Annotated in this window: 45 protein-coding genes, 2 tRNA genes, 3 rRNA genes and 1 pseudogene (2 of these 51 running past the window's edge); 25 read left to right on the top strand and 26 right to left on the bottom strand. The window is 59.2% G+C overall.

The features are described 5' to 3' along the window. On the bottom strand, nucleotides 1-1,499 hold the 5' portion of the coding sequence (pilB, locus tag ACXX9E_RS01065; protein ID WP_267804881.1) for a type IV-A pilus assembly ATPase PilB. 202 nt of this gene lie to the left of the window's left edge; only the first 1,499 of its 1,701 coding nucleotides appear in the window; the start codon lies at nucleotides 1,497-1,499; the stop codon falls past the left edge of the window. Between the two features lie 226 nt (nucleotides 1,500-1,725). Between pilB and ACXX9E_RS01060 the strand changes: the two genes are divergently transcribed. Both ACXX9E_RS01060 and ACXX9E_RS01055 read left to right on the top strand, forming a co-directional pair. Beyond that, on the top strand, nucleotides 1,726-2,157 hold the full coding sequence (locus ACXX9E_RS01060) for a pilin (protein ID WP_123464076.1): 432 nt from the start codon (nucleotides 1,726-1,728) through the stop codon (nucleotides 2,155-2,157). Nucleotides 2,158-2,452: 295 nt separating this feature from the next. Then, nucleotides 2,453-2,809 (top strand): BON domain-containing protein, encoded by a 357-nt coding sequence (locus ACXX9E_RS01055; protein ID WP_047600285.1) that lies wholly within the window; start codon nucleotides 2,453-2,455, stop codon nucleotides 2,807-2,809. 208 nt (nucleotides 2,810-3,017) lie between these two features. Here the strand turns inward: ACXX9E_RS01055 and ACXX9E_RS01050 are convergent, their stop codons facing one another. The 16 genes from ACXX9E_RS01050 to dksA all read right to left on the bottom strand — a co-directional run bounded on the left by ACXX9E_RS01050 (nucleotide 3,018) and on the right by dksA (nucleotide 23,855). Beyond that, nucleotides 3,018-3,314: a DUF2845 domain-containing protein gene (locus ACXX9E_RS01050; RefSeq protein WP_336348240.1), complete on the bottom strand. Its 297-nt coding sequence runs from the start codon at nucleotides 3,312-3,314 to the stop codon at nucleotides 3,018-3,020. Then, nucleotides 3,314-6,262, bottom strand: a complete 2,949-nt coding sequence (locus tag ACXX9E_RS01045; RefSeq protein ID WP_458554934.1) for a DUF748 domain-containing protein — start codon at nucleotides 6,260-6,262, stop codon at nucleotides 3,314-3,316. The genes ACXX9E_RS01050 and ACXX9E_RS01045 overlap by 1 nt, the downstream gene beginning before the upstream one ends. A gap of 155 nt (nucleotides 6,263-6,417) precedes the next feature. Further along, nucleotides 6,418-7,434 (bottom strand): class I SAM-dependent rRNA methyltransferase, encoded by a 1,017-nt coding sequence (locus tag ACXX9E_RS01040; RefSeq protein WP_458554933.1) that lies wholly within the window; start codon nucleotides 7,432-7,434, stop codon nucleotides 6,418-6,420. A 117-nt stretch (nucleotides 7,435-7,551) separates the two neighbouring features. Further along, the gene (locus ACXX9E_RS01035; RefSeq protein WP_186747907.1) at nucleotides 7,552-8,424 is read right to left on the bottom strand and encodes an oxygenase MpaB family protein; all 873 of its coding nucleotides are present in this window, start codon (nucleotides 8,422-8,424) and stop codon (nucleotides 7,552-7,554) included. A 51-nt stretch (nucleotides 8,425-8,475) separates the two neighbouring features. Then, the gene (gene acs / locus ACXX9E_RS01030; protein WP_429541696.1) at nucleotides 8,476-10,413 is read right to left on the bottom strand and encodes an acetate--CoA ligase; all 1,938 of its coding nucleotides are present in this window, start codon (nucleotides 10,411-10,413) and stop codon (nucleotides 8,476-8,478) included. A 221-nt stretch (nucleotides 10,414-10,634) separates the two neighbouring features. Continuing rightward, the gene (gene pgi, locus ACXX9E_RS01025; RefSeq protein WP_128613864.1) at nucleotides 10,635-12,299 is read right to left on the bottom strand and encodes a glucose-6-phosphate isomerase; all 1,665 of its coding nucleotides are present in this window, start codon (nucleotides 12,297-12,299) and stop codon (nucleotides 10,635-10,637) included. 224 nt (nucleotides 12,300-12,523) lie between these two features. After that, nucleotides 12,524-12,904: an aspartate 1-decarboxylase gene (gene panD, locus ACXX9E_RS01020; RefSeq protein WP_267804886.1), complete on the bottom strand. Its 381-nt coding sequence runs from the start codon at nucleotides 12,902-12,904 to the stop codon at nucleotides 12,524-12,526. Nucleotides 12,905-13,114: 210 nt separating this feature from the next. Beyond that, complete coding sequence (gene panC / locus ACXX9E_RS01015) at nucleotides 13,115-13,975, bottom strand: pantoate--beta-alanine ligase (protein ID WP_322375545.1); 861 nt, start codon at nucleotides 13,973-13,975, stop codon at nucleotides 13,115-13,117. Beyond that, complete coding sequence (gene panB / locus ACXX9E_RS01010; protein ID WP_222834287.1) at nucleotides 13,972-14,772, bottom strand: 3-methyl-2-oxobutanoate hydroxymethyltransferase; 801 nt, start codon at nucleotides 14,770-14,772, stop codon at nucleotides 13,972-13,974. Before panB ends, panC begins: the two co-directional genes overlap by 4 nt. Nucleotides 14,773-15,083: 311 nt before the next feature. Next, on the bottom strand, nucleotides 15,084-15,569 hold the full coding sequence (gene folK / locus ACXX9E_RS01005; protein ID WP_186747911.1) for a 2-amino-4-hydroxy-6-hydroxymethyldihydropteridine diphosphokinase: 486 nt from the start codon (nucleotides 15,567-15,569) through the stop codon (nucleotides 15,084-15,086). Between the two features lie 4 nt (nucleotides 15,570-15,573). Further along, a complete protein-coding gene (locus tag ACXX9E_RS01000) occupies nucleotides 15,574-16,974 on the bottom strand; it encodes a polynucleotide adenylyltransferase PcnB (RefSeq protein ID WP_123464097.1) in 1,401 nt (466 codons plus the stop codon). Between the two features lie 734 nt (nucleotides 16,975-17,708). Then, nucleotides 17,709-19,145 (bottom strand): sigma-54-dependent transcriptional regulator, encoded by a 1,437-nt coding sequence (locus ACXX9E_RS00995; RefSeq protein WP_128613859.1) that lies wholly within the window; start codon nucleotides 19,143-19,145, stop codon nucleotides 17,709-17,711. A gap of 22 nt (nucleotides 19,146-19,167) precedes the next feature. Further along, on the bottom strand, nucleotides 19,168-22,122 hold the full coding sequence (locus ACXX9E_RS00990) for a sensor histidine kinase (RefSeq protein WP_177490416.1): 2,955 nt from the start codon (nucleotides 22,120-22,122) through the stop codon (nucleotides 19,168-19,170). Further along, nucleotides 22,106-22,282, bottom strand: a complete 177-nt coding sequence (locus ACXX9E_RS00985) for a hypothetical protein (protein ID WP_003176118.1) — start codon at nucleotides 22,280-22,282, stop codon at nucleotides 22,106-22,108. The genes ACXX9E_RS00990 and ACXX9E_RS00985 overlap by 17 nt, the downstream gene beginning before the upstream one ends. A 77-nt stretch (nucleotides 22,283-22,359) precedes the next feature. Further along, nucleotides 22,360-23,256: a tRNA glutamyl-Q(34) synthetase GluQRS gene (gluQRS, locus tag ACXX9E_RS00980; protein WP_429541700.1), complete on the bottom strand. Its 897-nt coding sequence runs from the start codon at nucleotides 23,254-23,256 to the stop codon at nucleotides 22,360-22,362. Between the two features lie 155 nt (nucleotides 23,257-23,411). Then, nucleotides 23,412-23,855, bottom strand: coding sequence for an RNA polymerase-binding protein DksA (gene dksA / locus ACXX9E_RS00975; protein WP_003228250.1), 444 nt, complete (start codon nucleotides 23,853-23,855; stop codon nucleotides 23,412-23,414). Between the two features lie 334 nt (nucleotides 23,856-24,189). On the opposite strand from dksA, the gene ACXX9E_RS00970 reads away from it, so the two are divergent. Both ACXX9E_RS00970 and sfsA read left to right on the top strand, forming a co-directional pair. Beyond that, nucleotides 24,190-25,362, top strand: a complete 1,173-nt coding sequence (locus ACXX9E_RS00970; protein ID WP_123464108.1) for a pyridoxal phosphate-dependent aminotransferase — start codon at nucleotides 24,190-24,192, stop codon at nucleotides 25,360-25,362. Then, nucleotides 25,362-26,075, top strand: a complete 714-nt coding sequence (sfsA, locus tag ACXX9E_RS00965) for a DNA/RNA nuclease SfsA (RefSeq protein WP_458554932.1) — start codon at nucleotides 25,362-25,364, stop codon at nucleotides 26,073-26,075. The genes ACXX9E_RS00970 and sfsA overlap by 1 nt, the downstream gene beginning before the upstream one ends. On the opposite strand, the gene ACXX9E_RS00960 is transcribed toward sfsA, so the two are convergent. Beyond that, on the bottom strand, nucleotides 26,072-26,389 hold the full coding sequence (locus ACXX9E_RS00960) for a Rieske (2Fe-2S) protein (protein ID WP_123464111.1): 318 nt from the start codon (nucleotides 26,387-26,389) through the stop codon (nucleotides 26,072-26,074). The two genes, sfsA and ACXX9E_RS00960, sit on opposite strands and share 4 nt — an antisense overlap. A gap of 166 nt (nucleotides 26,390-26,555) precedes the next feature. On the opposite strand from ACXX9E_RS00960, the gene ACXX9E_RS00955 reads away from it, so the two are divergent. Genes ACXX9E_RS00955 through ACXX9E_RS00940 form a run of 4 tightly spaced genes read left to right on the top strand, consistent with a single transcriptional unit; the run spans nucleotide 26,556 to nucleotide 30,102 of the window. Further along, a complete protein-coding gene (locus tag ACXX9E_RS00955; RefSeq protein WP_123464113.1) occupies nucleotides 26,556-27,428 on the top strand; it encodes a heme/hemin ABC transporter substrate-binding protein in 873 nt (290 codons plus the stop codon). Nucleotides 27,429-27,478: 50 nt separating this feature from the next. Beyond that, nucleotides 27,479-28,462 carry a FecCD family ABC transporter permease gene (locus ACXX9E_RS00950; RefSeq protein ID WP_177490570.1) on the top strand — a complete coding sequence of 328 codons (984 nt, stop codon included), beginning with the start codon at nucleotides 27,479-27,481 and terminating at the stop codon, nucleotides 28,460-28,462. Further along, nucleotides 28,462-29,229 carry a heme ABC transporter ATP-binding protein gene (locus ACXX9E_RS00945; RefSeq protein WP_128615159.1) on the top strand — a complete coding sequence of 256 codons (768 nt, stop codon included), beginning with the start codon at nucleotides 28,462-28,464 and terminating at the stop codon, nucleotides 29,227-29,229. Before ACXX9E_RS00950 ends, ACXX9E_RS00945 begins: the two co-directional genes overlap by 1 nt. A gap of 21 nt (nucleotides 29,230-29,250) precedes the next feature. Further along, entirely contained in the window at nucleotides 29,251-30,102 is an 852-nt protein-coding gene (locus ACXX9E_RS00940) for a ChaN family lipoprotein (protein ID WP_458554931.1), read from the top strand. Nucleotides 30,103-30,335: 233 nt separating this feature from the next. Here ACXX9E_RS00940 and ACXX9E_RS00935 read toward each other — a convergent pair whose 3' ends face one another. From ACXX9E_RS00935 to ACXX9E_RS00920, 4 genes are all read right to left on the bottom strand, one after another. After that, complete coding sequence (locus ACXX9E_RS00935; RefSeq protein ID WP_458554930.1) at nucleotides 30,336-31,130, bottom strand: Crp/Fnr family transcriptional regulator; 795 nt, start codon at nucleotides 31,128-31,130, stop codon at nucleotides 30,336-30,338. 16 nt (nucleotides 31,131-31,146) lie between these two features. Next, entirely contained in the window at nucleotides 31,147-31,419 is a 273-nt protein-coding gene (locus ACXX9E_RS00930) for a TfoX/Sxy family protein (protein ID WP_003228231.1), read from the bottom strand. A 282-nt stretch (nucleotides 31,420-31,701) separates the two neighbouring features. After that, nucleotides 31,702-32,046, bottom strand: coding sequence for a pentapeptide repeat-containing protein (locus ACXX9E_RS00925; RefSeq protein ID WP_123464123.1), 345 nt, complete (start codon nucleotides 32,044-32,046; stop codon nucleotides 31,702-31,704). A 91-nt stretch (nucleotides 32,047-32,137) separates the two neighbouring features. Continuing rightward, nucleotides 32,138-33,694 (bottom strand): bifunctional aminoglycoside phosphotransferase/ATP-binding protein, encoded by a 1,557-nt coding sequence (locus ACXX9E_RS00920; protein WP_458554929.1) that lies wholly within the window; start codon nucleotides 33,692-33,694, stop codon nucleotides 32,138-32,140. Nucleotides 33,695-33,812: 118 nt separating this feature from the next. Here ACXX9E_RS00920 and mrcB point away from each other — a divergent pair, with 118 nt between their 5' ends. Genes mrcB through ACXX9E_RS00905 form a run of 3 tightly spaced genes read left to right on the top strand, consistent with a single transcriptional unit; the run spans nucleotide 33,813 to nucleotide 37,238 of the window. Continuing rightward, entirely contained in the window at nucleotides 33,813-36,137 is a 2,325-nt protein-coding gene (gene mrcB / locus ACXX9E_RS00915; RefSeq protein WP_458554928.1) for a penicillin-binding protein 1B, read from the top strand. Nucleotides 36,138-36,153: 16 nt separating this feature from the next. Next, nucleotides 36,154-36,903 carry a tetratricopeptide repeat protein gene (locus ACXX9E_RS00910; protein ID WP_222834293.1) on the top strand — a complete coding sequence of 250 codons (750 nt, stop codon included), beginning with the start codon at nucleotides 36,154-36,156 and terminating at the stop codon, nucleotides 36,901-36,903. Beyond that, the gene (locus tag ACXX9E_RS00905; RefSeq protein WP_123464131.1) at nucleotides 36,903-37,238 is read left to right on the top strand and encodes a YqcC family protein; all 336 of its coding nucleotides are present in this window, start codon (nucleotides 36,903-36,905) and stop codon (nucleotides 37,236-37,238) included. The genes ACXX9E_RS00910 and ACXX9E_RS00905 overlap by 1 nt, the downstream gene beginning before the upstream one ends. An 87-nt stretch (nucleotides 37,239-37,325) precedes the next feature. Here ACXX9E_RS00905 and ACXX9E_RS00900 read toward each other — a convergent pair. Further along, nucleotides 37,326-37,743, bottom strand: a pseudogene (locus tag ACXX9E_RS00900) (DUF4124 domain-containing protein). 399 nt (nucleotides 37,744-38,142) lie between these two features. Between ACXX9E_RS00900 and ACXX9E_RS00895 the strand changes: the two are divergent. The 14 genes from ACXX9E_RS00895 (at nucleotide 38,143) to ACXX9E_RS00830 (ending at nucleotide 53,592) form a co-directional block, all read left to right on the top strand. After that, entirely contained in the window at nucleotides 38,143-39,867 is a 1,725-nt protein-coding gene (locus tag ACXX9E_RS00895) for an acetolactate synthase 3 large subunit (RefSeq protein ID WP_123464154.1), read from the top strand. 2 nt (nucleotides 39,868-39,869) lie between these two features. Next, complete coding sequence (ilvN, locus tag ACXX9E_RS00890) at nucleotides 39,870-40,361, top strand: acetolactate synthase small subunit (RefSeq protein WP_003205610.1); 492 nt, start codon at nucleotides 39,870-39,872, stop codon at nucleotides 40,359-40,361. Between the two features lie 48 nt (nucleotides 40,362-40,409). After that, on the top strand, nucleotides 40,410-41,426 hold the full coding sequence (gene ilvC, locus ACXX9E_RS00885; RefSeq protein WP_007959661.1) for a ketol-acid reductoisomerase: 1,017 nt from the start codon (nucleotides 40,410-40,412) through the stop codon (nucleotides 41,424-41,426). Nucleotides 41,427-41,573: 147 nt separating this feature from the next. Then, nucleotides 41,574-42,431, top strand: coding sequence for a CDP-diacylglycerol--serine O-phosphatidyltransferase (gene pssA, locus ACXX9E_RS00880; RefSeq protein WP_016983477.1), 858 nt, complete (start codon nucleotides 41,574-41,576; stop codon nucleotides 42,429-42,431). Between the two features lie 63 nt (nucleotides 42,432-42,494). Continuing rightward, entirely contained in the window at nucleotides 42,495-43,508 is a 1,014-nt protein-coding gene (gene msrP, locus ACXX9E_RS00875; protein ID WP_340134735.1) for a protein-methionine-sulfoxide reductase catalytic subunit MsrP, read from the top strand. After that, entirely contained in the window at nucleotides 43,508-44,131 is a 624-nt protein-coding gene (gene msrQ / locus ACXX9E_RS00870) for a protein-methionine-sulfoxide reductase heme-binding subunit MsrQ (RefSeq protein ID WP_186747933.1), read from the top strand. Before msrP ends, msrQ begins: the two co-directional genes overlap by 1 nt. 541 nt (nucleotides 44,132-44,672) lie before the next feature. Then, nucleotides 44,673-46,209, top strand: a 16S ribosomal RNA gene (locus tag ACXX9E_RS00865). Between the two features lie 81 nt (nucleotides 46,210-46,290). After that, nucleotides 46,291-46,367: transfer RNA gene (locus ACXX9E_RS00860), tRNA-Ile, on the top strand. Between the two features lie 30 nt (nucleotides 46,368-46,397). Then, nucleotides 46,398-46,473: transfer RNA gene (locus ACXX9E_RS00855), tRNA-Ala, on the top strand. Nucleotides 46,474-46,719: 246 nt separating this feature from the next. Next, nucleotides 46,720-49,613: ribosomal RNA gene (locus ACXX9E_RS00850) — 23S ribosomal RNA — on the top strand. Nucleotides 49,614-49,763: 150 nt separating this feature from the next. Next, a 5S ribosomal RNA gene (gene rrf, locus ACXX9E_RS00845) occupies nucleotides 49,764-49,879 on the top strand. The 16S, 23S and 5S rRNA genes sit together here with 2 tRNA genes alongside, the layout of an rRNA operon. 147 nt (nucleotides 49,880-50,026) lie before the next feature. Next, nucleotides 50,027-50,686: a paraquat-inducible protein A gene (locus ACXX9E_RS00840; protein ID WP_458554927.1), complete on the top strand. Its 660-nt coding sequence runs from the start codon at nucleotides 50,027-50,029 to the stop codon at nucleotides 50,684-50,686. Continuing rightward, nucleotides 50,673-51,296, top strand: a complete 624-nt coding sequence (locus ACXX9E_RS00835; protein WP_123462982.1) for a paraquat-inducible protein A — start codon at nucleotides 50,673-50,675, stop codon at nucleotides 51,294-51,296. The genes ACXX9E_RS00840 and ACXX9E_RS00835 overlap by 14 nt, the downstream gene beginning before the upstream one ends. Further along, nucleotides 51,289-53,592 carry a PqiB family protein gene (locus ACXX9E_RS00830; RefSeq protein ID WP_267805492.1) on the top strand — a complete coding sequence of 768 codons (2,304 nt, stop codon included), beginning with the start codon at nucleotides 51,289-51,291 and terminating at the stop codon, nucleotides 53,590-53,592. The genes ACXX9E_RS00835 and ACXX9E_RS00830 overlap by 8 nt, the downstream gene beginning before the upstream one ends. Nucleotides 53,593-53,808: 216 nt before the next feature. Here the strand turns inward: ACXX9E_RS00830 and mksF are convergent, their stop codons facing one another. The 3 genes in view from mksF to mksB are tightly spaced (each overlapping or abutting the next) and all read right to left on the bottom strand, a layout consistent with a single transcriptional unit that may run on beyond the window. Beyond that, entirely contained in the window at nucleotides 53,809-56,649 is a 2,841-nt protein-coding gene (gene mksF / locus ACXX9E_RS00825) for an Mks condensin complex protein MksF (protein WP_128615891.1), read from the bottom strand. Next, nucleotides 56,646-57,347 (bottom strand): Mks condensin complex protein MksE, encoded by a 702-nt coding sequence (gene mksE, locus ACXX9E_RS00820; RefSeq protein ID WP_095136783.1) that lies wholly within the window; start codon nucleotides 57,345-57,347, stop codon nucleotides 56,646-56,648. The genes mksF and mksE overlap by 4 nt, the downstream gene beginning before the upstream one ends. After that, nucleotides 57,337-57,671, bottom strand: the 3' end of a protein-coding gene (gene mksB, locus ACXX9E_RS00815) for an Mks condensin complex protein MksB (RefSeq protein WP_185015768.1). The gene runs 946 nt beyond the window's last position; only the last 335 of its 1,281 coding nucleotides appear in the window; the start codon falls outside the window, past its right edge; its stop codon occupies nucleotides 57,337-57,339. The genes mksE and mksB overlap by 11 nt, the downstream gene beginning before the upstream one ends.

Below are 57,671 nucleotides of genomic sequence, written 5' to 3'. Positions count from 1 at the left end.
CCGCCGTTGCAGTGATCGCAACCGACCGGCTCATAGATCGTGAAACTGCCGATCTGTTCCGGTGGGAACCCTTCCTTGATCAGGGTTTCGCGGGGGATCTCGATCGGCTTCTTGCAATGACTGCACAATTTGCGCGCCAGGCGCTGGGCAATGATCAGGCTGACCGAGGTGGCGATGTTGAAACCGGGAATGCCCATGTTGTGCAGGCGCGTCAGGGTTTCTGCAGCGCTGTTGGTGTGCAGGGTCGAGAGCACCAGGTGACCGGTCTGCGCTGCCTTGATGGCGATCTCGGCGGTTTCCAGGTCGCGGATCTCACCGACCATGATCACGTCCGGGTCCTGACGCAGAAACGAGCGCAGGGCCTGGGCAAAATCCAGGCCTTGTCTGGGATTGACGTTGACCTGGTTGATACCTTCCATGTTGATCTCCACCGGGTCTTCAGCGGTGGAAATATTGATGTCGACGGTATTGAGAATATTCAGACCGGTGTACAGCGACACGGTTTTCCCTGAGCCGGTCGGGCCTGTTACCAGGATCATGCCCTGTGGTTGCTTGAGCGCCGCCATGTACAGGTCTTTCTGCGCTGGCTCGTAACCCAGAGCATCTATGCCGATCTGCGCGCTGGACGGATCGAGGATCCGGATCACCACTTTTTCGCCCCACAGGGTCGGCAGGGTGTTGACCCGGAAATCAATCGACTTGCTCTTCGACAGGCGCATCTTGATCCGCCCGTCCTGAGGTTTGCGCCGCTCCGAGATGTCGAGACTGGCCATGACTTTCAGGCGTGCGGCGATGCGCCCGGCCAGTTGAATCGGTGGCTTGGCCACCTCGCGCAGAATGCCGTCGGTGCGCACCCGCACCCGGTAGTTCTTTTCGTAGGGCTCGAAGTGCAGGTCGGAAGAGCCGCTCTTGATCGCATCGAGCAACATCTTGTGAACGAAGCGCACCACTGGCGCATCGTCGGCGTCGAGCCCGCCGATGGCGTCCTGCTTGCTGTCGTCGATGGACTCGACATCGAGGCCGTCGAGATCGACATCGGCCATGTCTTCCAGGCCACTGGCATGGGTATCGAAGAATTTTTCGATGGCATCGGTGAGCTTGTCGTCCTCGACCAGAATCGCTTCGGTGCTCAACCCGGTGCTGAACTGGATATCGTTGATCGCTTGATGATTGCTCGGGTCGGAAATGCCCACGAACAGTTTGTTGCCACGCCGCCACAGCGGCAGGGCGTGGTGCTGGCGTACCAGTTTTTCGCTGACCAGCCCTTTGGGCTGGGTTTCCTTGTCGAGGCAATTGAGGTCGAGGAACGCCATGCCGAAATGCTCGGAAGCGATCTCGGCCACCTGTGAGCTTTTCACCAGTTTGTTCTGTACCAGATAACTGACCAGCGACAGGCGATTGCGCTGGGCCTGTTGCCAGGCTTGCTGGGCGCTTGTTTCCGTCAACAGTTGCGCCTGCACCAGTTGCTTGGCCAGACCGCTCAGAGCGATGTCATTCATGGGGATTCCGCACGCTTGCCGTTCATGACTTATAGCCTAGTCAAGTGACAGCGCCAAACACGGCCGGCGCAGGTGACAAAAAGTGTCAGATAGTGCGGTTGCAGGCTGTAGGAAATGGCGTTGCAGGCGCTTCGCGTCGAATGAACGGGGCTTTGCAGGCATTGGCATGGCCTATGCTCCGTCCCTTGCAGATCATGAGAATTCGACTCATGCATGGAGCGTGTCTATGAAAAAACAACAAGGTTTCACTCTGATCGAGTTGCTGATCGTGGTAGCGATCATCGGGATTCTGGCGACCATCGCCTTGCCGCAGTACACCAAGTATCAGGCGCGGTCGAAGGTGACGGCGGGGCTGGCGGAAATCAGTGCGCTGAAGGTGCCTTTCGAGGACACCATCAATCAGGGGACTGACCCTACACTGACACTCGTTGCGGGTGCCGCGACCGTTACGACCTCCAATTGCGCCGTCACTGCGTCGGGCACCGCGTCCACTGGTGCGGGGACAATCGTCTGCACGATCAAAAACGCGCCAGGCCCTGTGCTGGATAAAACCATCACACTCACTCGCTCCTCCGGCACCGGTGCGGGCGTATGGTCTTGCGGTACGACCGTTGCACCGGACTATTCGCCAAAAGGCTGTACTGCCAGCGGTACCTGAGTTGTCGATGGACTGCCAAATGCCCCGCAAAGCGGGGCATTTTTCTTGGTGCAGCACTTCTCAAAAGTTTCAATAATTTCAGCGCCTTAGGAACTTTTCAGAAAACCGCAACTTGCATGCGATTTATCGGTGAGTCATGCAAATTGCATGAATCCGGAAAATCGTAGAATCAGCAACTTATTGATTTATATGGTTTTTTATCATTTACAAAAGTTGGCACAGCGTTCGCAACTACCTTGGTAACCCTGCTGACAAGACAACCAGCAGACTTTCCAGAAAAACAGGAGTTACTCGTATGAAGAAGTTCGCTATCACTGCCGCTGCTGCTACCGCGCTGACCCTGACCATGGCTTCCGGTGCATTCGCACAATCCACTCAGGCTACCCAGGCTCCAATGACTCTGGCTGCCGGTGAAGTCACCCAGGCTAAAGAAGCTACTTCTGACACTTGGATCACTACCAAAGTCAAAGCTGACCTGGTCACCGAAAAAGGCATTCCAGGTACTGACATCAAAGTAGAAACCAACAAAGGCGTTGTATCGCTGTCGTCGACTACTGCTGTCACTGAATCGCAGAAAGACGTTGCTGTTGCGATCGCCAAGAAAATCAAAGGCGTCAAAGCGGTTTCCGCTGACGGCCTGAAAGCCGAGTAAGGCATGACTTCTCGCCTGGACCGGGAGAAGGCGCGACAGACGGGCCGAGTAATACGTCTGCCGCAACTTTAGAGTTCATGCGAACGGTCACACGGATGTGGCCATTGCGGGCCCCGGCACTTGTGTCGGGGCCTGTTCTATTTCAGGAGCACCACAAAACAGCTGTAGGCGTGAGCAGGCTCACTCCCGCAAGGGCAATCGGTGCGGCTCAGTTACCGCGCTTGCTGTTGATCTGCCGCAGGCGATTGCCTTCAAAGCGCAGGTACTGGTACATGCCGTTGCTCGGGCCGTAGGTCCATTCCTCGACCTGAAACTCTTCGCGGCGATTGGCGCTGCGCTTGTAGCCGAGGGCATCGCGGCTGATCGGCTCGCCACACTTCTGCAGCACTTCGCTGGCGCGGTCGCCGAGGCTGACCAGCTGGCTGCCGCAGCGCAAAGTGTCGGACGCCGAGGCATGGCCCACAGCGAACGTCAGTAGCAAAGCGGGTAGCCACTTGATGTTCATCATTCGGCATCCAGGTGCATTTGCGTCACGACCCGGCCATCGCTTTCGGCTTCGCCCAGGTTGGCGTCGATGAAGTAAACGCGGTCGTCCGCCAGTTGGCCTTTGTCGACGAGGTAATCCTTGATACTGCTGGCGCGGTCCTGGCCCAGTTGACGCAGCAGTACATCACTTGCGCCCCAGAACGTGATCAAGCCTGCACGCATCTTCGCCGTGCGTTCTTCCTTGCCCAAATCCTTCCATTCGGCAGGCGGCTGGGTTTTCAGACGCGTGCGGTAGATGCCTTCGAGCAACGGACCTTTCTCGCCGTCCGGTACTTGCAGGAGCGACGCCTGAGCCGGCACCTTGTCGCCGCGGCGCTGGAGCATCTTGTAGTAGTTGTACTGGTATTCGCGTTCCAGCCGTTGCTCGGCAAGCAGCGGGCCGTCGCTGCTTTTGGCGGCGGTGCCTTCGATTTCCAGGCGCAGGGCCGGGCGTTCCTTGAGCGCCTTGGCCAACTTGTCCAGTGCAGCTTCGGCATCCTTGCTCAGTTCACTGGAGCCCGGCGCGAAGGACACGGTGCCGAGGTCTTCGGAACTGCCACCGCTGATCAGCCCGCCAATCATCTTGAACGGCGCCGCAGCGGCTTTGACAATCAGGTTGCGCAAGGTCTGCCAGACAATCGGCATCACGCTGAACTGTGGATTGTTCAGGTCGCCGGTCACCGGCAGTTCGATGGAAATCTTGCCATCGACGTCCTTGAGCAAGGCGATCGCCAGTTTCAACGGCAGGCTCACGGCATCCGGACTGTCGACTTTTTCACCCAGTTGTAGCTGTTCGACCACCACTTTGTTCTCGGCCTTGAGCTGGCCCTTGGTGATCAGGTAATGCAGGTCGAGGTTGAGCCGGCCCTTGCGGATGCGGTAGCCGGCGAACTTGCCGGAGTAGGGCGTCAGGGTGGTCAGCTCGACCCGTTTGAAGCTGGTGGCGATGTCGAGGCTGGCCATCGGGTCGAACGGGTTGACCGCCCCTTTGATGGTGACCGGTGCATAGCGGTCGACCTTGCCTTTGATGTCGACGCTGGCCGGTTTGGCCTGGCGACTGTCGATGGTGCCGATCTGGCCATTGAGCTGTTGAATCGCGGTGGCGAAATTCGGCGTCAGGCTGAAGTCGGCGAAGTTGGCTGAACCGTCATTGATGGCGATGCCGCCGATGTGAATGCCCAGCGGTTTGGCGTTGCCGGCCGGTTTGGCAGCGGTGCCTTTCGTCCCGCTGTCGGCGGGCTGCGGGATCAGCAGGTCGTCGATGTTGGTCGTGCGATCGTCGTTGATCATGAACCGCGCATAGGGCTGGAACAGGTTGACCTTGTCGATCGACAGGCTGTCGCCGTGTTGATAGTTCAGGCCTTCGACCACCACTTGTTGCCACTTGAGGAAGTCGCGGGTTTTCAGAGTGTCGAGGGTGTGCAACTGATCTATCTGCGCACGTCCGGTCACGCTGAGGGCCAGCGGCTCGGTGCTCTTGAGGTTGACCTTCAGATCACTGCCGAGCATGCCGCTGCGCAGTTCGAGGCGAATGAATGGGTTGATGTAGGATTGGGCGACGCGCAGGTCGATGTCCTGGGTTTTGACATTGAGCTGCGCGGTGACCGGGGCGAGATTTACGGTGCCGTCGGCCGTGATCTTGCCTTGTTTGCCCAGGCCGCTGTCGAGTTTGAGCTTGAAGGGCGAACCGTTGAGGCTGTCGAAATCCTGCAGATCGACATTCAGCGGCGTGACATCCAGGGCCACCGCCGGCTTTGCTGAACGGTCGGCGAGGTGGACCGTGTAGTTACGCAATTGCACGTCTTTGAGCAGCACTTGCCAGGGCTTGCTCGGTGCCGGCGTTGCTTTCGGCGAGTCGGCGGCTGCCGGGGTATTGGCAGGTTCCGCTGCCGCTTTGGCAGCTGGCCTGGAGGGTTGGCTGGCGAACAGTTTCTGCCAGTCCAGTTGACCGTCGGCTTCGAGCGCGGCCCAGGTTTCCAGTTTGTTGCTGCGGATTTTGCCGACCACCACTTGCTGTCTGGCCAGGTCGATCGAGGTTTCGCTGACATCGAGGCGTTCAAGTCTTGCCAGCGGGCGTCCGTCCGGTGCCTTGATCGCGAACGGCGCAATGCTCACTGTTACGTCGTTCAGCAGCAGTTCGGTTTCTTTCGACAGATTGAGTTTGTACGTGGTGCTGAGGCTGAGCACACCGTCTTCGAGCACCAGCGGTACGGCGTCACGCACGTAGGGCCAGAAGGCTTTCATCTTGCCGTCGGTGATTTTCAGTGTCCCTTCGGAGGTGAACGGGATCAGGCTGAAGTTGCCCTTCCAGTCGATCTGCCCACCCGCCGGGCCGACCGCTACGAGCGTCATGTCGGCATTGTCTTCGGGCAGGGTGCTGAGGTTCTTCAGTTCGAAGTCGAGCTTGTCGTAGAGGAACTCGATCGGCTCGCTCGGCCGGGCGTCCTCGAAATGCACATTGCCGCCGGCCAGCTGGATGCGGTCGATGCGCAGCGGGAACGGCTTGGCGTTCGGGTCGGCCGGGGTCGGTTCGCTGGCGGGGAGTTTGAACAGGCCCAGCAGGTTCAGCTGACCGTCTTTGGCGAAGAGGATTTCGGTCTTGGGTTTGTCCAGTTCGATGTCGGCCAGGTGCAGCGCTTTGGTCCACAGGCTGTCGAGTTGCAGGTTGGCGTAGAGCCGCTCGAAACCAACCTGTTCCTTGCCCGGCTCACCGATGACCAGGCCCCACACTGTCACTTCGAGGCTGAACGGATTGAGTTCGATGCGCTGGATATGCGCAGGCAGCGTGGCGTAGTGGGCCAGTTGCTGGTTGGCCACGCGCAGGGCGATGCCCGGCAAAATCAGAAACCCCAGCAAGCTGTAGAGGGCCAGAGCGGTCAACAAGGCGCCAATCGCGCGAATCAATCCTTTGGGCATGTGCGGCTTCATCTGTCTGAATCGGAGTGCCTTGGAGTATGGCACGCGATTCCGGTTCCGAAGTACATCCGAGGGTGCAGGATTGTTCAGATTGTTCTGTAGGATTAAATCCCATGAAGGGAGCGAGCCTGCTCCCTCATTGGACAGTTGTTAACCGCAGGGAAGGGTTACAACTGCAGGATCAGGGTTTTCAGCGGCGGTTGCTGGTCCATTGACGGGAAGTCGGCGCCGGGGGTCATGACGCTCCATTCGCGTACCGGGCGTCCGGCTTTCTCGGCACAGCGCAGCACTTGCTCGCGCCAGTCGGCCATGCTGACTTTCGCCAGGTTGTTGCAGCAGATCAGCACGCCGTTGTCGGCGGTGGTCAACAGGGCCGGCTTGAGCAGGCTCTGATAGTCGCGCAGCAGGTCGACGGTGCCGAACGCACTCTTGGCCCACGCCGGCGGATCGAGCAGCACCAGATCGTACTGACGCTGTTCGAGGCGCTGGTAGCTCGGCAGTTTCTGTCCGCGTCGCTGGCTGACCGGCAGACCGGCGAGCTGGCGGATCGCCGGGAAGTAGTCGGACTGGATGAACTCCATCTGCGGCAACTGCGGATTGAGCAGACCGTTTTCGCGGCCGACCGCCAGATTGCCTTCGGCGAAATCCAGATTGCACACCTCACGCGCGCCACCGGCGGCGGCACTCAGGCCAACGCCGCAGGTGTAGGCGAACAGGTTGAGCACACTCTTGCCCCTGGCGTGATCCTTGACCCAGCCGCGGGTGTTGCGCAGGTCGAGGAACAGCAGCGGGTCCTGCCCGGCATGCCGCCCGCGGACACGGTAGTTCTGGCCCCATTCGTGGCCGACCAGATCGGCCAGCGCGGCGTCGTCGGCACGATAGACCGGGTCTTCGCGATCAATCCGCGAATTGCCCCGGGAGCGGTCGTTGTAGACCAGCAGGGTTTCCAGGCCCAGGGCCTGGTTGACCAGGGCGTGCAGTTGCAGCAGGTCGTCACGTTCCAGCGTCTGGTGAAAGCTCTGCACCAGCAGTTGCGGGCCGTAGCGGTCGATGGTCAAGCCGCCGGCGCCCTCCTGGCTGCCGTGGAACAGCCGATAGCAATCGGTGCCCTGGCCATGCAGCTCAGTGAGCAAGTCTTGACGTTGGTCGAGGGCGGCGCGCAGCGCCTGATTCAAGGAAGACATGCGGGCGCCTTGCTGGAGGGAATTGGGGCGCGGGAGTTTAGCAGTTACTGGGCTTCAAGCTCCAAGCTTCAAGCCTCAAGCTCAAATCTTGCAGCTTGCAGCTTGCAGCTCCGGGCATCAGGTCAGAATTCCCATGCGCCGCTGTGCCCGTTGTACTGAACCATTGCGCATCGCCCAGCGCAGCATCGGTGCGCTGCGTCTGACGCTGGCGCGAATCAGTTGCCGTTGCACCGAACTCTGGCGGACGTCGAGCATGTCGCTGGCCCAGTCCGGCAGCAGGTCGATGCCGGCCTTCATCATCAGATCGCCAAAGGGCCGCGCCAACAGGCTGGGGGCCGGTGCCGCGAGCAGCAGGCGCAGCACTTCACGACTGCGCTCATCGCACAGTAATTGTGGGCGCATGCCTTGCAGGTAATCGGCCACAGCCTGTCGGGACTTCGGTACGTCGCGGGCGCCAAGGCGTTCGGCGACCACAGCGATTTCCGCGTAATAACGATCCTGATCGGCCCACGACAGTTGCGGGTTGCGGTAACGCAAATGCGCGGCGAGGAAGTTGCTGACTTCCGCCACGTGCACCCACGTCAGCAAGTCCGGATCGCTCGCCGCGTAGGGCCGGCCGTCCGGCGCGGTGCCGACCACCTGCAGGTGGATGGTGCGCACTTTTTCGATCAGCCAGTCGGCGTCCCGACGCGAGCCGAACGTGGTGCCGGACACGAACTGACTGGTTCGGCGCAAACGCCCGAGCATGTCCTGGCGAAAGTTCGAGTGATCCCAGACGCCGGCCAGCGCCAGGGGATGCAAGGCTTGCAGCAACAGCGCGCTGATGCCGCCAATCAGCATGCTGCTGAAGTCGCCATGCACCTGCCAGCTGACTGAGTCGGGGCCGAACAGGCCGGGATCACCCTTGGGGTTTTCCAGGTCGAGCTGACCGAGAGACAGGCCGGTCAGGCTCATGAGTTGGTGTTCGATACGGCTGCGGATGAATTCCATGACCACTCTGTGCACAGGGACGGGCGCGGCCGGTTGACCGCGCCTGGCAGGTTACTGATTGAGGCGCTTGTCGATCAGGCCTTGCACCACACTCGGGTCGGCCAGGGTCGAGGTGTCGCCGAGGCTGTCGAGTTCGTTGCAGGCGATCTTGCGCAGGATGCGGCGCATGATCTTGCCTGAACGGGTTTTCGGCAAGGCCGGCGCCCACTGGATCAGATCCGGCTTGGCGAAGCTGCCGATTTCCTTGCTGACGTGGGCGAGCAGTTCTTTCTTCAGCTCATCGCTCGGCTCGGCACCATTCATTGGCGTAACGAAGGCGTAGATGCCCTGACCTTTGACGTCATGGGGATAACCGACCACCGCCGCCTCGGCGATGCTGTCGTGCAGCACCAGTGCGCTTTCGACTTCGGCGGTGCCGATGCGGTGCCCGGACACGTTGATCACATCGTCGATGCGTCCGGTGATCCAGTAATCGCCATCCTCGTCGCGGCGCGCGCCGTCACCGGTGAAGTAGTAACCGGGGTAGGGTTTGAAGTAGGTGTCGACCATGCGTTGCGGATCACCGTAGACGCTGCGGATCTGTGCGGGCCAGCTGGACTTGATCGCCAGCACGCCGCTGCCGGCACCCTTGATTTCCTTGCCGTGTTCATCGAGCAGCACCGGTTGCACGCCGAACATCGGTTGCGTGGCGCAGCCGGGTTTGATCCGTTGGGCGCTGACCAGGGGGCTGAGCATGATGCCGCCGGTTTCGGTCTGCCACCAGGTATCGACGATCGGGCAGCGCTGTTCGCCGACCACGTTGAAATACCATTCCCACGCTTCCGGGTTGATGGGCTCGCCGACGCTGCCGAGTAATCGCAGACTCTGGCGCGACGTTTCCTTCAACGGTTCGGCACCTTCGCGCATCAGGGCGCGCAGGGCGGTCGGCGCCGTGTAGAAGATGTTGACCTTGTGCTTGTCGATCACTTGCCAGAAGCGCGAGCTGTTCGGGTAGCTCGGCACACCTTCGAATATCAGCGTGGTCGCGCCATTGGCCAGCGGGCCGTAAACGATGTAGCTGTGGCCGGTGACCCAGCCGACGTCAGCGGTGCACCAGAATACTTCGCCCTCGCGGTAGTCGAGCACGTACTTGAAGGTCATCGCTGCTTGCAGCAGGTAACCGCCGGTGGTGTGCAGCACGCCTTTGGGTTTGCCGGTGCTGCCCGAGGTGTAGAGGATGAACAGCGGATCTTCGGCGTCCATCGGCTCTGGCGGGCAGTCGTCGCTGACGTCACGCACGGCCTGGTGATACCAGAGGTCGCGGCCTTCGACCCAATCGACTTTGCCTTGCGTGCGCTCGACCACCACGACGGTGCTGACGTCGGGGCAATTTTGCAGGGCTTTGTCGACGTTCTGTTTCAATGGCACGAACTTGCCGCCGCGCACGCCTTCATCGGCGGTGATCACCGTGCGGCAGTCGGCATCGAGAATGCGGTCACGTAATGAATCCGGGGAAAATCCACCGAACACCACCGAGTGGATGGCGCCGATCCGTGCGCACGCGAGCATGGCGTAGGCGGCTTCGGGGATCATCGGCATGTAGATGCACACCCGGTCGCCTTTCTTCACGCCACGACTTTTCAGCACGTTGGCCAGGCGGCAGACATGGTGGTGCAGTTTCTTGTAGGTGATTTGCGCCGATTCGGCCGGGTCGTCGCCTTCCCAGAGAATCGCGGTCTGCTCGCCGCGTCGGGCGAGGTGGCGGTCGATGCAGTTGTAACTGACATTCAGCTGGCCGCCGGCAAACCAGGACGCTTCGCCGGTTTTCAGGTCATAGCGCTGAACGGTCTGCCACGGCGTGCTCCAGTCGAGGAAGCGCGTGGCCTGTTCGGCCCAGAAGGTCGTGGGGTGTTCAATGGATTCGCGGTACAGACGCTTGTAGTCGTCCTGACTCAACTGCGCAGCCCGGCGGACGGCATCGGCTTTGGGGAACGTGCTGATATCGAACATGACGGTTCCTTATTCTTGTTGTGCACAGGAATAAAGATGCGCCGAGAGGGCCAAGGGTTCAAGCCGGATCAGGAATCTGATGGTTGAAGGGGGCCAAAATAACTGTGGGAGCGAGCTTGCTCGCGAAGGCGTCACGCCAGCCAACAAAGGTGTCGACTGACAGATTGCATTCGCGAGCAAGCTCGCTCCCACAGGGAACAGCGTTGGCCCGAAGGCCTTGATCAGCCGCGGTGACGACCGCGGAAGTAATTGATCAGGCCTTGGGTGGAGGCGTCGTCAGCGGTGGTTTCATCGCTGCCGACCAGACGGTTGTAAACGCCTTTGCCCAGTTCCTTGCCCAGTTCCACACCCCACTGGTCGAAGGCGTTGATACCCCAGACCACGCTCTGCACGAACACTTTGTGCTCATACATGGCGACCAGCGCGCCGAGACGACGCGGGCTGATGCGTTCGACCACGAGGGTGTTGCTCGGACGGTTGCCCGGGATCACCTTGTGCGGTGCGAGCTTGTGCACCTGCTCTTCGCTCATGCCCTTGTCGCGCAGTTCGGCTTCGGCTTCCGGCAGGGTCTTGCCGAGCATCAGCGCCTGGCTCTGCGACAGGCAGTTGGCGTACAGCCATTGATGGTGGTCGGACACCGGGTTGAAGCTGACGATCGGCACAATGAAGTCGGCCGGAATCAGTTGGGTGCCTTGGTGCAGCAACTGGTGGTAGGCGTGCTGACCGTTGCAGCCGACGCCGCCCCAGATCACCGGACCGGTATCGGTCGAGACCGAGGTGCCGTCCTGACGCACGCTCTTGCCGTTGGACTCCATGTCCAGCTGTTGCAAGTGCTTGGTGATGTTGCGCAGGTAGTGGTCGTACGGCAGGATCGCGTGGCTCTGCGCGCCCCAGAAGTTGCCGTACCACACGCCGAGCAGGGCCAGCAGCACCGGCATGTTCTGTTCGAACGGCGCGGTCTGGAAATGCTGGTCCATGGTGTAGGCACCGGATAGCAGTTCCTTGAAGTTGGACATGCCGATGGCCAGGGCGATCGGTAAGCCGATGGCCGACCACAGCGAGTAACGCCCGCCGACCCAGTCCCACATCGGGAAGATGTTTTCTTCACGGATGCCGAACGCGACCGCCGCGGCGTTGTTGCTTGATACCGCGATGAAGTGACGATACAGCTCGGCTTCCGAACCACCCTGCGCCAGATACCAGGCGCGTGCGGCCTGGGCGTTCTTCAGGGTCTCGAGGGTGTTGAAGGATTTCGACGAGACGATGAACAGCGTGGTTTCGGCGCGCAGCTTTTGCGTCAGCTCGTGGAACTCACTGCCGTCGATGTTCGCCAGGTAGTGGCAGCGCACGCCTTTCTGCGCGTAGGACAACAGCGCTTCGGAGACCAGCTCGGGGCCGAGGAACGAACCACCGATGCCGATGTTGACCACGTCGGTGATCGGCTTCTCGGTGTAACCACGCCACAGGCCATCGTGGATGCGGCCGACCAGATCGGTGATCTGGTTCAGCACCTTGTGCACTTCCGGCATCACGTTGACGCCGTTGACCGACAGCTTGTCGCCCACTGGGCGGCGCAGGGCGGTGTGCAGGGCCGGGCGGCCTTCGGAGGCGTTGACGATTTCGCCGTCGAACAGCGCTTTGATCGCGCCCTTCAGATCGACTTCATTGGCCAGACCCACGAGCAGATTGCGGGTCTCGGCGTTGATCAAATTCTTCGAATAATCGAGAAACAGTCCGCAGCTGCTGAGGGTGAACTGGTTGAAACGCTGCGGATCGGCGTTGAAGGCTTCGCGCATGCTGAAATCCTGCATGGCTTGGCGGTGGTCTTTCAACGCTTGCCAGGCGGGCAGAGCGGTAACGTCATGAGGAGTGCGGTAGTACGCCATCGCTGCGGTTTTCCTTTTTACTTGAACGGCCTTTTGAACACTGAACAGACCGCCACACCCTGTTGAGGCGCGGGGTCAAACTGCGTCGACACGATTTATTGGCGCAGGGCGAATACAGTAAACCTCACGCCGCGATCTGTCTTGACTTTGTCTGACCTGTTTCCGGTACTTTTTTAACATCGGGGTTAGAAACCGTCCGACAAACGGAAGCGGTGCAGTGCCGATCAGGCGACCTGCACCGGAATGGCGTTGCTGGTGTGGCTCAGTTCATTGCCCGGCGCCATGTAGAGCATGCGCGGCTTGAAATTCACCAGTTCCGCTTCGCTGTAGTGCGCGTATGCGCAAATTATCACGCGGTCGCCGACCTTGGCCTTGTGCGCGGCAGCGCCGTTGACCGAGATCATCCGTGAACCCTCTTCGCCACGGATGGCGTAGGTGGTGAAACGCTCGCCGTTGTCGATGTTGTAAATCTGGATCTGCTCGTATTCCCGGATGCCGGACAAGTCCAGCCATTCGCCATCAATGGCGCATGAGCCTTCGTAATCGAGCACCGCGTGAGTGACTTCGGCGCGGTGCAGCTTGGCCTTGAGCATGATGGCGTGCATGAGGGATTTCCCGGGTTGGAATCGAACGGCGGGCAGTGTGCCCGAAGGCTTTGGGGGCGGCAATATGGCTTGAAATGCAATTTTCAGGACGCTGAAAACACTGCAGGAGTGAGCTTGCTGGCGATAACGGACTGACATTCAACAGTGATGCTGAATGTCAGGTCCTCATCGCGAGCAGGCTCACTCCTACAGGGGGGATTGCGGTGCTTTTCAGACCGGGGTATCGAGGTTCAGGTGCAGGTTGTCGATCAACCGTGTGGTGCCGAGGAACGCCGCTACCAGAATCACCAGATCGCGGTCTTCGGCCGTGGCCGGACGCAAGCTCAGGGCGTGGCGGATTTCCAGGTAGTCCGGGCGCAGGCCAGCCGCTTCCAGCTGTTTCAACTGCGCGCTGATCAGCGCCGGGAAATCTCGCTCACCCTGTTTGATCGACTCGGCCATCGTGCTCAGGGCGCGATAGACCGCCGGTGCCACGGCGCGCTGTTCTTCGCTGAGGAAACCGTTACGCGACGACAGCGCCAGGCCGTCAGCGGCGCGAACGGTCGGCTCGCCGATGATCTGGATCGGCATATTCAGGTCATGCACCAAGGCGCGGATCACCGCCAGTTGCTGGTAATCCTTCTGGCCGAAAATCGCCAGATCCGGCTGGACCATGTTGAACAGCTTGCTGACCACCGTCGCCACACCTTCGAAGTGCCCCGGACGGCTGGCGCCGCACAGGCCTTCGGACAATTGCGGAACGCTGACCCGGGTCTGCCCGGCCATGCCGTCGGGGTACATCTCTTCAACGGTGGGGGCGAACAGCAGGTCGCAACCGGCTTCGAGCAGTTTTTCCTGATCCGCCGCGAGGGTGCGCGGGTATTTGTCGAGGTCTTCGCCGGCGCCGAACTGCAGCGGGTTGACGAAGATGCTCGCGACCACGAAATCCACGCGTTGGGTGGCTTTGGTGATCAGTGCGACGTGGCCGCTGTGCAGGTTGCCCATGGTCGGCACGAAGCCGATGCGCTTGCCTTCACTGCGGGCGCGGGCCACGGCGGCGCGCAGTTCGCGTACGGTTTTTACGGTGTTCATGCAGAGAATCCGTGTTCGATGCCTGGGAACGTGACAGCTTTGACTTCGTTAACGTAAGCCTTCAATGCGGACTGGATGCTGTCCTGACCGTGCATGAAGTTCTTCACGAACTTCGGTACGCGGCCAGTGATCGACAGGCCGAGCATGTCGTGCAGCACCAGAACCTGGCCGTCGGTGGCGTTACCGGCACCGATACCGATGACCGGGATTTTCACCGCCTGGCTGATTTCGGCGGCCAGTTCGCTTGGCACGCATTCGAGCAGCAACATCGCTGCACCTGCCTGTTCCAGCGAGATCGCGTCAGCACGCATCTGCCGCGCCTGGTTCTCGTTGCGGCCCTGCACTTTATAGCCGCCGAGAATGTTGACCGCTTGCGGGGTCAGGCCCATGTGCGCGCAAACCGGTACACCGCGTTCGGCCAGCAGGCGGATCGACTCGGCCAGCCACAACTGACCTTCGACCTTGACCATGTGCGCGCCGGCCTGCATCAGCATGGCGCTGTTGGTCAGGGTCTGTTCGACGGTGGCGTTGGCCATGAAGGGCAGGTCGGCCAGAATCAGCGCGTCGGTGTTGCCGCGTTTGACGCAGGCGGTGTGATAGGCCATTTCTGCGGTGGTCACGGGCAAAGTGCTGTCGTGACCCTGCAGAACCATGCCGAGGGAGTCGCCCACCAGCAGCACTTCGACACCGGCCTCGTTGCAGGCGTGGGCGAAAGTCGCGTCATAGCAGGTCAGCATGGTGATCTTTTCACCTTTCTGCTTGAGGCTCTGGAGCGTGGTCAGGGTGATGGCTGGCATGTAAAAAATCCTCGTTCAGGCGCTCTGGAAACTACTGCGAGTAACGCGCGTGATTCGTCATCTACTCAGGCGCACGGTCTTTTGTCGTGCTTATAAGGCCTGGCTTGCGCCCGTATGTGCCGGGTTGGCGGCAGCGGGACGCCTATAGTCGTGATGAGCCAACCGGAAGTCAATTGTGTGTGTTACCGCATTGTTACGAGGGGAGTGTTACCGGCGTTACTGATGCGATTCAGCGGCGCGGCGGGGCTGATTCGCGGGTTTTTTGTCCGACAATCAATCTGGATAGGGCGAAGGCCTACAAAGGATTTGTGTCAGGCGTGGGGGAGGCGTTCCAGGCCGACGAACGGGCAGGCTGCCAGCAGGTCGGGGAGGGTGCGGCCATCGGCCAGGCGCAGATTCTCAGGGGCCAGTTCGGCGAGGGGATAGAGCACGAACGCGCGTTCCTGAATCTGGTAATGCGGGACTTTGAGCCGCGGCTCGTCGATCAGTCGATCGCCGAATAACAGGATGTCCAGATCCAGCGTGCGCGGTCCCCAGCGTTCCAGGCGTTCGCGACCCTGATCGTTCTCGATCGCTTGCAACGCATCAAGCAGTTCAATCGGCGCAAGCGTGCTGTCGAGGGCCGCGACCGCGTTGGTGTAACGCGGTTGGCCCGGCAGCAGCGAGTCACTCTGATAGAAGGCGGAAACGCCGGCAAGCGTGGTCTGCGGCAATTGCCCCAACGCCTCGACGGCGCTGCGCAATTGTTCGGCCGGGTCAGCGAGGTTGCTGCCCATGCCAATGTAGATGCGTTCCATGCCTTTACTCGCCTGTAGCACTCGAGGCGCCGGCACGTTTGCGCTTGGAGCCGCTGCTGCGGCGACGCTTGCGCGGAGCACCGCTGGCGTCATCGCCCTTGCCGCTGAGGTCGCGGATCATGTCGCGACGTTCGCTGTCGTTGGCATCCTGATAGTCAGTCCACCATTCGCCCAGACCGTCAGTTTCCTCGCCAGCGCTTTCACGTAGCAGGAGGAAGTCGTAACCGGCGCGGAAACGCGGGTTGTCCAGTAACAGGTCGGCGCGCTTGCCGCTGCGACGGGGCAGACGCTCCTGCATGTCCCAGATCTCGCGGATCGGCATGGTGAAGCGTTTTGGAATCGCAATGCGCTGGCACTGTTCGGCGATCAGCTCGTGAGCGGCTTCCTGCATCGCCGGAATCGGCGGCATGCCACGCTCTTGCAGACGCAATACACGGGCTGGCAGGGCCGGCCACAACAATGCGGCGAACAGGAACGCCGGGGTCACCGGTTTGTTCTGCTTGATGCGCAGGTCGGTGTTGGTCAGCGCTTCGCTGATCAGCGTGTGGGTGTATTCCGGGTTGTATTCCAGTGCATCGGCACTGGCCGGGAACAGCGGGGCGAACAGTTGCAGATCGACCAGCATCTCGAAGGTGATCGCGCCGTGGCCGGAGAGGAACAGCTTGAGCACTTCCTCGAACAGACGTGCCGACGGAATCTCGCGCAGCATCGGTGCCAGTTCGCGGATCGGCTGCACGGTGTGCTTCTCGATACCGAAGTTGAGCTTGGCGGCGAAACGTACGGCCCGCAGCATGCGCACCGGGTCTTCCTGGTAACGCTGCTTGGGATCGCCGATCAGGCGGATCAGATGATTGCGGATGTCGTGTACGCCGTTGGCGTAGTCGAGGATGCGCTCGCTGACCGGATCGTAATACAGGGCGTTGATGGTGAAGTCACGGCGTTGCGCGTCTTCTTCCAGGGTGCCGTAGACGTTGTCGCGCAGAATTCGCCCGCTCTCGTTGCGCGAAGACTGGTTGCTGTCTTCGTCGTCTTCGTTGACCGGGTGATTGGCGCGGAAGGTTGCGACTTCAATGATTTCGCGACCGAAATGGATATGCACCAGTTTGAAGCGACGGCCAATGATCCGCGCATTGCGGAATTCGGCACGCACTTGCTCGGGAGTGGCGCTGGTGGCGACGTCGAAATCCTTGGGCGTGATGCCCAGCAGCATGTCACGCACGCAACCGCCGACCAGATAGGCCTGATAACCAGCCCCTTGCAGGCGTTCGACGATATTCACCGCATAGCGGCTGAATTGCGTTTTCTGCAGCGAATGTTGGCCGCTGTTGAGCACTTCAGGGGTGCTACGGATGTGTTGCGTACGACGCACGGGAGTTCGGAATGACTGGAACAGCTTCTTCAGCATGGGATGCACTGTTTGAAGGAATGTTCGGCCATACCAAAGAATGACCGCATGATGGGCGCAGATTCTAGCATTTAGTCAGGGGATGGTGTAGGAGACAGCAGATTTGAGCTGTAAGCCGCAAGCTGCAAGGGTCGAGCAAGGGAAACTGGGAGGATTTTGCCGGAAGGGAGAAACTACAAGGGGAGCCGGAGCTCCCCAAGAAGTAGTTGCGTGCTCTTTTTATTATTGATTCGGGCTTTTTGTTTTTGTTGAGTGCCCTCGTCACGAAGGTTTTCCTTCGTGACCCTCCCAATCGGGAGCCAAGAGCAAACGGATTGCTTTGGTCGCTGAATTGCAGTGATCTCTCGATCCAACCAGTACAGGCTCTGTCTTAGGACAGTTTTTGTTGTTCTCGGCCTGGTCGCGGGGCAAGCCCCAAATACAACGCCTCTCCAAAAGAATCAGTTAGCTGCGCCTCTCGCCGTCTTGTTTTTATTGTGCGTGAGTCGATTCGTCTTATTTTTATTGTCTTGTGCATTGCTTGTTATTGTTCTTGTACCAAACATATAGCAGGGGCCGTGCCAACTTTTGCGAGGCCCAATAAAACAAGGGGTTAGGTCGATATAACCGTTTTCTCGGGGCGAAAAAAAGCCGGGGTTTCGTTACCGATAACCCCGGCTTCTGTTACGTGAAAGGACTGAGGTAACAGTTTTTTCACATCCTCAAGCGTTACCCGCACACTCGACAGGTAACGTTCAGCTCTCGCTGGCGACCCCGGTCTTGCGCCGTGGGATGCCCAGGCGCTGACGGCGTTCCCACAGACACTTGCGGCTGACGCCCAGTTTGCGCGCCAGTTCGGTCTCGGTCATGTGGTCCTGATGTTCGAGGACGAAGTGCTGGAAGTAGTCCTCCAGTGACAGGTCTTCGGTCGGCTCATGGCTGCTGTTGCTGGCGTTGCCCGCCGTCTGCGGCGGCAGCCCGATGAACTCGTCGTCCTCCAGATCACTCAATTCGATGTCGATGCCCAGCAGGTCGGCTGAGATTTCCGGGCTTTCGCTGAGAATCACTGCGCGCTCGACAGCGTTTTCCAGCTCACGCACGTTACCCGGCCACGAATAATGCCGGATGGCCTGTTCGGCATCGGCGGCAAATTTCAGGTCGGTACGATTGATGCGCGCACTTTGGCGAGCGAGGAATGCATTGGCGATTTCGTTGACGTCGGCGCCACGTTCGCGCAGGGCCGGCAGTTTCAGGGCGATTACGTGGAGACGGTAATAAAGGTCTTCACGGAACTGACCGATTTTTGCCAGGCTCTTGAGGTCCCGGTGGGTTGCCGCGATCAGGCGTACATCGACCTTTTGCGATTGCACCGAACCGACCCGGCGTATCTCGCCTTCCTGCAACACGCGCAGCAGACGGGCCTGGGCTTCCAGTGGCAGTTCACCAATTTCATCGAGGAACAACGTGCCGCCGTCCGCCGCTTCGACCAGACCGGCGCGCCCGGCGCTGGCGCCGGTGAACGCGCCTTTCTCGTGGCCGAACAGCTCCGACTCGATCAGGCTTTCCGGAATGGCGGCGCAGTTCACCGAGATCATCGGCGCCTTGGCGCGTTTCGACAGGTTGTGCAGGGCGCGGGCCACCAGTTCCTTACCGGTGCCGGATTCGCCCTGGATCAACACATTGGAATCGGTCGGTGCGACTTTGCGGATCTTGCTGTACAGATCCTGCATCGGCGGACAGGAACCGATGATGCCGATTTCGCCGTTACTGTTGTCGACGGCAGATTTGCCGCTGCCGTTGGTCGATTTGCTGGCAACCACTGCACCGGCAGCCGGGGCCGACTGGCGATCGCGCAGGATCCGCGCGACTGCCTGGAGCATTTCATCGTGGTCGAAAGGCTTGGCGATGTAGTCCACCGCGCCCATCTTCATCGAGTCGACCGCCGAACGCAGGCTGGCGTAACTGGTCATGATCAGCACCGGGGTGCCTTCGCCGAGCTTGATCAGCTCGGTGCCCGGCGCGCCGGGCAGGCGCAGATCGCTGACGATCAGATCGAACGTAGGAATGGTGAAGCGTTCTTGTGCTTCCTGCACTGAACCGGCCTCGCTGACCTGGTACTGATTACGTTCCAGCAGGCGGCGCAAGGCGGAGCGGATAATTGTTTCGTCTTCGACGATCAAAATGTGCGGCATTGATTCGATACTCTCGACGGTCTCAGTTCACAGCGGACGTCGCTTCGACATGACGCGGTAAGGTCACCCGGATACGGGTGCCGCGTTGGCTTTGTACATCAGCCGGGCTGTCGATGGTGATTTGTCCATAATGCTCTTCAACGATGGAATAGACCAGTGCAAGGCCCAGACCGGTACCTTCACCCGGATCCTTGGTGGTGAAGAAAGGTTCGAACAGTCGGTCCATGATGTTCTTCGGAATACCACTGCCTTCGTCCTCCACGATCAGATCGACCGTGTGTTCGCCGGCTTCGCTCTTGACCCGCACGGCACTGCCCGCAGGCGAGGCGTCACGGGCGTTCGAGAGCAGATTGATCAAGACCTGGGCAAGCCGCTGCGGATCGCCTTCGACCCAGTGGTCCGGATCGCACAGGTTGTAGAACTGCACTTCGAAATTGCGCCGGTTCAGGGCCAGCAGGCCGATTGCATCCTGCGCGACTTCGGCCAGACAGACGGGCTCGTCACTGTGCTGATGGCTGCCGGCATGGGCAAAGCTCATCAACGACTGCACGATGCGCGAGACGCGTTTGGTCTGTTCGAGAATCTGTCCGCTGATCTCGGTCAGCTCGCCATCCTCTTCGCGTTCTTCGCGCAGGTTCTGCGCCAGACAGGCGATGCCGGTGATCGGATTGCCGATTTCATGAGCCACACCCGCCGCGAGTCGACCGATGCTCGCCAGACGTTCGGAGTGCACCAGTTTGTCTTCGAGCATTTGGGTTTCGGTCAAATCTTCAACCAGTAACACCAGGCCGCTGTTACCCGGTGCCAATGGTTCGTCGATCGCTGCTTTGTGCAGGTTCAGCCAACGGGTCTGGCCATCAAGCGCCAGGTGCTGTTTGTGCAAATGCTCGTCCGGCAGGTCGATGAAACCCTGCAGCAGGCCTTTCCATGGCTCGCCGATGGTACTCAGGCGCGAGCCGACCACGCGCTGTGCGGCGATGCCCGTCAGCTCTTCCATGGCCTTGTTCCACATCAGGATCTCTTGGTCCTTGGCCAGCGAGCAGACGCCCATCGGCAATTCCTGCAAGGTCTGGCGGTGGTAACGGCGCAGGGCGTCGAGTTCGGCGGCCAGGCCGGTGAGGCGCGAGTGGTAATCCTCGAGGCGGCTTTCGATGAAGTGGATGTCTTCGGTCACATAGTTTTCGCCGCCGGCCTTGTACGGCAGGAAGGTTTCCACCATGTCCTGCGCGACGCTCGGCCCCATCAGGCCGGAGAGGTTGGCTTCGATACGGTCGCGCAAACGGCGCAGGGCATACGGACGGCGCTCGTCGAACGGCAGATAAAGATCGCGCAGCGCCTGTTCGACTTCTTTCTGCGCAGCCTTGGCGCCCAGCGGTTTGGCCAGTTGCGTGGCGAACTCCTGCGGCGAGGCGGCGTGCAGCTCGCGACGTTGCGGGCGACGGACGTTATCCACCGCACAGGCTTCGGCGGCGCTGGCTTCTTCGGGGCTGGCGTTGGTGAACAGCGAGATCAGGGTGAACATCAGCACGTTGGCCGCCAGCGACGCGATGGCCGCCATGTGCCAACTGGTATCGTCGAGCACGTAAATCATGTTCAGCAGCGGGATGTAAAAACCCTGCAGATTGCCGACCAGCGGCAGCAGCATGGTCACGACCCAGACCAGAATCCCCGCCAGCAGACCGGCAATAAAACCGCGACGATTGGCGGTCGGCCAGTACAGCACCGACAACACCCCAGGCAGGAATTGCAGGGTCGCGACAAACGCGACGATGCCGAGGTTGGCCAGATCCTGCTCGGCGCCGAGCATCAGGTAAAAGCCGAAACCGGCCATGATGATTGCGACGATCAGCGCGCGGCGTGTCCATTTCAGCCAGCGGTAGATATTGCCTTCGGCCGGTGGCTGGTAGAGCGGCAGCACCAAGTGGTTCAGCGCCATGCCCGATAGCGCCAGCGTCGTGACAATGATCAGGCCGCTGGCCGCCGACAGCCCGCCGACATAGGCGAGTAGCGCCAGCGGTTTGCTGTTGGCGGCGATGCCGACGCCGAGGGTGAAGTATTCCGGATTGGTGGTGGCGCCGAGCTTGAGCCCGGCCCACAGAATCAGCGGCACCGCCAGGCTCATCAGCAGCAGGAACAGTGGCAGGCCCCAACTGGCGCTGACCAGCGAGCGCGGGTTGAGGTTTTCGGTAAAGGTCATGTGATACATGTGCGGCATCACAATCGCCGAGGCGAAGAACACCAGCAGCAGCGTGCGCCACGGGCCTTCCTGCAACGGCGTGTGCAGGGCGGCGAGGGCGGTCTGGTTCTGCAGCAGCCACAATTCCAGCTGTTGCGGGCCGTCGAATACGCCGTACAGCGCATAGAGGCCGACGCCACCGAGGGCCACCAGTTTGATCACCGATTCGAAGGCGATCGCGAACACCAGACCTTCGTGTTTTTCGCGGGTCGCGATATGCCGTGAGCCGAAGAAAATCGTGAACAGAATGATCAGCGCGCAAAACGCCAGCGCCACGCGGCTCTGGACCGGTTCGCCGGTCAGGATGCCAATGGAGTCGGCCACCGCCTGAATCTGCAGCGCCAGCAGCGGCAGCACGCCGATCAGCATGAAGATCGTAGTCAGCGCGCCGGCCCAGGTGCTGCGAAAGCGGAAGGCAAACAGATCTGCCAGCGACGACAGTTGATAGGTGCGGGTGATTTTCAGGATCGGATAAAGCAGCACCGGCGCCAGCAGAAACGCCCCGGACACCCCGAGATAGCTGGAGAGAAAACCGTAGCCGTACTGATAGGCCAGACCGACCGTGCCGTAAAACGCCCACGCACTGGCGTAGACCCCCAGCGACAGGGTGTACGTCAGCGGGTGGCGAATGATCGCCCGCGGGATCATGCCCCGTTCACTGATCCAGGCCACGCCGAACAGCACCGCCAGGTACGCGGCGCTGATCAGGATCATCTGGGTCAGGCTAAAGCTCATCGGCATCTTTTTGGCTCTGCAGGATGAAGGTCACGACAATCAGGATCAGCCAGAGCAGATAAGGGCGATACCAGGCGCCCGTAGCGTCGATCCACCAATCCATGATGGCGGGAGAAAACAGATAGATCCCGACGACCAAAAGCAGGACCAAGCGATAGATGTACATCCCGGCCTCTCTTTTTTATGCGCGTGCCCGAAAACGTGCGGCGATGGTAACGGATGGCGGCGCGACTGCAAGTGTCGTCATGACAGTTGCGCTTCGGGCAACGTCAGTGTGCGCGGGATCTTCGTGGCATCCCAGTGGACGCGGCCCCAGTCGAGCAATTCCCTTGGCGTGGCATAGGCCAGTTCGGCGCCGGGGGTTTGCCCGAGTGCGCGCAGGGCGCGCAACAGTAACGGCGTGGCTTGATCGGCCTCAAGCGGCGGCGAGCGGTAGGACTTACCGAGCTTGTTGCCGTCCGGTTGGGTGATCAGGGGCAAGTGCAGGTAACGCGGCTGGCGCAGGCCAAGCAGTTCTTGCAGGTACAACTGACGCGGCGTCGAGTCGAGCAGGTCGGCGCCCCGGACGATGTCGGTGATGCCTTGCCACGCATCATCCAGCACCACGGCCAGTTGATAAGCGTAGAGGCCGTCACGGCGGCGGATCACGAAATCGCCGACGTCGCGGCCCAGATGCTGGCGGTATTCGCCTTGCACGCGGTCAATGAAGTGGTATTCCAGTTCCGGCACGCGCAGGCGGATCGCCGCGTCTTGCTGATCGTGACCGGCATTGCGGCACAGGCCCGGATAAATGCCGTTGTACGCTTCGAGCTGTTTGCGCGAGCAGGTGCAGGCGTAAGCGAGGCCGTGATTGAACAGGCTGTTGAGGACCTCCGCGTAGGCCTCGTGGCGATCGCTCTGGCGCACCATGTCGCCGTCCCATTCAAAGCCATAACTTTCCAGCGCTTTGAGGATCGCCGCCTGCGCACCGGGTTCTTCCCGGGGCGGGTCGAGATCTTCCATGCGCACCAGCCAGCGGCCATTGACCGAGCGTGCATCGAGAAAAGACGCGAGCGCGGCGACCAGCGAGCCGAAGTGCAGGTGGCCACTGGGGGTGGGGGCGAAGCGGCCAATGTAGGCGGGGGCGTTTTTGGCAGTCATGGAAACGAAACTACTTATCAGGCTATACGCAGGTCAACCTGTAGGAGTGAGCCTGCTCGCGATAGCGGTGTGACATTCAACACCGATAAAAGCAAAAGAAAAGGCAGAAACAAAAACGGAGCGTTCGCACGCTCCGTTTTTCATTCAGGTCGGGATTATTTGCCGACCTGTTTTTCCTTGATTTCCGCCAGGGTCTTGCAGTCGATGCACAGATCCGCAGTAGGACGGGCTTCGAGGCGCTTGACGCCGATCTCGATGCCGCAGGACTCGCACCAGCCGTATTCTTCGTCCTGGATCAGTTCAAGCGTCTTGTCGATCTTCTTGATCAACTTGCGCTCGCGGTCGCGGGCGCGCAGCTCGAGGGCGAATTCTTCTTCCTGGCTGGCACGGTCGGCCGGGTCAGGGAAGTTGGCCGCTTCGTCTTTCATGTGATCAACAGTACGGTCGACTTCCTGCATCAAGTCCTGTTTCCACTTGTTCAGGATCTTGGTGAAGTGCGCGCGCATCGGGGCGCCCATGTACTCTTCGCCTGCCTTCGGAACATAAGGTTCGAAGCCGCTGATCGTCGCTTGCTGCTGTTGCTTTGCTTGGGTGGGCATGAAATGGACCGCCTCTACTCTTGTAATCCATTGCGCAGGATTGCTCCATCACCGACACCTGCCGGCCCTGCGGCTGCAAGCGGGCGAACTTACCAGATCAATTCGGCCTGCGCTACTCCCGGATGTCGAGGCCCCGGCGGGTGGCGCTTGCAAATGTTTGGCAAGCCGTGTCTGGTGGTGGTGAAGACCTGTTCAATCACTGATTTTAGTCAATCCTGGAGCGTACGCGCATATCGTTACAGTCCAGCGTTCTTGAGGCTGTGACCGCTACGGGTTCTCGCTCGTTCCGGCAGATGGGTAGAATCGTCTCTTTTTCCCCGTCGAAGGAAAACCAATGGCTCAGCCTTACAGTGCCCGCAGTCGTGCGATCGAACCGTTCCATGTCATGGCGCTGCTGGCGCGGGCCAACGAATTGCAGGCTGACGGCCACGATGTGATTCACCTGGAAATCGGCGAGCCCGACTTCACCACGGCCGAACCGATCATCCGCGCGGGGCAGGCGGCGCTGACGGCGGGCAAGACGCGTTACACCGCCGCCCGGGGCATTCCCGAGTTGCGCGAGGCGATCTCCGGTTTCTACCAGACACGCTATGGACTGAATATTGATCCACGGCGGATCCTGATCACGCCGGGCGGCTCCGGTGCGTTGCTGCTGGCCAGCGCGTTGCTGGTCGATCCCGGTAAACACTGGCTGCTGGCGGACCCCGGTTATCCGTGCAACCGGCACTTCCTGCGTCTGGTCGAAGGGGCGGCGCAGCTGGTGCCTGTCGGTCCCGATGTGCGTTACCAACTGACCCCGGATCTGGTCGAGCGGCATTGGGACCATGACAGTGTTGGCGCGCTGGTTGCCTCGCCGGCCAACCCCACCGGCACGATCCTGACCCGTGATGAACTGGCCGGGTTATCCACAGCCCTCAAGGCGCGGCACGGGCATCTGGTGGTGGACGAGATCTATCACGGCCTGACCTATGGCACTGATGCGGCCAGCGTGCTGGAAGTCGATGACGACGCGTTTGTCCTCAATAGTTTCTCCAAGTATTTCGGCATGACTGGCTGGCGCCTCGGCTGGCTGGTGGCGCCCGATGCGGCGGTCAGTGAACTGGAGAAACTTGCGCAGAACCTCTACATCAGCGCCCCGAGCATGGCCCAGCACGCCGCCTTGGCCTGTTTCGAGCCGGACACCATAGCCATTCTCGAAGAGCGCCGCGCTGAATTTGGCCGCCGCCGGGACTTCCTCCTGCCGGCGTTGCGCGAGCTCGGTTTCAACATCGCTGTTGAGCCCGAGGGTGCGTTCTATCTGTATGCCGATATCAGCCAGTTCGGCGGCGATGCCTTCGCGTTCTGCCGGCATTTTCTCGAAACCGAGCACGTTGCCTTTACCCCGGGCCTGGATTTCGGCCGGTATCAGGCCGGCCACCACGTACGTTTTGCCTACACGCAAAACCTCCCGCGCCTACAGGAAGCGGTTGAACGGATTGCCCGTGGCTTGAAGAGCTGGCAAGCCTGATGCGCTTTTATCCAGCGCTGGAAGAGGCGCGACTGATCCGTCGTTACAAGCGTTTTCTCGCCGATATCGAAACCGTTGGCGGCGAGTTGCTGACCATTCACTGCCCGAACACTGGCTCGATGCTCAATTGCCAGGTCGAGGGCGGACAGGTCTGGTTCAGTCGCTCCAACGATCCGAAACGCAAACTGCCGGGCACCTGGGAAATCGGTGAAACCCCGCAGGGGCGGTTGTTTTGCGTGAATACGACGCGGGCCAACGGTCTGGTCGAGGAAGCGTTGCAGGCCGGGGTGATTACCGAGCTGAACGGGTTTACCGCGTTGAAGCGTGAAGTTGCCTATGGCCAGGAAAACAGCCGCATCGATTTTCGTCTCGAATACCCGGGCGGCCCGGCTTACGTGGAAGTGAAGAGTGTCACCCTGGGCTTCGATGGCACCCGTGTGGCGGCGTTTCCCGACGCCGTGACCCAGCGCGGCGCCAAGCATTTGCGGGAGCTGGCGCATCTGGCCCGGGACGGGATTCGGGCGGTGCAGTTGTATTGCGTGAATCTCACCGCAATTGACGCGGTGCGACCGGCCGCAGAGATCGACGCTGCCTATGCCGACGCGCTGCGCGAGGCCGTGGCCTGTGGCGTTGAAGTGCTGGCCTATGGTGTGCGGTTGACCCCTGAAGAGATGATCATCGACCGTCGACTCGACGTCTTGCTCAACGGTTAAACATCAATCCACAACCCTTGCGCGTCTTCACGGCAAGGGATCGCCGTCAGTGATTGCCCGGCACAGGGGCCGGCGACGCATTCGCCATCCTCGATCAGAAACAGTGCGCCGTGGGTGGCGCACTGGATCAGGCTGTTGCTCGGGTCGAGAAAGCGGTCTGGCTGCCATTCCAGCCCGACGCCGCGGTGCGGGCAGCGGTTGAGGTAGACATAGGCCTGACCGCCACGGCGCACGGCGAACAGCCTTGTTCCGTCGAGATCGAAACCGCGGCTGCCGGCCTCGGCCAGTTCGGCGCCCGCGCAGAGAAACTTCATGGCTATCCTCTAAGGTCGGCTCGTGTCTGGATATGTCCGAGCTTGACGTTTAAATGCAAACAATTATCAAATGGCCGCCTTCACCCGCGGGATGGCCGGCCGGTATCGAGGATACTTGGCCTGTCATCCGGATGCCCGGGAAAAACTTCGTTCAAGGAAGCTGTGTATGCGCCTGAATACCCGCGTTGCTGTGTTGTGTATGGGTCTTTTCCTCGGCCATCCGGCTGCGGCGGCCGATCTCCCACAACGTTGGGTCAGCGCTGGCGGGGCGTTGTCGGAATGGGTCAGCGCGCTCGGCGGTGAAGCGAAACTGGTCGGTGTCGACACCACCAGTCAGCATCCCGAAGCCTTGAAGGCGCTGCCGAGCATTGGCTATCAGCGCAGTCTTTCCGCCGAAGGCATTCTCAGCCTGCGCCCGGATATCCTGATCGGCACCGAAGAAATGGGCCCACCGCCGGTACTGGCGCAGGTGAAAGCCGCCAAGGTGCAGGTGGAGTTGTTTTCAGCTCAGCCAGATCTGCCGACGCTGGAAAAGAACGTCACACATCTGGGCCGCTTGCTCGGCGCTGAACGCCAGGCGACGCAACTGCTGCAAGGTTATCAACAGCAACTCGAGACGCAGAAAGTGCGCGTGATGCAAGCGCAGGCGAAACAGAAAGCGCCCGGCGTGCTGTTGCTGCTCGGCCATGCCGGTGGCAAACCGTTGATAGCCGGCCAAGACACCGCTGCCGACTGGCTGCTGCAACAGGCCGGTGGACATAATCTGGCGACCCATTCCGGCTACAAGCCGTTTTCCGTGGAATCGCTCGCCGGTCTCGATCCTGAAGTCCTGGTGTTTGCCGACCGGGCGCTCACCGGTGAGGCGGCAAAAGCCGCGCTGTTCAAGGAAAACCCGATCCTCAATGCCAGTCGTGCGGCCAGGGCCGGGCGTGTTCTGGAGCTCGATCCAACGCTCTTGGTGGGTGGGCTCGGGCCGCGTCTGCCGGCGGCATTGCAAACCTTGTCTGACGCTTTCTACCCGGCCAAGAGCGGCCAATGACCACACTGGTCAAGCCCCGCGGCCTGTTTATTGGCCTGACGCTCCTGTGTTTGCTGGCGATCTGGCTGTCACTGGCGCTTGGCCCGGTCAGCCTGCCGCTGTTCGATACGCTGCGGGCAGCGCTGCGTTTGATTGGCGTGCCATTGGCGCCGGACGGCTTGGAGCAGGCTGAGTTGATTCTCGGGCAGATTCGTCTGCCGCGTACCTTGCTGGGACTGGCAGTGGGGGGCGTGCTGGCGCTGTCCGGTGTGGCCATGCAGGGCCTGTTTCGCAATCCGCTGGCGGACCCGGGGCTGGTCGGCGTTTCCAGTGGCGCGGCGTTGGGCGCGGCGATCGCCATTGTCGGCGGTTCTTTGTTGGGCGGCTTGCCGGAATGGTTCGGGCCGTACCTGTTGTCGGCGTGCGCATTTCTTGGCGGACTCGGGGTGACGGCGCTGGTTTATCGACTCGGTCGGCGCAACGGCCAGACCCACGTCGCGACCATGTTGCTGGCGGGTATCGCGCTGACGGCACTGGCCAGTTCGGCGGTCGGCCTGTTCACCTATCTGGCGGACGATGCGACCTTGCGTACGCTGACCTTCTGGAACCTCGGCAGCCTCAATGGCGCCAGTTATGCGCGGCTCTGGCCATTGCTGATCATCACGGCCGGCGTCGCGCTGTGGCTGCCGCGTCGGGCACGGGCGCTGAATGCCTTGCTGCTGGGTGAATCCGAGGCCGGGCACTTGGGGATTGATGTCGAACGCCTCAAGCGTGAGCTGGTGTTTTGCACGGCGCTGGGGGTCGGCGCGGCGGTGGCAGCGGCCGGGATGATCGGTTTCGTCGGGCTGGTGGTGCCGCATCTGGTGCGCTTGCTGGCGGGGCCGGATCATCGCGTGCTGTTGCCAGCCTCGGTACTGGCCGGGGCCAGCCTGCTGTTGCTGGCCGATCTGGTCGCACGGCTGGCGCTGGCGCCGGCGGAACTGCCGATCGGCATCGTCACGGCGTTTATCGGGGCACCGTTCTTCCTTTATCTGCTGCTGCGAGGACGCACCTGATGCTGCGTGCACACAATCTGCGCATCCAGCGCGGCCGCCAGACCGTGCTAAGCGGCGTCACGGTGCAACTTGAACCGGGTGAAGTGCTGGGTGTGCTGGGGCCGAACGGTGCCGGTAAAAGTACCTTGCTCGGCGCCTTGTGCGGGGAGCTGAGTGCCAGCGAGGGTGAGGTTTGCCTCGACGGTGAGGCGTTGAGCAACTGGAGCGGCACGCAACGCGCTCGACGCCTGGCGGTGTTGCCGCAAGTCTCAACTCTGGATTTTGCCTTTCGCGTGGAGGAAGTGGTGGGGATGGGGCGTTTGCCCTATCAAACCGGGCGAGTGCGCGATGACGAGATTGTCGCCGCAGCGCTGGCGGCTGCGGATGCCGGGCATTTGAGCGGGCGCAGTTATCTGGCGTTGTCCGGTGGCGAGCGTCAACGGGTGCATCTGGCGCGGGTCCTGGCGCAACTCTGGCCGGGGCAGGCCGGGCAAACCTTGTTGCTGGATGAACCGACGTCGATGCTCGATCCGTTGCATCAGCACACCACGCTGCAAGCGGTACGCGACTTCGCCGATCGCGGCGCGGCGGTGCTGGTGATTCTGCATGATCTGAATCTGGCGGCGCGCTATTGTGATCGGGTGCTGTTGCTTGAAGGTGGCCGTCCAGTCGCGCTGAATACGCCGGAGCAAGTGTTGCGCCCGGATACCCTGAAAGCCGTGTTCGGTCTTGAAGTTCTGGTGCAACCGCACCCGGAGCGCGGGCATCCGCTGATCATCGCCCGCTGAGATTCTCGTCGAGGTGATTGCATGCGTGGGATGTGGTTATTGGCGCTGGTGTGGCTTGCGGGGTGTCAGCATGTTGTTGCACCGCCACCCGTCGCCGATGACATCCGCGATCTGCACAGCGGTCAGGTGCTGACGGCGGAGCAATTGTTGGCGCGTCTTTCCAGGCCTGAGCGGGTGCTGATCGGCGAACAGCATGACAATGCCGATCATCATGCTGTGCAGTTTTGGCTGTTGCAGACGCTGGCCGAGCGGCGCCCCCAAGGCAGTCTGCTGATGGAAATGCTCACCCCGGAGCAGCAGCCCCGAATCGATCAAGTGCATCACGCGCAGAAACTGCCTGCCGATCTCCCCGGTGCATTGGCCTGGGAGGAGGGCTGGGACTGGAGTCTTTATGGTCCGATCGTCCGCTTTGCTCTGACTCAACCCTCGCCACTGTTGGCGGCGAATCTTGAGCGCAGTGAAATCCACACGTTTTATCGCAACCCGCCAGTTTTGCGCGGTGAGCGCAGCAATGCTCAGCCTGTGAAAAGTGTTTTGTTGGACCAGATCGGCGATTCCCACTGCGGCCTGCTGCCTGAATCGCAGATGCCGGCGATGCTGGCGGTGCAGCAACAGCGTGACCGGCGCATGGCCGAGCGTCTGCTGGCGGCGCCGACACCGTCATTATTGTTGGCGGGGGCGTGGCATGCGCGAAAAGATCTGGGCGTGCCGTTACATGTGCTGGACCTGGGCGCGACTCAGTCACCGACGGTGCTGATGCTGGCAGAGCAGGGCGATGACGTGACCGCGGCAATGGCCGATTTCGTCTGGTACACCTCGCCCACTGCGAAGCAGGATTACTGCACGCAGATGCGCAAACAGTTCGGTAAATGACATTTCCACGGGCAAAAAAAGACCCGGTAAAAACCGGGTCAAATAACCGTGATTAGCCTGATGAGGAGATAATCTGAGAGTCCGAACCAAGGGCTTTTCAGAATATCGACCGATCTCGCGATCAGTTGTGATAATCATAGCGATTCTCATTACCGAGTCAACCACTGTTTTTGCATTTATTTTATTCAGCCCCAAAAATGGCCGGAATGTCCCGCAAAAGCAGGGCTTCAGCGCTAACCTTTGCTCGGTGTCAGTTGCGTGATCTGGTGATTCAACTGGCCGATGCGCCGCGCCATGCTCTCGATCAGGCTGTGGGCGATCTTCGGATTGGTGTGGCACATGCTCAAAAACTGATCACCGGGAATCAACATCACCGTGCTCGGTTCTCGCGCAATGACCGTCGCATTGCGCGGCTCGCCGGTGAACACGGCCATGGCGCCGAAGATCTCGTCCTTGGGCACTTCGCCGACTTTATGCCCGTCAACGAATGCCTCGGCGTGGCCATCTATGATCACAAACACATGATCGGCCGCATCGCCCTGGTGGATCAGCGTTTCACCGGCCTCGACCCGTTTGAAACCGTTGGTGCTGCGAAACTCGCGCGGTTTCAGCTCGGCTACGGCATGGGCGAGCAGGGCCATTTGCCCCAGCAGATATTCCAGAAACTGTTCTGAACGAATGGGCTCGGCAAACAGATGCAGGAAAACATCGCTGCGCCGATAGGGCATCAAGCGCAATGGCCCGTCCGCGCACAAACGGCAATCGGCCCAGGCGTCGCCCTGCTGCAGGCCGATCAGATCGCCTTCCTGCCAGTAAAACAGTAGCCGTGCGCCGACGCTGCCGTTGATCACGCCTTCGCTCAGTAGAAATACCTGATCGCCAGGTAACTGCGCCATCAGGTCAGCGGTCGCGTCTATCTGCAGAACCGGCGCGCACGGCGCCAGACCCTCCAGCCACTTCGCGGGCAAATTCTGCAAGCGATTGATCAGTGCATCGGCGTACGCCGATTGTTCCCCTAGCAGATACATGGCGGTCAGCGCCCGTTCAGTTCTTGTGGCGCGAGGAAATCGCTTCGAGCTGTTTGTTCAAGGCATCCTTGCGTTCGGCGGGGATGTCGTTCCAGTGCACATCCATCAATGCCCCCTCGATCGCATACAACAACACCTTCGATGCGCGAAACCCACGGGTACGCACGGCCCGGTAGGCGTCCACCGCACCCAGGCGACGCAAGTCCGAGGCGCTGTGGATGCCCACGGCATGCAGCCATTGCGCCGACGTCTTGCCAAGATTTTTCAGGTGTTGCAGTTCATCATTCATCAAGCCTCCTTGCGACGGCCGAATGGTGCGTGGGCGAGCTTCTCAGGAGTGTAGCCATCAGTAGGAAAAGCGTGGTTGTTTGGTCGGATTCAACGCAAACGCTTCTAAGAAAGGGCGCTTGAACGGCCTGCGAACGCAGAAAGGGGGGGAGCACAATTGAATGTAGGAGTGAGCCTGCTCGCGATAGCGGACTGGCAGGCACACATGTGTTGAATGTTAGACCGCTATCGCGAGCAGGCTCACTCCACAGGGAAGGCGTTGTGTCAGGGAATAATGAGGCGATCAGCGAGTGCGATAGCGCAACCGCGTACCGAAATTCATCGACATCAGGATTTCATCGGCACTCAGTTCCGGCGGGAAGTACGCTCCGGAAATCTGGGCGTGGGCCAGGCTTGCGCCTTCGAGCGATGAGTTGCGGAAATCGATGCCGCGCAGGTCGGCGGAACGGAAATACGCGTCCCGGAAATCCACGCCATCGGCATTCAGTTCGCGCAGGTCGAGGCCGCGGAAGTCGCCGCCCACCATGTCGATCGGGCCGTCATTGGGACGCTCCTTGTTAAAACCGGTGATGTCATCCTTGTGCAGCAGGGCATAAAGCGGGGTGTCGAGAAGTTTCGGCTGGCTCATGTCATATCACCTGTTGGTTTTATGACGCCAGTATAGTGCCACTATTTGACGGCCGTGAAGCGAGCGAGGGCTTCACGGCCGAAATAGTTTCTTACAGGCCTGGCAGGCGCTGACGGATCTGCGCGACCACCGTATCCAGCGTGCCGGATTCGTTGGTCTGCACGCGCTTGCTACGCAGAATCTCTTCCGGTGTCAGCGCTTCGCGGTTGGCCTGTTGGGCTTCGATCACGGCGAGGGTGGCGTCGGAAGGATCTTTTTGATCCGCCTGACGAATCGCCAGCCAGCTCTCGATCACCGCCTGCGGCGCATTGCAGTCGAGGATAAGGAACGGCGTGCCAGTGGCTTCGGCGATTTTCGCGGCGCTGTCGCGTTGTTCACGCTTGAGGTAAGTCGCGTCGATTACCACCGGGAAACCGGCGTGCAGGATGATCTCTGCGATCTCATGCAGCCGCGCGTAGGTCGCGACACTGGCATCGGCACTATAAATGCCGGCCTGCACGTCATTGGCCACGGTTTGCTCACCGAACAGACGCTTGCGCTCGACATCGGAGCGCAGACGGATCGCGCCCAGCGCTTCGACCAGACGCATGGCCACGTGGCTCTTGCCGACGGCGGAAACACCGTGGGTGATGGCCATGAAGCGCGACGGAATGGTGCTGTAGCTTTCTGCCAGGTTGGCGTAGTTGCGATACTGGCGCAGGGTGGTCGCGCGCTGCACCGGCGTGGCGTCCGCCGGCATGCTGAACAGCGCAACCTTGGCGCGAACCAGAGCGCGGTAGGCTTTGTAGAAGTTCAGCACTTCCAGGCCCTGATAGTCACCGGTCAGCTCCAGGTACTGGCTGATGAAGCGACGGGCCAGGGATTTCAGGCCGCGGTCTTCCAGGTCCATCGCCAGGAAACCGGTGTCGGCCCAGACGTCGGTGAAACGAAACGGTTCGTTGAACTCGATGCAGTCGAAGATCACCACTTTGCCGTCGATGACTGTGGCGTTGCCCAGGTGGATGTCACCGTGGCATTCGCGGGTGAAGCCCTCGGTCTTGCGCTGCGCGAACAATGGCTTGAGGCGTTCGAAGCTGCTTTCGGCCCAGGCTTTCAGCGCTTCGAGTTGCAGCAGATCGCTTTTATCGCTGAGGAACGGCAGGATCTGTTCGAAGTTTTGCGAAACCGGTGCCATCACCGCGTCCGGGGTGCCAGCTTCATGTTCGGCCGGCACTTTTGGTGCGCTGAGGTGGAAGTGAGCAATCTGCTCGGCCATTTCGTCGATATGCCGAGTGGTCAGCTCGCCGTTGGCCTGCAGGGTGCTGAGCAAACCGGTCTGCGGGAATTGACGCATCTTCAGCACATATTCGATGGCCGGACCGTCACCATCCAGTTGCGGTGCTTCGGCGCTGCCAGTGACCGGTAACACGTCCAGATACAGATCGTCGGTCAGGCGCTGGTTCAGACGCAGTTCTTCAGCGCAGAAATGCGCGCGTGACTCCAGGCTGGTGAAGTCGAGAAAGCCGAAATTCACCGGCTTCTTCACTTTGTAGGCAAAGGGACCGGTGAGGATCACCCACGAAATGTGGGTTTCGATGACCTGGAACCCTTCGACGGGGTGCGGGTAGAGGGCCGGGTTTTGCAGGGCAGCGATCAGTGACTGGCTCACGGGCGATCCTTCAGAGACTGGGGGAAATTCGAGGTCGCCATTATGGCCGCTCGCCAGCCCGACGCAAACCTCGGAGCGCTCCTGTTGACTATGAATAAAGTGCGTATAATCCGCCGCCATGACTCGATCTCGATCCCCCCGTACCAAGAAAAAACCACCTGCCAAGGGCCTGAGCCCGTGGCTGGGCTGGGCCATTAAACTCAGTCTGGTCGGCCTTGTGGTGCTGGCCGGCTTTGCCGTTTACCTCGATGCCGTGGTGCAGGAGAAGTTCTCCGGCAAGCGCTGGACCATCCCGGCCAAGGTGTACGCACGCCCGCTTGAGCTGTTCGTCGGACAAAAGCTCAGCAAGGACGATTTCCTCACCGAACTCGATGCCCTCGGCTATCGTCGCGAAGCCGTGAGCAACGGCCCCGGTGCCGCAGCGGTCAATGGCAACACAGTCGACCTGAATACCCGCGGTTTCCAGTTCTATGAAGGCCTGGAGAAACCACAGCCGGTACGCGTGCGTTTCTCCGGTGACTACGTGGCGGAGCTGTCGGCGATCAACGGTTCGAAACTGTCGGTCGTGCGTCTCGAACCGTTGATGATCGGTGGCATTTACCCGAAAAACCTTGAAGACCGCATCCTGATCAAGCTCGATCAGGTGCCGCCGTACCTGCTGGAAAGCCTGGTTGCGGTTGAAGATCGCGACTATTACAGCCACTGGGGCGTATCGCCGAAGTCGATTGCCCGGGCCATCTGGGTCAACACCTCTGGCGGCAAAATGACTCAGGGCGGCAGCACGCTGACCCAGCAGTTGGTGAAAAACTTCTACCTGACCAATGAACGCAGCCTGACCCGCAAGCTCACCGAAGCGATGATGGCGATGTTGCTGGAGCTGCATTACGACAAGAAAGAGATTCTTGAGGCGTACCTCAACGAAGTCTTCGTCGGTCAGGACGGTCAGCGTGCGGTGCACGGTTTCGGTCTGGCGAGTCAGTTCTTCTTCGGTCAACCGTTGTCCGAGTTGAAGTTGCACCAGGTTGCATTGCTGGTCGGCATGGTCAAAGGTCCGTCTTATTACAACCCGCGTCGCAACCCGGAGCGTGCGCTGGAGCGGCGTAACCTGGTGCTCGACGTGCTTGAACAACAAGGCGTGGCAACCGCGGAGCAGGTCGAGGCCGCGAAGAAAATGCCACTGGGCGTGACGACGCGCGGCAAGCTCGCCGACAGCTCGTTCCCGGGCTTTATTGATCTGGTCAAACGCCAGTTGCGTGAAGACTATCGCGACGAAGACTTGACCGAAGAAGGTCTGCGGATCTTCACCAGTTTCGACCCGATTCTGCAGATGAAGGCCGAGGCTTCGGTCAACGATACCTTTAAACGTCTGGCCGGGCGCAAGGGCTCCGACGACGTCGAAGCGGCCATGGTCGTGACCAACCCGGAAACCGGCGAAGTGCAGGCCATGATCGGCAGCCGTCAGGCCAGTTACGCCGGTTTCAACCGGGCGCTGGACGCCGTGCGGCCGATCGGTTCCCTGGTCAAGCCGGCGGTCTATCTGACGGCGCTGGAGAAACCGAGCCATTACACGCTGACCAGCTGGCTGTCGGATGAGCCGTTGTCGATCAAGGGCGCGGACGGCCAGGTGTGGAAGCCGCAGAACTATGACCGTCGCTCCCACGGCACGGTGTTCCTCTATCAAGGGCTGGCGCACTCCTACAACCTGTCGACCTCGCGTCTCGGGCTGGAAGTCGGTGTGCCGAATGTGCTCAAGACCCTTGCGCGTCTGGGTGTGACCCGTGAATTCCCGGCGTTCCCGTCGATGTTGCTGGGTGCTGGCGGCATGACCCCGATCGAAGTGGCGACCATGTACCAGACCCTCGCCAATGGTGGTTTCAATACGCCGATGCGCGGGATTCGCAGCGTACTGACCGCCGAGGGCGAGCCGCTCAAGCGTTATCCGTTCCAGATCGAGCAGCGTTTCGATCCGGCGTCGATCTACCTGATCCAGAACGCCATGCAGCGGGTGATGCGTGAAGGTACCGGCAGTTCGGTTTATAACGTGCTGCCGAAGACGCTGACCCTGGCCGGGAAGACCGGTACCAGTAACGATTCGCGTGACAGCTGGTTCGCCGGTTTCAGTCAGGATCTGCTGGCGGTGGTCTGGCTGGGGCGCGATGACAACGGCAAGACACCGTTCACCGGGGCTACCGGTGCGCTGCAGGTCTGGACCAGTTTCATGCGCAAGGCCGATCCGCTGCCGCTGGACATGCCGCAGCCGGACAACATCGTCCAGGCGTGGGTCGATTCGCGGACCGGGCAGGGCTCCGATGCCAACTGCCCGGGGGCGGTGCAGATGCCGTATATTCGCGGCAGCGAACCGCCACCCGGCGCCGCGTGTGCAAGCGAAACGCCTGCTTCGCCGGAATCGGTGATGGATTGGGTCAAGGGCTGGATGAATTAAGCAAAGAGGGTTTCAAGTGAACAAGTGGTTGATTCCAGCGGTGACCGCCGTGGCTTTGCTCAGCGGCTGCTCTACCGTACAGCGTGGTTCGATTCCGGTGGTCGATTCCGGTACCGCCGTCTCCAACAGCGAGCGCATTTCGGCCAATGGCGGCTTCCGTCAAACGACCGTCAAGCGCCCTGTGCAGGGCCAGACTCAGGCGATCCCGCAAGGCGATACCGGCGTGGTAGTGATGGTGCCGGGCGGCGGCGCGACAACATCCGCGCCGATCAGCACTTCGCCAATCGTGCCGGGACCGGCGTCCGGCGGAATTACCCCGGGACCGTACAACCCGTCGCCGGTTGAATCGGCGCCCGTCAACACTGGCAGCTACAGCATGCCGTCGACGCCGAGCGGCATTCCTTCGGCCAGCAGCGGCGGCGGTCTGTCGGCCGACGAGCAACTGGACGGCCCGGTGCTCGCGTTGCTGACCACTGCGCAACAGCAACAGGCCGGTGGCGACCTCAATGGCGCGTCGTCCAGCCTGGAGCGTGCCCAGCGTGTTGCCCCGCGTGAGCCGCAAGTGCTTTACCGTCTGGCGCAAGTGCGCATGGCCCAGGGTGACGCCCCGCAAGCCGAGCAATTTGCCCGTCGTGCATTGACCATGGCCAACGGTCGTCCTGATCTGCAAGCCAATCTGTGGGAAATCATCGCGCAGTCCCGTGAAAAACAAGGTGACGCTGCCGGCGCCGCGCAGGCCCGTCAGAAGGCCAGGGTTTCGCTGTGATGGATGTTCGTTTCCCGAAAATCGCCGATCAGCTGTTGCTGATCGAGCGTGAGTTGCGCACTCAGGGCTGGTGGGACGAGGTCTCGCCGTCGGCTGAAGCCCTGAGCAGTGTCGAGCCGTTTTCGGTCGACACACTGGACTTTGAGCAGTGGCTGCAATGGATCTTCCTGCCACGGATGAAAATGATCCTCGAGCAGGATCTGCCGTTGCCCAATGCCTCGGGGATTCAGGAAATGGCTGAAATGGTCTTCGCCCAGCGCAATCTGCAGGGCAAGGATCGCCAGTTGCAGGTGCTGCTCAAAGAGTTCGACCTGCTGATCACCGCTTCCCGTTAATACCGATTCCGTGCAGGAACTGCCGCAGGCCGCGATCTTTTGATCTTGTCTTTAACGATCGCAGCCTGCTGCAGCGCCTACAGGTCTCTATTCACAGTTTTGCGTAATCTGTTTCTGCGCTTCGATAATGCGCTTCCTGCCGTTGTGCAGCGTCCAGGCGCCGTAATTCTCCCTCTACTTCTTCTCTCAAACGTGGATTGTTCTGCAATTGCGCAAGGTTCGTCCGTGCCTGTTCGCAAAACTGTTTGAGCTGTGCCTGCTGGTCGGCGACCTGTTTCTTGACCTTGGCGTCGATCACCTTCTGATCCCCCAGTGCACCGCTGCCCGGCATTGGCGCAGCTTTGGGCGGTGGCGAGGAGGGCGTTTGTACGGTACTGGACGGCTGGCCTTGCGGCGGCTGCGCATCGAAGTGCGTGACACCTTGAGCGTCGACCCATGTGTAAATTTGAGCGGCCATGCACCACGGGCTGAGGCCGATCAGCAGAGTGAGGAGTAGCGTTCGCATGCTGATTCCTTGGCAAAATTGCGCAATTGACGCTAACAGAGTAGCGGTTTTCAGGTTTTTTCTTGCGTTCTCATGTGCTTACCCACAATTAAGCACATAGACGGCTTGACTTGGAGAGGGCGAAACAGAAGAATCCAAAGTCCGCTGTAGAGGGACTGCCAGAAGCAGACCCACTCGGTAGATCATGAGGCGCACATCCGCGCCGACCTGTTACACCCGCAACGCGTTACCTCGCGCTGGGTGGGAAAGGCCCGCAACACTTGGGACGATCCCAATACTTGCTCAGTCAGTGCTGACGTAGTCGGCGACCACCGTCGCTCATGCTCTGCCGAGAAGTAAACCTATTAAGACCCGCCCCTTTTTTGTGGACGGTATTCTGGCGTTTTAGAGGTGAACAACGTGGAGCTTTTATCTGGCGGTGAGATGCTCGTCCGCTTCTTGCGTGACGAAGGCGTCAAATATATCTACGGGTACCCGGGTGGTGCTCTCCTGCATGTTTACGATGCCCTGTTCAAAGAACCGGAAGTGACCCACATCCTGGTTCGTCACGAGCAAGCGGCGACCCATATGGCTGACGGCTACGCCCGTGCCACCGGTAAAGCCGGCGTGGTATTGGTGACTTCCGGTCCAGGCGCCACAAACGCCATCACCGGTATCGCCACGGCCTATATGGACTCGATTCCAATGGTGATCATTTCCGGTCAGGTGCCAAGCACCATGGTCGGCACCGACGCGTTCCAGGAAACCGACATGATCGGTATCTCCCGGCCGATCGTGAAGCACAGCTTCATGATCAAGCACGCCTCGGAAATCCCGGAAGTCATGAAGAAGGCCTTCTACCTGGCGCAATCCGGTCGTCCGGGCCCGGTCGTGGTCGATATCCCGAAAGACATGACCAATCCGGCCGAGAAGTTCGAATACGTCTTCCCGAAAAAAGCCAAGCTGCGCTCCTACAGCCCGGCCGTTCGCGGTCACTCGGGGCAAATCCGCAAGGCGGCAGAAATGCTCCTCGCGGCCAAGCGTCCAGTGCTGTACTCCGGCGGCGGCGTGATTCTGGGCAATGGTTCCGCACCGCTGACCGAACTGGCGAAGATGCTCAACCTGCCAGTGACCAACACCTTGATGGGCCTGGGTGGTTACCCTGGTACCGATCGGCAGTTCATCGGCATGCTCGGCATGCACGGCAGCTACACCGCCAACCTGGCGATGCACCACGCTGACGTGATCCTGGCGGTCGGCGCGCGTTTCGACGATCGCGTGATCAACGGCGCGGCGAAGTTCTGCCCGAACGCCAAGATCATCCACATCGACATCGACCCGGCTTCGATCTCCAAGACCATCAAGGCCGACGTGCCAATTGTTGGCCCGGTAGAGAGCGTCCTGACCGAAATGGTCACGATCCTCAAGGAAATCGGCGAGACCCCGAACAAGGAGTCGGTTGCCAGCTGGTGGAAGCAAGTCGATGAATGGCGCGGTGATCGCGGCCTGTTCCCTTACGACAAGGGCGATGGCAGCAAGATCAAGCCGCAGACCGTGATCGAGACCCTGTGCGAAGTGACCAAGGGCGATGCCTTCATCACTTCCGACGTGGGCCAGCACCAGATGTTCGCGGCGCAGTACTACACGTTCAACAAGCCTAATCGCTGGATCAACTCCGGTGGCCTGGGCACCATGGGCTTCGGTTTCCCGGCGGCCATGGGCATCAAGTTGAGCTTTCCGGATGATGACGTCGCCTGCGTGACCGGCGAAGGCAGCATCCAAATGAACATCCAGGAGCTGTCGACCTGCCTGCAATATGGTCTGCCGGTGAAAATCGTCATCCTCAACAACGGTGTTCTGGGGATGGTTCGTCAGTGGCAGGACATGAGCTACGGCAGCCGTCACTCGCACTCCTACATGGAATCGCTGCCTGACTTCGTCAAGTTGGCTGAAGCCTACGGCCACGTTGGCGTACGCATCACCGAATCGAAAGATTTGAAGTCGAAGATGGCAGAAGCGTTCGCCATGAAGGATCGCCTGGTCGTGATCGACATTTCGGTCGACACCAGCGAGCACGTCTATCCGATGCAGATCAAAGACGGCTCGATGCGCGATATGTGGCTGAGCAAGACGGAGCGTACTTAATCATGCGGCACATTATTTCCTTGCTTCTGGAAAACGAACCCGGCGCTTTGTCTCGCGTAGTCGGCCTGTTCTCGCAGCGCAACTACAACATCGAAAGCCTGACCGTGGCCCCGACCGAAGACCCGACCCTGTCGCGTCTGACGCTGACCACCGTGGGCCACGATGAAATCATCGAGCAGATCACCAAAAACCTGAACAAGCTGATCGAAGTGGTCAAGCTGGTGGACCTGTCGGAAAGCGCTCACATCGAGCGCGAGCTGATGCTGGTCAAGGTCAAGGCCACTGGCGCCCAGCGCGCCGAGATCAAACGCACCACCGATATTTACCGTGGACAGATCGTCGACGTCAGCGCCAGCGTGTATACCGTTCAATTGACCGGTACCAGCGACAAGCTCGACAGCTTCATTCAGTCCATCGGCACCGCATCAATTCTGGAAACCGTCCGTAGCGGCGTGACCGGCATTGCCCGCGGCGACAAAGTACTCAGCATCTAAACCAAATTAGCGAATGGCCTGAACGGCCTGGATATATAGGGGAAATTCATGAAAGTTTTCTACGATAAAGACTGCGACCTGTCGATCATCCAGGGCAAGAAAGTTGCCATCATCGGTTACGGTTCCCAGGGCCACGCCCAAGCGTGCAACCTGAAAGATTCCGGTGTCGACGTTACCGTTGGTCTGCGTAAAGGTTCGGCCACCGTTGCCAAAGCTGAAGCTCACGGCCTGAAAGTGACCGACGTGGCTGCCGCTGTTGCCGGCGCCGACCTGGTCATGATCCTGACCCCGGACGAGTTCCAGTCCCAGCTGTACAAGAACGAAATCGAGCCGAACATCAAGAAGGGCGCCACCCTGGCCTTCTCCCACGGCTTCGCGATCCACTACAACCAGGTTGTTCCGCGTGCCGACCTCGACGTGATCATGATCGCGCCGAAAGCCCCGGGCCACACCGTACGTTCCGAGTTCGTCAAAGGCGGCGGTATCCCTGACCTGATCGCGATCTACCAGGACGCTTCGGGCAACGCCAAAAACGTTGCACTGTCCTACGCTGCTGGCGTTGGTGGCGGTCGTACCGGCATCATCGAAACCACGTTCAAGGACGAGACCGAAACCGACCTGTTCGGCGAACAAGCCGTTCTGTGCGGCGGTACCGTTGAGCTGGTAAAAGCCGGTTTTGAAACTCTGGTTGAAGCTGGCTACGCGCCGGAAATGGCTTACTTCGAGTGCTTGCACGAACTGAAGCTGATCGTTGACCTCATGTACGAAGGCGGTATCGCCAACATGAACTACTCGATCTCCAACAACGCCGAGTACGGCGAGTACGTGACCGGTCCGGAAGTGATCAACGCCGAATCCCGTCAGGCCATGCGCAATGCCCTGAAACGCATTCAGGACGGCGAATACGCCAAAATGTTCATCAGCGAAGGCGCAACCGGCTACCCTTCGATGACCGCCAAGCGTCGTAACAACGCCGCTCACGGTATCGAAATCATCGGCGAGCAACTGCGCTCCATGATGCCGTGGATCGGTGCCAACAAGATCGTCGACAAAGCCAAAAACTAAGTCGTCACCCTTGTACGAAAAACGCGGCCTCGGCCGCGTTTTTTCGTTTGAGGCGGTGGTTCTGGTATAAAGCTGCATCGTTTGTGGCCGAACTGTCGTCCTCAAGCATCTGTCGAATTTTCTCCAAACCGTTGCAAGGTAATGTCCATGAGCGAACGTCCCGAAGAGCCGAACAAGGCTTCTGACGCCGAAAGCCTGCTGCCCATCGATGAACACATCGAAGAAGGGCACGACGCAGAAGGTCGTAAAGTCCGGCATCGTGGTATCTATCTGCTGCCGAACCTGTTCACCACGGCGAACCTGTTTGCCGGGTTCTATTCCATCATCAACTCGATGAGCGCCCAGGCGGCCCTGAGCGCTGGCGATTCGGCGAATGCGAGCAAGTATTTCGCCTTCGCTGCGATCGCGATCTTCGTTGCCATGGTGCTCGACGGTCTCGACGGCCGGGTTGCGCGCATGACCAACACGCAAAGCGCATTCGGCGCCGAGTACGACTCGCTGTCGGACATGGTTGCCTTTGGCGTCGCGCCGGCGCTGCTGGCTTTCGGCTGGGCGTTGGGTGACATGGGCAAGGTCGGCTGGATGGTTGCCTTCATCTATGTAGCGGGCGCGGCGTTGCGTCTGGCACGTTTCAATACCCAAGTTGGCACCGCAGACAAACGTTACTTCATCGGCCTGGCCAGTCCGGCAGCCGCCGGTGTGGTGGCCGGTATCGTCTGGGCATTCAGCGATTACGGCATCCAGGGTTCGAAAATGTCGTTCCTGGTCGCGTTGATGGTCGCGGCTGCCGGCATGCTGATGGTCAGCAACATCAAGTACAACAGCTTTAAAGAGCTGGACTTGAAAGGGCGGGTGCCGTTCGTGGCAATCCTTGCAGTGGTGCTGGTGTTCGCCGTGGTCTTCAGCGATCCACCGCGCATTCTGCTGCTGGTGTTCCTCGCCTACGCTGCTTCCGGCCCGGTGCAATACCTGTTGCATCTTCGTCGGCACAAAAAAGCCGAGTGATGTAATTTCCCGCATACTCCGCAGTCTATGGGTGCATCTGTCCTCCAAAGCTGCGGAGTTGCCATGCTGATCAAAGTCCCCAAAGCGTCTGACTGCCATGAGTCGGATGTCACGCCTGAATCCATTTATCTCTCCCGCCGCCAGTTGCTGGGGGCCACTGCTGCCGGTATCGCCGTCAGTAGCCTGCCACGCTGGGCCAGTGCCGATGACGCGGCGCGTTATCCCGATGTCGAGCCGGGCAAGGCGCCAGCCTGGTTTGCCGAAAAGCTTCCCTCTACTAAATGGGGGGCGGTCAACGTCAAGGATGAGGCGATCACGCCTTATAAAGATGCGACGCACTACAATAACTTCTATGAGTTCGGGACCGACAAGGGGGATCCGGCGGCGAATGCCGGCGCGTTGAAAACCGAACCGTGGACGGTGGTGGTAGACGGAGAGGTGGGTAAGCCGGGGCGCTATGCGCTGGAAGACTTCATGAAACCGTATCAGTTGGAAGAGCGCATCTATCGACTGCGTTGTGTCGAGGCCTGGTCGATGGTCATTCCATGGATCGGTTTTCCGATCTCGGCGCTGCTCAAGCAGGTCGAGCCCACCTCCAAAGCCAAGTACATTCGCTTTGAAACCTTGCAGGATCCCAAGAGCATGCCTGGGCAGCGCTCGGGATTCGCTTTGATCGACTGGCCTTATGTAGAGGGCCTGCGCCTGGATGAGGCGATGAATCCTCTGGCGATTCTTGCGGTGGGTATGTATGGCCGCGAACTCCCGAATCAGAACGGTGCGCCGCTGCGTCTGGTGGTGCCGTGGAAGTATGGCTTCAAGAGCGTCAAATCCATTGTGCGGATCAGTCTTGTCAGCGAGCAGCCAAAGACGACATGGCAGAGCATTGCGGCAGATGAGTACGGCTTTTACGCGAACGTGAATCCGACGGTCGATCACCCGCGCTGGACCCAGGCGCGGGAGCGGCGTCTGCCGAACAGTCTGTTCAAGCCGAATGTGCGTGATACGCAGATGTTCAACGGCTATTCGGATGAAGTCGCTTCTTTATATACAGGGCTCGATCTGCGGAAGAACTACTGATGCGATTCCCGTACTGGCGTATAGGCGTTTTCATTGCGGCGGCAGTCTGGCCGATGCTGTGGTTGTATCAGGCTCTCGGGGATTTGCTCGGGCCTGATCCTGGCAAAGTGCTGGTGGATCGGCTGGGGCTGGGGACGTTGGTGTTGTTGTTGATTACCCTGAGCATGACACCGATGCAAAAGCTAACCGGGTGGGCAGGGTGGATTGCTGTTCGTCGGCAGTTGGGGCTTTGGTGTTTTGCCTATGTGGTTTTGCACCTGGGCAGCTATATGGCGTTCATTCTGGGGTTCGATTGGTCGCAGCTGGCGGTCGAACTGCGTAAGCGGCCTTACATAATAGTAGGGGCGTTGGCTTTCCTAGGACTGTTGGCGCTGGCGGTGACCTCCAATCGCTACAGTCAGCGTCGTTTAGGTGTGCGTTGGAAGAAGTTACATCGTCTGGTGTACGTGATTCTTGGCCTGGGTTTGCTGCATATGCTGTGGATTGTGCGTGCTGATCTCGAAGAGTGGGCGATCTATGCCTTTATAGGTACTGTGCTTCTGCTGCTGCGTATTCCGCCAGTGACGCGGCGGATCCCGCGTTTGCTGGCTAAAAAGCAGGTTTTGCAAGAAAAGCGAAATTAACGGTTGACGGCGAATTCTAGAAGTCTATAATTCGCCCCACTTCCGGCGCAGTCGAAACGGAAAACTCCTTGATATTCAATGAGTTAGGCAGTTTTCGACAGTGGCTTGCTTAAGATTATCGAAGCCTGGAAGGAGTTGGAAATGCCGGTTGATCTGGCGCTTTCAACGGTTCGATCTTCTCGGTCGAAAGCGGAGAAAAAGAGGTGTTGACAACAGCGAGTAACGCTGTAGAATTCGCCTCCCGCTAACGAGAGATCGGAAGCGCAAGTGGTTGAAGTTGTTGAGGAATTCTTCGAAAACTTCTGAAAATAATCACTTGACAGCAAATGAGGCTGCTGTAGAATGCGCGCCTCGGTTGAGACGAAAGATCTTAACCAGCCGCTCTTTAACAACTGAATCAAGCAATTCGTGTGGGTGCTTGTGGAGTCAGACTGATAGTCAACAAGATTATCAGCATCACAAGTTACTCCGCGAGAAATCAAAGATGTAACCAACGATTGCTGAGCCAAGTTTAGGGTTTCTTAAAAACCCAAAGATGTTTGAACTGAAGAGTTTGATCATGGCTCAGATTGAACGCTGGCGGCAGGCCTAACACATGCAAGTCGAGCGGATGAAGTGAGCTTGCTCATGGATTCAGCGGCGGACGGGTGAGTAATGCCTAGGAATCTGCCTGGTAGTGGGGGACAACGTTTCGAAAGGAACGCTAATACCGCATACGTCCTACGGGAGAAAGCAGGGGACCTTCGGGCCTTGCGCTATCAGATGAGCCTAGGTCGGATTAGCTAGTTGGTGAGGTAATGGCTCACCAAGGCTACGATCCGTAACTGGTCTGAGAGGATGATCAGTCACACTGGAACTGAGACACGGTCCAGACTCCTACGGGAGGCAGCAGTGGGGAATATTGGACAATGGGCGAAAGCCTGATCCAGCCATGCCGCGTGTGTGAAGAAGGTCTTCGGATTGTAAAGCACTTTAAGTTGGGAGGAAGGGTTGTAGATTAATACTCTGCAATTTTGACGTTACCGACAGAATAAGCACCGGCTAACTCTGTGCCAGCAGCCGCGGTAATACAGAGGGTGCAAGCGTTAATCGGAATTACTGGGCGTAAAGCGCGCGTAGGTGGTTCGTTAAGTTGGATGTGAAATCCCCGGGCTCAACCTGGGAACTGCATCCAAAACTGGCGAGCTAGAGTATGGTAGAGGGTGGTGGAATTTCCTGTGTAGCGGTGAAATGCGTAGATATAGGAAGGAACACCAGTGGCGAAGGCGACCACCTGGACTGATACTGACACTGAGGTGCGAAAGCGTGGGGAGCAAACAGGATTAGATACCCTGGTAGTCCACGCCGTAAACGATGTCAACTAGCCGTTGGGAGCCTTGAGCTCTTAGTGGCGCAGCTAACGCATTAAGTTGACCGCCTGGGGAGTACGGCCGCAAGGTTAAAACTCAAATGAATTGACGGGGGCCCGCACAAGCGGTGGAGCATGTGGTTTAATTCGAAGCAACGCGAAGAACCTTACCAGGCCTTGACATCCAATGAACTTTCCAGAGATGGATTGGTGCCTTCGGGAACATTGAGACAGGTGCTGCATGGCTGTCGTCAGCTCGTGTCGTGAGATGTTGGGTTAAGTCCCGTAACGAGCGCAACCCTTGTCCTTAGTTACCAGCACGTAATGGTGGGCACTCTAAGGAGACTGCCGGTGACAAACCGGAGGAAGGTGGGGATGACGTCAAGTCATCATGGCCCTTACGGCCTGGGCTACACACGTGCTACAATGGTCGGTACAAAGGGTTGCCAAGCCGCGAGGTGGAGCTAATCCCATAAAACCGATCGTAGTCCGGATCGCAGTCTGCAACTCGACTGCGTGAAGTCGGAATCGCTAGTAATCGCGAATCAGAATGTCGCGGTGAATACGTTCCCGGGCCTTGTACACACCGCCCGTCACACCATGGGAGTGGGTTGCACCAGAAGTAGCTAGTCTAACCTTCGGGAGGACGGTTACCACGGTGTGATTCATGACTGGGGTGAAGTCGTAACAAGGTAGCCGTAGGGGAACCTGCGGCTGGATCACCTCCTTAATCGACGACATCAGCTGCTCCATAAGTTCCCACACGAATTGCTTGATTCATTGAAGAAGACGATAGAAGCAGCCCGAAATTGGGTCTGTAGCTCAGTTGGTTAGAGCGCACCCCTGATAAGGGTGAGGTCGGCAGTTCGAATCTGCCCAGACCCACCAATTTTGTGTGGGAAACGCCTGTAGAAATACGGGGCCATAGCTCAGCTGGGAGAGCGCCTGCCTTGCACGCAGGAGGTCAGCGGTTCGATCCCGCTTGGCTCCACCACTACTGCTTCTGAAGTTTGAAAGCTTAGAAATGAGCATTCCATCAGTGTGATGATGAATGTTGATTTCTAGTCTTTGACTAGTTCGTTCTTTAAAAATTTGGGTATGTGATAGAAAGATAGACTGAGCGTTACTTTCACTGGTAACGGATCAGGCTAAGGTAAAATTTGTGAGTGACTCTTAAGAGTTTTGCGAATTTTCGGCGAATGTCGTCTTCATAGTATAACCAGATTGCTTGGGGTTATATGGTCAAGTGAAGAAGCGCATACGGTGGATGCCTTGGCAGTCAGAGGCGATGAAAGACGTGGTAGCCTGCGAAAAGCTTCGGGGAGTCGGCAAACAGACTTTGATCCGGAGATGTCTGAATGGGGGAACCCAGCCATCATAAGATGGTTATCTTGTACTGAATACATAGGTGCAAGAGGCGAACCAGGGGAACTGAAACATCTAAGTACCCTGAGGAAAAGAAATCAACCGAGATTCCCTTAGTAGTGGCGAGCGAACGGGGACTAGCCCTTAAGTGGCTTTGAGATTAGCGGAACGCTCTGGAAAGTGCGGCCATAGTGGGTGATAGCCCTGTACGCGAAAATCTCTTAGTCATGAAATCGAGTAGGACGGAGCACGAGAAACTTTGTCTGAATATGGGGGGACCATCCTCCAAGGCTAAATACTACTGACTGACCGATAGTGAACTAGTACCGTGAGGGAAAGGCGAAAAGAACCCCGGAGAGGGGAGTGAAATAGATCCTGAAACCGTATGCGTACAAGCAGTGGGAGCAGACTTTGTTCTGTGACTGCGTACCTTTTGTATAATGGGTCAGCGACTTATTTTCAGTGGCGAGCTTAACCGAATAGGGGAGGCGTAGCGAAAGCGAGTCTTAATAGGGCGTCTAGTCGCTGGGAATAGACCCGAAACCGGGCGATCTATCCATGGGCAGGTTGAAGGTTAGGTAACACTGACTGGAGGACCGAACCGACTACCGTTGAAAAGTTAGCGGATGACCTGTGGATCGGAGTGAAAGGCTAATCAAGCTCGGAGATAGCTGGTTCTCCTCGAAAGCTATTTAGGTAGCGCCTCATGTATCACTGTAGGGGGTAGAGCACTGTTTCGGCTAGGGGGTCATCCCGACTTACCAAACCGATGCAAACTCCGAATACCTACAAGTGCCGAGCATGGGAGACACACGGCGGGTGCTAACGTCCGTCGTGAAAAGGGAAACAACCCAGACCGTCAGCTAAGGTCCCAAAGTTATGGTTAAGTGGGAAACGATGTGGGAAGGCTTAGACAGCTAGGAGGTTGGCTTAGAAGCAGCCACCCTTTAAAGAAAGCGTAATAGCTCACTAGTCGAGTCGGCCTGCGCGGAAGATGTAACGGGGCTCAAACCATACACCGAAGCTACGGGTATCATCTTCGGATGATGCGGTAGAGGAGCGTTCTGTAAGCCTGTGAAGGTGAGTTGAGAAGCTTGCTGGAGGTATCAGAAGTGCGAATGCTGACATGAGTAACGACAATGGGTGTGAAAAACACCCACGCCGAAAGACCAAGGTTTCCTGCGCAACGTTAATCGACGCAGGGTTAGTCGGTCCCTAAGGCGAGGCTGAAAAGCGTAGTCGATGGAAAACAGGTTAATATTCCTGTACTTCTGGTTATTGCGATGGAGGGACGGAGAAGGCTAGGCCAGCTTGGCGTTGGTTGTCCAAGTTTAAGGTGGTAGGCTGGAATCTTAGGTAAATCCGGGATTCTAAGGCCGAGAGCTGATGACGAGTTACCTTTCAGGTGACGAAGTGGTTGATGCCATGCTTCCAAGAAAAGCTTCTAAGCTTCAGATAATCAGGAACCGTACCCCAAACCGACACAGGTGGTTGGGTAGAGAATACCAAGGCGCTTGAGAGAACTCGGGTGAAGGAACTAGGCAAAATGGCACCGTAACTTCGGGAGAAGGTGCGCCGGTGAGGGTGAAGGACTTGCTCCGTAAGCTCATGCCGGTCGAAGATACCAGGCCGCTGCGACTGTTTATTAAAAACACAGCACTCTGCAAACACGAAAGTGGACGTATAGGGTGTGACGCCTGCCCGGTGCCGGAAGGTTAATTGATGGGGTTAGCTAACGCGAAGCTCTTGATCGAAGCCCCGGTAAACGGCGGCCGTAACTATAACGGTCCTAAGGTAGCGAAATTCCTTGTCGGGTAAGTTCCGACCTGCACGAATGGCGTAACGATGGCGGCGCTGTCTCCACCCGAGACTCAGTGAAATTGAAATCGCTGTGAAGATGCAGTGTATCCGCGGCTAGACGGAAAGACCCCGTGAACCTTTACTATAGCTTTGCACTGGACTTTGAATTTGCTTGTGTAGGATAGGTGGGAGGCTTTGAAGCGTGGACGCCAGTTCGCGTGGAGCCATCCTTGAAATACCACCCTGGCAACTTTGAGGTTCTAACTCAGGTCCGTTATCCGGATCGAGGACAGTGTATGGTGGGTAGTTTGACTGGGGCGGTCTCCTCCTAAAGAGTAACGGAGGAGTACGAAGGTGCGCTCAGACCGGTCGGAAATCGGTCGTAGAGTATAAAGGCAAAAGCGCGCTTGACTGCGAGACAGACACGTCGAGCAGGTACGAAAGTAGGTCTTAGTGATCCGGTGGTTCTGTATGGAAGGGCCATCGCTCAACGGATAAAAGGTACTCCGGGGATAACAGGCTGATACCGCCCAAGAGTTCATATCGACGGCGGTGTTTGGCACCTCGATGTCGGCTCATCACATCCTGGGGCTGAAGCCGGTCCCAAGGGTATGGCTGTTCGCCATTTAAAGTGGTACGCGAGCTGGGTTTAGAACGTCGTGAGACAGTTCGGTCCCTATCTGCCGTGGACGTTTGAGATTTGAGAGGGGCTGCTCCTAGTACGAGAGGACCGGAGTGGACGAACCTCTGGTGTTCCGGTTGTCACGCCAGTGGCATTGCCGGGTAGCTATGTTCGGGAAAGATAACCGCTGAAAGCATCTAAGCGGGAAACTTGCCTCAAGATGAGATCTCACTGGAACCTTGAGTTCCCTGAAGGGCCGTCGAAGACTACGACGTTGATAGGTTGGGTGTGTAAGCGCTGTGAGGCGTTGAGCTAACCAATACTAATTGCCCGTGAGGCTTGACCATATAACACCCAAGCAATTTGCGTCGAAGAGAGCAGATTGCGGTGTGTGAAGACGAAACGAACCGAAAGTTCGCGCTGCTCACAAGACACCTGTATCACATACCCGATTTGCTGAAGCGAGGCCAGATGGTCGCGAGTCAGTACCCGAATTTCTTGACGACCATAGAGCGTTGGAACCACCTGATCCCATCCCGAACTCAGAAGTGAAACGATGCATCGCCGATGGTAGTGTGGGGTTTCCCCATGTGAGAGTAGGTCATCGTCAAGATTAAATTCCGAAACCCCAATTGCGAAAGCAGTTGGGGTTTTGTTTTGCCCGTAGAAAAATTATTGCTTAGTCAGCGAACAAATTTGCACAGTTATTTTCGAATCAGAACACTAGAATAGCCCCATCTTTTTCGGAGCCAGAGCCTGTATGTCAGAGTCGGTTGACGCCCGCGGGCTGTCAGAATTACCGCTGGAAGACCTGGTGGCCTGTCACGAGTGCGACCTGCTGATGCGCAAGCCACAACTTGCTCACGGCGAAAAAGCCATCTGCCCGCGCTGCGGTTACGAACTGTATGCCCATCGCCATAACGTGGTGCAGCGCAGCCTTGCCTTGGTGATCGCGGCATTGCTGTTGTACATCCCGGCAAACTTTTTGCCCATCATGCAACTCAATATCCTCGGGCAATCTTCGCAGGATACGGTCTGGAGTGGCGTGCTCGGTCTGTTCAACACTGACATGCAGGGCGTTTCAATCGTTGTCTTCCTGTGCAGCATGGCCATACCGTTGCTCAAGTTGCTGTGCCAGTTGTTCGTGTTGCTGACGATTCGCTTCGATGCCGGTCGCAGCTACGGCTTGTTGCTGTACCGCATTTACCACCACCTCAAAGACTGGGGAATGCTCGAGGTTTACCTCATGGGCGTTCTGGTGGCGATCGTCAAACTGGCGGACATGGCCGCGATCAGCGTTGGTCTGGGCCTGGTGTGTTTCATTGGATTGTTGTTGGTTCAGGTCTGGCTGGAAGTGGTGATGTCACCGCATCAGATCTGGCAGGCGTTATCAGGAGAGGATGCTCATGCGGGCGATTGATGCGGGCATTCTGATTTGTACCGAATGCCACGAATTGAACAGGCAGGAAGCGGACACCGATGAGCAAAGCTGCACTCGCTGCGGCGCGCTGGTCCACGCTCGCCGTCCCAATAGCCTGGCCCGGACCTGGGCGCTGTTGATTACAGCGGCGATTATCTACATTCCGGCCAACGTGCTGCCCATCATGACTGTCAGTTCTTTGGGGCAGGGTGATCCGAGCACGATCATGTCCGGCGTGATCCAGTTGGTGCAGCACGGCATGATCCCGATTGCCGCCGTGGTATTCATCGCCAGTATTCTGGTGCCGACCTTCAAGCTGGTGGGCATTGCCTTGCTGCTGTTTTCGGTGCAACGACGTCAGCCATTGTCTGCACGGCAACGTATCTGGATGTACCGCTTCATCGAGTTCATCGGTCGCTGGTCGATGCTCGATATTTTTGTGATCGCCATTCTGGTGGCGGTCGTCAACTTCGGCCGGCTTGCCAGTGTCGAAGCCAACCTTGGCGCCATCGCCTTCGCCAGTGTGGTGATACTGACGATGCTCGCCGCAGTAACTTTCGATCCCCGACTGATTTGGGATAACACGGAGTCGGACGACGACCATGACTGATTTGCCTGTAGCGAAAACCCGACCGGCCTCGAACTGGTCCGCCATTTGGGTGTTGCCCTTGATCGCGTTGATCATCGGAGGCTGGCTTGGCTGGCGTGCCTATACGGAAACCGGTGTTGAAATCCAGGTTCGCTTCGAAAGCGGCGAAGGCATTCAGGCCAACAAGACCGAGGTCATGTACAAGGGCATGTCGGTCGGTAAGGTCAAGGCGCTCAAACTCGATGACGAAGGCAACTCCAAGGGCGTGATCGCCACCGTCGAGATGAACAAGGACGTCGAGCAATACCTCAAGACCAGCACGCGCTTCTGGCTGGTGAAACCGAGTGTGACCCTGGCCGGTATCACCGGCCTGGAAACCCTGGTGTCCGGGAATTACGTCGCGATCAGTCCCGGTGAAGGCGAGCCCGCCCGCAAGTTCAAGGCCCTGGCCGAAGAGCCGCCGCTGTCGGACTCCAAGCCCGGCCTGCACCTGACCATCAAGGCCGATCGCCTCGGTTCGCTGAACCGCGGCAGTCCGGTGTTCTACAAGCAGATCAAGGTCGGTCAGATCAAAAGCTACGTGCTGTCAGAAGACCAGAGCACCGTTGAGCTCAAAGTCTTCATCGAGCCAACCTACGCCAAACTGGTGCGCAAACACACGCGGTTCTGGAACGCCAGCGGCATCAGCATCGACGCCAACCTGTCCGGCGTGAAAGTGCGCAGCGAATCCCTGGCGAGTATCGTCGCCGGTGGTATCGCTTTCGCCACACCGGAGAATCGCAAGGACAGTCCGCCGACTGACCCGAGTCTGCCGTTCCGTCTTTACGAAGACTTCGACGCCGCCGCTGCCGGCATTCGGGTCAAGGTCAAACTCAGTGACTTCGAAGGCCTGCAGGCCGGTCGAACGCCGGTGATGTACAAGGGCATTCAGGTCGGCAACCTGAAAGCGTTGAAAGTTGATCCGGATCTGAACAGCGCCACCGCCGAGCTGACGCTTGATCCTCTGGCTGAGGATTATCTGGTCGACGGCACGCAATTCTGGGTGGTTAAACCATCGATTTCCCTGGCCGGTATCACCGGCCTGGAAGCGTTGGTGAAAGGCAACTACATCGCCGTGCGTCCGGGTGATAAAGGGGCAGCACCGAAACGTGAATTCGAGGCACGCCCCAAAGCGCCGCCGCTGGATCTGCGTTCCCCGGGGCTGCACCTGGTGCTGTTCACCGACGTCCTCGGTTCCATCGATGTCGGCAGCCCGATTCTGTACAAACAGGTCAAGGTCGGGTCGGTGCAGAGCTATCAGTTCTCCAAGACCCGCAAGCAACTGGTCATCGGTGTGCACATCGAGAAGGAGTACGAAAACCTGGTCAACGCATCGACCCGCTTCTGGAATGTCAGCGGTATCACCCTGACCGGTGGTCTGACAGGCGGGATTCAGGTGAAGAGTGAGTCGCTGCAGACCCTGATGGCCGGCGGTATTGCTTTCGAAACGCCGCAAGCCAAAGCGCCGTTGCAGAAGCGCATTCCGCGCTTCCGTCTGTTCGCCAATCATGACGAAGCCAATCAGAAAGGCGCGGTGGTGACGATCAAGGTTGATCGCGCCGATGGTTTGCGCAGCGGCACCCCGGTTCGCTTCAAGGGGCTGGATGTCGGCAAGATCGAAAGCGTTGATCTGACCGACGACCTGCAGTCGGTCATCCTCACCGCGCGCATCACTGAAGTGCCGGAGAAGATCGCCCGGGTGGGCAGTCAGTTCTGGGTGGTCAAACCGGAGTTGGGTCTGATCAAGACCCAGAATCTGGAAACCCTGGTCACTGGGCAGTACATCGAAGTGCAGCCGGCGGCGAAGAACCTCGGCCCGCAGAAGAACTTTGTTGCCTTGGCCAATGCGCCGGAAGTGACCAAGCAAGAGGCGGGTCTGAGTCTGGTCTTGAGTGCGGCCCGTCGTGGTTCGCTGAAACCGGGGGTGCCGGTGACTTACCGTGAAATTACCGTGGGTAAAGTCACCGGTTATGAACTGGGGCAAACCGCTGATCGAGTGTTGGTGCATATTCTGATCGAGCCAAAATACGCGCCGTTGGTACGTAGCGGTAGCCGGTTCTGGAACACCAGTGGTGTCGGTTTTGATATCGGCTTGTTCAACGGGCTGACGGTGCGAACGGAATCGCTGGAGACGGCGATTCAGGGTGGGATTGCTTTCGCTACGCCGGACGGTGAACGCATGGGCAATCCGGCGCGGGCTGAGCAGACGTTCCCGCTGTTCGACAAGTTCGAGGATGAGTGGCTGACGTGGGCGCCAAAGATTTCGCTCGGTAAGTAACCTCTAGCTCACCAGGCGTCAGGAAGGACGCCATCGCTGGCAAGCCTGCTCCCACAGTGGTCGGCGGTGTACTCACAATTTGTACATGACAAAAAACCTGTGGGAGCTGGCTTGCCAGCGATGAGGCCCTGAAAACCAGCACAAACCCCAGGCCATAAAAAAGGGCCGCGATCCGATGGGATCGCGGCCCTTTTTATTGCCGTCAGTTAACGCCGATCAAACCGCATCCAGCTCCGGTTCGTCTGCTTCAACGTTCAGCGGCGCCTTCACCACATCATGACGACGGATGTACTTCCAATCCGCCTCGTCGATGTAGATGCCCGCCGGGCCGCTGCCGCCTTCCAGGTCGATGGCGACACTGGCGCAGACCTGTGGTTTCACACTCGCCAGAATCGGCACGAAGCCCAGTTGCAGACTGGTTTCCAGCAGCGCAGCCTGGTTCTTCTCGTCGATGTCCGCCGCCTCGTCGAGGTAGTACGGCAGACGCACGCGACCGGCGAGGTCACGGTCCATCAAGTGCAGCAACAAGTACATGTTGGTCAACGCCTTGATGGTCATGGTCGTACCGTTGGACGCCGCGCCATCGATGTCGGTGTGGATCACCGGTTGGCCGTTGACCTTGGTGATCTCGAACGCCAGTTCGAACAAGTCCTTGAGGCCGAGCTGGTTGTGGTTTGCCGCCACCAGCCGCGCCAGATATTCCTTGGCCTCTTCGTTCTTGTTGTCCTGCTCGGCACTTTGGCTCAGATCGAACACCGACAGGGTTTCGCCTTCTTCGTACTGACCGGCGCTGTGGATGATCTGGTCGATGTGCTTGAGCGCTTCCTTGTTCGGCGCAAGGACGATGCGGAAGCTCTGCAGGTTGGACACCTGACGCTTGTTGATCTCGCGGTTGAACAGCGCCAGTTGATGTTCGAGGCTGTCGTAGTCGCTGCGAATGTTGCGCAGGGTCCTGGCGATGTCGGTGACCGCGGCACGACGGGCCTTGCCCAGCGTCAGCGCTTCATCGGTACGGTGCGCGTAAGCGTTGATCAGCAGCGACAGACGGCGCTCCATGTCGTCTTCGCTGTCGAACTTGGCCACGCCTTTCAGGCGTACCTGCGCGTACAGCGCTTCGATCTGACCGTCGGCGCGGAGCAGGCCCTGCCAACTGTCCTGATAATCGTTGAGCAGCGGCAGCAGGTTGTCCATCGAGTCGTCGACCGGGTCCATGAACGGCGTGCCGAACGGCAGATCTGCCGGCAGCAACTGACGACGGCGCAGCGCGTCGTCGAGGGTGCGCTGCTTGGCTTCCATGTCGGCGATCTGGCGGCCGACCAGTTGCAGCTTGGCCGACAGTTGCTGGACGCGCTCGGTGAACGCATCGCTGGAGCGCTTGAGTTCGTCCTGCGCGGCTTCCATCTGCGCCAGTTGCTCGAGTTTGTCGCCTTCTTCGGCGCTCAGGGTCTGGGTGCGACGGAAGTCTTCCAGGGCTTTCTGCGCGTCGAGCACTTGCTGGTACAGCGCTTCGGTCTGGGTCTTGCTCGCGGCGCGGTCGGAGGCTACAGCTTGTTGAGTCTTGAGTTGCTTGAGCTCTTTTTCCAGACGCTCTTTCTGGTCGCGCAGCGCGGCACGGTCGGCCAGTGCTTGCAGGGCCGGCGGCTCGATGTGCGAGATGTCGATCGACAGGCCCGGTACTTCGAAACGCTCGCCCTTGAAACCATCAAGAATCAGCTCAACCGATTTCACCCACTCGCCATCCTCGTCGAGGGTGATGCCGTGTTCGCCCAGCGGCAGGCTGAACAGCGCGCTGTTGAACAGGCGCATCAAGCGCTCGACGTCCTGCTGCGAGAACTCTTCGCGCAGGCGGGCGTAGCTGTTGTTGTCGGCGTGATCGAGTTGCTGCTTCACCGACTTCAGGCGTTTTTCCAGATCGCGCAGACGCTCTTCCAGATCCTCGGCGCTGAACTGACGGGACTGCGCCAGCGCACCGGCCAGTTCGTCGTGAGCGTCCTTGGCCGCGAGCAATTGTTGCTCCAGGACTTTGACGTCATCGACCAGCGCGAAGCGGTTCTTCAGCACCGACAACTCGCCGAGCCAGCGCTGGATGCCGGAGATTTCCCGTTCCAGGCGCATCAGCTCCTGCGTGCCGCCACGTTGGTCGTTTTGCAGATCGTCCTGCTCGCGACGGTAGTGTTCGGCCTGAATCGTCAGCTCTTCCTTGCGCGCATTGGCGTAGTCCGACCAAGTGCCGAGCAACGAGTCGAGCAGTGGCGACAGGCGATGCAGTTTGCCGCGCAGCACGTCACGCTGTTTCACGCCGTTGGCCAAGGCTTCGACCAACGGGCCGGCGGCGACCAGCGAGTTGTAGTCCTGCTCCATGCGGCGCACATCGCGGAAGGCTTCTTCACACGCGGCGATGTAGTCGACGCTGCCGGAACGCAGGCTGTGCTCGAAGGCATCGAGGAACAGCTGCTTCAACTTGGCCGCAGTGATTTCGCGCATGTGCAGCAGGTTGATGAACAGCGCTCGGAAGGTCTTCAGGCTCTGCTCGCTGGTGGAGCGCAGCGGGATCAGGGTCAGGTCCAGCGGGATCGAAGTATGCCCGCCAACCAGCAAGCGACGCAGTTCATCAGGCTTGAGTTCGTAGGCTTTCAGGCCTTCTTTCTCAAGGTTGCTGAACAGTTCTTTCTGGCGCAGGCAGGTGTCGTTCTTCTGGTAATGCGCCAGGTCGAGCTTGCCGGCGTAGGCAAAGAACTGGTGACCGAAGCCACCGCCCGGACCGCGACCGACCACGCCGATCACGTGTGGGCCGTGGGGCAGGTTCACTTCGACGAGGATGTAGCTGGTGTCGGAGGCGAAGTAGAAACGCCGCGATTGTTCCAGGCTGTACTTGCCGAAACTCATGTCCGACATGCGCGCCAGAATCGGGAATTGCAGGGCGTTGATCGACGCCGATTTACCGAGGTTGTTCGCACCGTAGACCGACAGCGGCTCTTCCAGCGGGAACAGGCCGAGGCTGTAACCGGCGGTGTTCAAAAGGGCAAAGCGGCGGATGCCGTAGCGTTCCTGGCTCATGCGTCGGACTCCTGTTCTTCGGCAATGGCTCTAGCCAGTGCGTCTTCTTCGCTTTCTTCGTCAAATTCGGACAGATCCAGTGGATCGTCAGTCTCGAGGAATTTAGCTTCGGCGGCTTCGTCGATCAGCACCGGTGCCGGCAGCGGCAGAACGCTGTGCACGCTGGCCGCCAGATCGCGGTCTTGTTGCACCGACAGGCACACATCGAGGAAACGGTGCATCGGCGGCAGGAAACGGTACACGCCGTTTTCTTCGCCGGCGAAACCGAGCTGGGTCATGCGGCGCATGATTTTTTCTTCGAGTTCTTCGACGGTCTGCACTTCGGCCTGAATGAACAGGTCGCGGTATTTATCCAGCAGCGACGGCAGTTCTTCACGCCCGAGGCTGCCGCCGTCGAGCACGGCGATCGGGTCGCGGCCCTGATCGGCCAGGTGCTCGACGAGGATGAAGGTGAACAGCGCCAGACGCTGAGCCGTCTTGTTCACCGCCGCTGCCGCCATGTCCGGCACAAAGTAATAGAAACCACGGGTGTCGCAGACCAGTTCAAAGCCCAGCGCCTTGAACAGCGTGCGGTACTGGTCCTGGAAGTTCGACAGTTGCGCGTACAGCTCCGGGTCGCGGCGGCTGACGTGGTAACCCTTGAACAGCTCGCGGAAGATCGGCGCGAGTTGCGACAGTTCGGAAAGATCAAGATGCATTGGATGTGCTCGCGGAATTCTCGGCGGCGGTGTCGCTGGCCGAGAGCAGGGCGAAGGAGCGCAGGCTGACCTGGTGCTCGTGAGTGTGATATTCGCGGCGTTCCAGACGCTCGCGCTTGAAGCGTTTTTCCCGCGACAGGCGCGAGAACCAGTAGAGCAATTCGTCGGTGGCACCGTCCGGTTCCTGCTCCAGCAGCCAGGTCATCAGATCCGGCATCGGCAGGGACTCTTCGCAACGCTCGACCATCTCGCGCACGGTGCGCGGTGCACGTGGGGCATCGCCGGCTTTCTGCGTCTTGTGTGCCTTGGGGAAGCGCGCCGGTT

The organism is Pseudomonas sp. GNP014 (assembly GCF_054344005.1).
This window is presented reverse-complemented; position numbering and strand designations above follow the sequence as displayed.

Bases quoted from the DNA above. Each gene is read 5' to 3' on its own strand.
- ACXX9E_RS01060 (WP_123464076.1), top strand. From the start codon at position 1,726: ATGAAAAAACAACAAGGTTTCACTCTGATCGAGTTGCTGATCGTGGTA.
- ACXX9E_RS01055 (WP_047600285.1), top strand. From the start codon at position 2,453: ATGAAGAAGTTCGCTATCACTGCCGCTGCTGCTACCGCGCTGACCCTG.
- ACXX9E_RS01050 (WP_336348240.1), bottom strand. From the start codon at position 3,314: ATGAACATCAAGTGGCTACCCGCTTTGCTACTGACGTTCGCTGTGGGC.
- ACXX9E_RS01045 (WP_458554934.1), bottom strand. From the start codon at position 6,262: ATGAAGCCGCACATGCCCAAAGGATTGATTCGCGCGATTGGCGCCTTG.
- ACXX9E_RS01040 (WP_458554933.1), bottom strand. From the start codon at position 7,434: ATGTCTTCCTTGAATCAGGCGCTGCGCGCCGCCCTCGACCAACGTCAA.
- ACXX9E_RS01035 (WP_186747907.1), bottom strand. From the start codon at position 8,424: ATGGAATTCATCCGCAGCCGTATCGAACACCAACTCATGAGCCTGACC.
- acs (WP_429541696.1), bottom strand. From the start codon at position 10,413: ATGTTCGATATCAGCACGTTCCCCAAAGCCGATGCCGTCCGCCGGGCT.
- pgi (WP_128613864.1), bottom strand. From the start codon at position 12,299: ATGGCGTACTACCGCACTCCTCATGACGTTACCGCTCTGCCCGCCTGG.
- panD (WP_267804886.1), bottom strand. From the start codon at position 12,904: ATGCACGCCATCATGCTCAAGGCCAAGCTGCACCGCGCCGAAGTCACT.
- panC (WP_322375545.1), bottom strand. From the start codon at position 13,975: ATGAACACCGTAAAAACCGTACGCGAACTGCGCGCCGCCGTGGCCCGC.
- panB (WP_222834287.1), bottom strand. From the start codon at position 14,772: ATGCCAGCCATCACCCTGACCACGCTCCAGAGCCTCAAGCAGAAAGGT.
- folK (WP_186747911.1), bottom strand. From the start codon at position 15,569: ATGGAACGCATCTACATTGGCATGGGCAGCAACCTCGCTGACCCGGCC.
- ACXX9E_RS01000 (WP_123464097.1), bottom strand. From the start codon at position 16,974: ATGCTGAAGAAGCTGTTCCAGTCATTCCGAACTCCCGTGCGTCGTACG.
- ACXX9E_RS00995 (WP_128613859.1), bottom strand. From the start codon at position 19,145: ATGCCGCACATTTTGATCGTCGAAGACGAAACAATTATCCGCTCCGCC.
- ACXX9E_RS00990 (WP_177490416.1), bottom strand. From the start codon at position 22,122: ATGCCGATGAGCTTTAGCCTGACCCAGATGATCCTGATCAGCGCCGCG.
- ACXX9E_RS00985 (WP_003176118.1), bottom strand. From the start codon at position 22,282: ATGTACATCTATCGCTTGGTCCTGCTTTTGGTCGTCGGGATCTATCTG.
- gluQRS (WP_429541700.1), bottom strand. From the start codon at position 23,256: ATGACTGCCAAAAACGCCCCCGCCTACATTGGCCGCTTCGCCCCCACC.
- dksA (WP_003228250.1), bottom strand. From the start codon at position 23,855: ATGCCCACCCAAGCAAAGCAACAGCAGCAAGCGACGATCAGCGGCTTC.
- ACXX9E_RS00970 (WP_123464108.1), top strand. From the start codon at position 24,190: ATGGCTCAGCCTTACAGTGCCCGCAGTCGTGCGATCGAACCGTTCCAT.
- sfsA (WP_458554932.1), top strand. From the start codon at position 25,362: ATGCGCTTTTATCCAGCGCTGGAAGAGGCGCGACTGATCCGTCGTTAC.
- ACXX9E_RS00960 (WP_123464111.1), bottom strand. From the start codon at position 26,389: ATGAAGTTTCTCTGCGCGGGCGCCGAACTGGCCGAGGCCGGCAGCCGC.
- ACXX9E_RS00955 (WP_123464113.1), top strand. From the start codon at position 26,556: ATGCGCCTGAATACCCGCGTTGCTGTGTTGTGTATGGGTCTTTTCCTC.
- ACXX9E_RS00945 (WP_128615159.1), top strand. From the start codon at position 28,462: ATGCTGCGTGCACACAATCTGCGCATCCAGCGCGGCCGCCAGACCGTG.
- ACXX9E_RS00940 (WP_458554931.1), top strand. From the start codon at position 29,251: ATGCGTGGGATGTGGTTATTGGCGCTGGTGTGGCTTGCGGGGTGTCAG.
- ACXX9E_RS00935 (WP_458554930.1), bottom strand. From the start codon at position 31,130: ATGTATCTGCTAGGGGAACAATCGGCGTACGCCGATGCACTGATCAAT.
- ACXX9E_RS00930 (WP_003228231.1), bottom strand. From the start codon at position 31,419: ATGAATGATGAACTGCAACACCTGAAAAATCTTGGCAAGACGTCGGCG.
- ACXX9E_RS00925 (WP_123464123.1), bottom strand. From the start codon at position 32,046: ATGAGCCAGCCGAAACTTCTCGACACCCCGCTTTATGCCCTGCTGCAC.
- mrcB (WP_458554928.1), top strand. From the start codon at position 33,813: ATGACTCGATCTCGATCCCCCCGTACCAAGAAAAAACCACCTGCCAAG.
- ACXX9E_RS00905 (WP_123464131.1), top strand. From the start codon at position 36,903: ATGGATGTTCGTTTCCCGAAAATCGCCGATCAGCTGTTGCTGATCGAG.
- ilvN (WP_003205610.1), top strand. From the start codon at position 39,870: ATGCGGCACATTATTTCCTTGCTTCTGGAAAACGAACCCGGCGCTTTG.
- ilvC (WP_007959661.1), top strand. From the start codon at position 40,410: ATGAAAGTTTTCTACGATAAAGACTGCGACCTGTCGATCATCCAGGGC.
- pssA (WP_016983477.1), top strand. From the start codon at position 41,574: ATGAGCGAACGTCCCGAAGAGCCGAACAAGGCTTCTGACGCCGAAAGC.
- msrP (WP_340134735.1), top strand. From the start codon at position 42,495: ATGCTGATCAAAGTCCCCAAAGCGTCTGACTGCCATGAGTCGGATGTC.
- msrQ (WP_186747933.1), top strand. From the start codon at position 43,508: ATGCGATTCCCGTACTGGCGTATAGGCGTTTTCATTGCGGCGGCAGTC.
- ACXX9E_RS00840 (WP_458554927.1), top strand. From the start codon at position 50,027: ATGTCAGAGTCGGTTGACGCCCGCGGGCTGTCAGAATTACCGCTGGAA.
- ACXX9E_RS00835 (WP_123462982.1), top strand. From the start codon at position 50,673: ATGCGGGCGATTGATGCGGGCATTCTGATTTGTACCGAATGCCACGAA.
- ACXX9E_RS00830 (WP_267805492.1), top strand. From the start codon at position 51,289: ATGACTGATTTGCCTGTAGCGAAAACCCGACCGGCCTCGAACTGGTCC.
- mksF (WP_128615891.1), bottom strand. From the start codon at position 56,649: ATGAGCCAGGAACGCTACGGCATCCGCCGCTTTGCCCTTTTGAACACC.
- mksE (WP_095136783.1), bottom strand. From the start codon at position 57,347: ATGCATCTTGATCTTTCCGAACTGTCGCAACTCGCGCCGATCTTCCGC.